Here is a 54,978-nt window from a genome sequence, read left to right as displayed (position 1 = left end):
GCCCTTGCCTGCCTTGCCGGCTGAGTCTTTGAGTTCGGCCTTGGCGAGGTCGACTTCCTGGCGCATCAGGGTGGACAGGTCGCGGGTGACTTCACCGAGCAGCTCACCCAACGAGGTGTTATCGGCCTTCACGTGCGCCGCCGACGCGGGAGGCTCCGGAAACTGGCTACTCATCACAGCCTGCCAGTCTGGCCGTCCGCGGAGCGGTCCCGGGTCAGGGAGTCGGTGGCGAGTGGATCATCGGCGAATGCCCGGTCGCCCAGGGGGTCGTCCGCGACCGGGCTGCCCGGCCATGGCTCCTCCGCAAGCCGCGGGCTGTCCAAGGGACTGGCGGGACGCGGCAGGTCACCGTAGCTGCTTCCCGGTGCACCGCCGTCGAACCCCGCCGTTGTGACGGCAGGGCCGGGCAGTCCGACCGGCGGCGGCGGGACTGTGCCGCCAGCCGACGGCGTGTAGCCGCCCGGGCCGGCGCCGTATTGACCGGCCGCTTGCCCGGCCGCGCCGTATTGACCGCCGGACCTGCCCGTTGCGGACTCCGGCGCACCTGCACTCAGGCTGCGGGTGAGCCGTCCGGCGAGGACTCCGGCGCCGGCGGCCAGAAGCAGGAACGTTCCGGGGCGCTGCCGCGCGAAGCCCTTGACTTCGTTCAGCAGGGATCCGGGATCCCGGCCGTCAAGCCAAGCGGCAACTGAGGAGGAACGCTCTGCAGCCTGGCGCACGAGGTCCGAGGCCACCCCGGGCTGGTCCGAGGCCCGCGCCATGGCGTGCAGTTCGTCCGAAACTGAGCGCAGGCCATTGGCTACCTTCTGCTGCTGCGCGCCGGCCTGGTCAGTGAGGTCGCTGCGAGCCTGGTAAAAAAGGTCCTTCGCGTTAGCCTTCGCCTCGGAGGCAACATTGGCCGCTTCCGTCTTGGCGGTTTCGGCCACGCTGTGGGCCGAGTCAGCCGCTGTCCGGGCGACGTCTGCCGCCTCGTCCCTGACAGCGTCGGTGCGTGACCCGCCGAGGCCATCGCCCGTCTGCGGGGTGGTGGCAGGCGGTGCTGTGGGCGGTGTCGAAAATGCGCCCGTTGTGGCGGCCGAGGGGAAGGTGCTGGCGCTGCGTTCTGCAGTGAAGCTGGATTCTTCTGTGGAGCCGGAAAGGCCCGGAGGAACCGTATATGCCTGGTCCTCGGGTCGTTGGTTCTCTGTCATCTTCGCTCTCTCTTTCCAAAGAAGGCCGGTTGCTGATCAAGAACAGCCATGCTGGCCGTAAAATAGTAAGCATGGTTACTAATGGAACATAAGTACCCTTGCTAATTATTTTCAAACGGGTAACCGTCAGCGGGTCCGAAGCGCCGGCCATTCCGGCAGTGCGGGCCCGGTCGAAGCAAATGGAAAGTGGTGGGTAGCTTGGACATTGCACCTTGGATTTGGGTTGTTGTTGGCATTGTTGTGGTGGTACTTCTCGTCGTGTTCCTGGTGACAGGCCGTCGACGTCGGGCAATGGAGCAGAAGCGGGACGAGGCGAACCGCGAAAAAGCCGCCGAAATGCGCCGGAAGGCGGAGGCGGTGGAGCTCGACGCGCGTGAGAAGGAGGCGCGGGCGAGCCGTGCCCGCGCTGACGCGGAGCAGGCCCAGGTTGACGCCGCGCGGCTGAAAGAGGAAGCCGAGCAGAAATCCGGTGATGCACGATCCCTCCGTGAGGAGGTGGCCAGGCATACCGAAAAGGCCAACGCAATTGACCCGGATGTTCGCGAGAATGACGACACGGGCCGGGGTGTGGGTCCGGATGCGCACGCCGATGCCCGTTTGGATGCCGATGCGCGCGTGGGCCAGGACGCAGGCTTTGGCCGGGACCGGAACGTGGTCCGGGGTTCAAGCGCCGATGCCCGCATGGAAGAGCCCGAGGGCGCCGGCAGCGGTACTGCACCAGCTGAACCGCACGCCGAAGACCCCGCAGCCGACGCCCGCCGGGCCGAAGGCGACGCCCGCCGGGCCGAAGGCGACGAACGCGTCCAGGCTGAGGAGCTTCGGCGGCCCCGCGAGCGTACCGATGGCGACACGCCGCGCTCCGGAATCTAAGCTCCTGAATTAGCCGGGACCATTTTCCGGTTCCCCGCGGGGCGGCTGGCGGGCTCGCCGGCCAGCCGCCCGCCGGGCCCCACGCCTGGGGACATTTGTTTTATCGGGAGGCTTATGGTTTCCTACTGCTAAGTCTTGCCACAGGCTTTCGGACCAACACCCGGAGGCGCTGAGAATGCCCGAACTACTCGCCGAGATTGCCCGAGGTACCGCTGCATCCCGACTGCCATCTGCCGAGGGGGACAGGCCCCGGGAAGCGTTTGAGAACGGGCTGGTCCTGGACTATCTGGATCTTGCTGAGGCACTCGCTGCACGGTTCGAAGCCCGCGGCCGCGAACGCGCGGACCTCAACCAAGTGGCCTACCTTGGCCTCGTAAAGGCGGCGAAGGGCTTCGATCGGAGCGAAGGTGAAAGTTTTCCCGCTTACGCTGCCCCCACCATCACCGGCGAACTGAAAAGGTACCTGCGGGACCGCAGCTGGATGGTCCGGCCGCCGCGGCACATCCAGGACCTGCGCTCGAGGCTTTACCGCGCCGAGCCGGAGCTGGCCCAGGTCCTCAAGCGAAATCCCACTGTCTCCGAACTTGCCCTGCATCTGGAAGTGAAGGCCGGTGAAGTGCGGGAGGCTATCAACGCGTCCAGCAGCCTCCATCCTGACTCCCTCGACGCTGTTCCGCCCCAGCATGGTGCGTTGCCGACGTCGGAGGTTCTGGCTGGTTCAGACGTTGCCCTTGAACGGCTGGAGGAGCTCTCCTGCCTGCGCGGTGCCCTGCAGGAGCTTGGTCCAGCAGACCGGGAGCTCCTGTACCGCCGGTACTTTTGCGAGGAAACGCAGGTGCAGCTTGGCAAAAAGCTCGGCATGACCCAGATGCAGGTATCGCGCCGTCTGGCCCGCGTGCTGATGGGCCTGCAGCGGCGGCTCTCGGACAGTTGCTCACCGGCCAGAGATTTGGGGTGAACAACTAGGGTTGAAGCATGACTGAAGCGGCACACGGATAATGGCAAAGCGCGGTAAGCCAGGCGGGAGGAACAGCAGCCAGCGTTCGACCGCGGGCGTCGTCGAAGTGCCCAAGGGCACCCGCCCGGACGGCCCCGTCGAGGGTGTCTACTACATCGACACCGGCGACTGTGAGCTCATCGCCGACCAGGACAACTCCAACGGCTGGCTCCTGAAGATCAATGGTGTGATGAGCTCGCACATCGACCTTGCCGATCCGCTGTTCCTCGACTTCGAGTACATGCGCTGGATGGCCGCGCTCATTGAATCCCGCTGGCCGACGAAGGCAGGCGGGTCCAAGGCAAACGGCGGGCCCGGGACGGAAGTGCCGGCAAAACTGCGCGGACTGCACTTGGGCGGGGGCGCCTGTTCCCTGGCGCGGTATTTCCACACCGCGTACCCGGACGCCCGGCAGGTGGTGGTCGAGCTCGATGGAAAGCTGGCCGAGTACGTCCGTGGCTGGTTCGACCTCCCCAAGGCGCCGCTGCTCCGGCTCAGGGTGGGGGAGGCCCGCGAAGTCACCGAGACACTTACGGCGGACACCCGCGATTTCATCATCCGCGACGTCTTTGCCGGATCGTTGACACCGCGGCCGCTCACCACGGCCGAGTTCATCGAGCACATCAAACGCGTGCTCGCGCCGGGCGGCATCTATGTGGTGAACTCCGGCGACGCCCCGGACCTGAAAAACGCCCGTGAGGACGCCGCCACCATCGCCGCCGCGTTCGAGCACACCCTCATCATCGCCGATCCCGCGATGCTCAAGGGCCGCCGCTACGGCAACATGGTGATGGCCGGCAGCGACACACCGCTGGACGGCGATCCGCAGCTTGCCCGCAGGCTCCTGGGCGGCGCGGTCCCGGCCCATATTTGGGACGATGCCCAGGTCCGCGCCTTCGCCGCCGGTTCCCCGGTGCGCCACGACCCGCCCGCCCCATCGATTGATCCCCACCGGCCCCCTGGCCTCACAAGCTCGGCCAGGTAACCCTGCCGGCGTGGGCCCTCGCCCTTTTGGGGCGTGAAAAGGGCCGTTACGGAGCAACCGATGGCGGCTTTCCCCTGCCCAGCAGGAACTCGCGGTGCGCGGCAGTCTGGTCCCGCAGTGCCTGGACGACGGCGGCCACCGCCGGTCGGCGCATGGAGTCCGGCCGCAGCACCATCCAGTAGGGGAGCAGCTCCGCGAAATCGTCGGGGAGCAGCCGGACCAGGTCGTTATGCAGGTCGCCCATAAAGCAGGGCAGGAATCCGATACCGGCCCCGGCGCGCGTGGCTTCCACATGGACAAAAACGTTGGTTGACGTCAGGCCGTCGCGCATGGCCGGAACCAGCCGGCGGGGCGCATCGAGGTCATCCACCTGAAGCATTGAATCCACAAAATAGACGAGCGGATGCTCCGTCAACTCGGCCACGCTTGAAGGGGTCCCATGCTCAGCCAGGTAGCCGCGTGAGGCATACATTCCCAGCATGTATTCGCCCAGCCGGACGGCCTCGGCCCGGTGGACCTGCGGTTCGCCCACCACTACCTCGATGTCCAGGCCGGAGCGCTGCTGCAGCGCCCGGCGGGTCATGGTCACCACCTCCACGGCGAGACCCGGATGGTCCCGGCGCAGCCGGGCCACGGCAGGTGCCGCGATGTACGCGCTGAAACCGTCAGTGGCCGTCATGCGTACGACGCCGGCAACCGGGTCGGGTGCCTTGCCCGCCGGGCCCAGTGCGCTCACCGCCGCTTCTACCTGTTCGGCGACGTGCACCGCTTCCGTGCCCAGCTCCGTCAGTTCCCAGCCGCCCGCGGCCCTGGCCAGGACCCGGCCGCCCAATGCTTTTTCCAGCGCGGCTATCCGGCGGGAGACGGTGGTGTGGTTCAGGCCCAAAGCCTGCGCCGCCGTCGTAAATTTGGCTGAGCGGGACACCGCGAGCAGGACCAGTAGGTCATCGGGGTTGGCGTTCATATCTGCAATTGTGCACATAGTCGGTGCTGCATTGGCCATTGAATGCGCAAGTTTGTGCAGTAATACTCGATGGAGCCATTAGTGCTGTGGATCACAGCGCGTGTCAAAGTGGACACTAAGGAGAAACTCATGAGCGTAGAGCAGCGCTCGGCAGACAATGCCGCCGGACCCGCACCCAAGGGATCCGGCCTCAAGAAAATCGTGGCCGCCTCGATGGTGGGCACGGTGGTGGAATGGTACGAATTCTTCCTCTACGCCACCGCGGCAACCCTCGTCTTCGGGAAGTACTTCTTCCCACCCACCGGCAACGAACTGGACGGCATCATCCAGGCGTTCATCACGTACGCTGTGGGGTTTGTGGCCCGTCCGCTGGGTGGCATCGTGTTTGGCCAGATCGGCGACAAGCTCGGTCGCAAACCCACCCTGCAGCTGACCATCGTGATCGTTGGCGTCGCCACGTTCCTGATGGGCTGCCTCCCCGGCTTCGCCGACATTGGTTACGCGGCACCGGCCCTGCTGGTAGCCCTGCGCTTCATCCAGGGCTTCGCGCTCGGCGGTGAATGGGGCGGCGCCGTGCTGCTCGTGGCAGAACACAGCCCCAACAACAAGCGCGCCTTCTGGTCCAGCTGGCCCCAGGCCGCAGTTCCAGTCGGTAACCTGCTCGCAACGCTGGTGCTGTTCATCATGTCAACCACGCTGAGCCCGGAGGCGTTCCTCGGCTGGGGTTGGCGCGTGGCCTTCTGGCTCTCCGCAGTGATCGTGTTCGTTGGCTATTACATCCGTACCCACGTCACCGAAGCCCCCATTTTCCTCGAAGCCAAGGCCCTCGTGGAGAAGGAGCAGGCTGTTAGCTATGGCGTTTTCGAGGTGGTGCGCAAATACCCCAAGGGCATCCTGCAGGCCATGGGACTTCGCTTCGCGGAGAACATCATGTACTACCTGGTGGTCAGCTTCGCAATCGTCTACCTCAAGAGCGTGCACAAGTACGACACCTCCTCGCTCCTGCTCGCACTGCTGATCGCCCATGTGATCCACTTCCTGATCATCCCGCAGATTGGCCGGCTCGCGGACGCCGTGGGACGCAAGCCCGTCTACCTCATCGGCGCGATCACCGGTGCGGCCTGGCCGTTCTTCGCCTTCCCGATGTTCGACACCCGCAACGCCGTGGTGATTGTCCTCGCCGTGACCATCGGCCTCTGCCTGCATGCCTTTATGTATGCCGGCCAGCCCGCCATCATGGCTGAGCTCTTCCCCACCCGGATGCGCTACTCCGGCGTTTCGCTGGGCTCGCAGGTCACGTCCATCTTCGCCGGTTCCCTGGCTCCGCTCCTGGCCACCCAGTGGCTCAAGGACACCGGCTCCTGGGTCCCCACGGCCATCTACCTGGTGGTGGCCTGCGCCATCACCACGGTGGCGGTGCTGAGCCTGAAAGAGACCAAGGGCATCGCGCTGGAGGATGTGGACAAGGCCGACGCCGCCCGAGAGGGACTGCTCCCAAGCAGCTCACGCTGAGCTGCTTGAGCAGCCCTCACCGCGACGCCTGATTCAAATGCACACGATGGGAACCGGAATGGAAAACACACTGAACGGCCGCAAGGCAGTTGTCACGGGCGGCGCCAGCGGGATCGGTGCCGCGTGTGTCAGGGAGCTCGCTGCCCGCGGGGCGAAGGTGGTGGTTGCCGACGTCGATGCCGCCGGCGCTGCGGCACTCGCCGACGAAGTGGGCGGCACCTCCTGGGCCGTTGATCTGCTGGACGTGGAAAAGCTCGGCACCCTGAGCCTGGACTGCGACATCCTGGTGAACAACGCAGGGATCCAGCGGATCAGTCCCATCGAGGAGTTTGACCCCGTGGAATTCCGCCGGATCATCGCCCTCATGCTGGAGGCGCCGTTCCTGCTGATCCGGGCTGCCCTGCCGCACATGTACGCCAATGGGTTCGGGCGCATCATCAACCTGTCCTCGGTGCACGGAATCCGGGCTTCCCCGTTCAAGAGTGCGTACGTATCCGCCAAGCACGGCCTGGAAGGGCTGAGCAAGGTGACGGCGCTTGAGGGCGGGGAGCACGGAGTCACCTCCAATTGCGTGAACCCTGGCTATGTCCGGACCCCGCTGGTGGAGAAGCAGATCACTGACCAGGCCAAGGTGCACGGGATCCCTGAATCCGAGGTGCTGGCCAAGATCATGCTCACCGAGTCCGCCATCAAGCGACTGGTGGAACCGGCCGAGGTGGCGGCCCTCGTGGCCTGGCTGGCGTCCGATCACGCTGCCATGGTAACAGGCGCCAGCTACACGATGGACGGCGGCTGGTCGGCCCGCTGACAAGTCCCGTTCCTGCAGTCCGGCCCGCTTGCTTTGGTCCACCCCGCTGAGGTGGGTCCACTGCAACCACCGCCACCTGAGGCAGCTAATCCTGCGGCCTCAGGTGGCGGTGGTCGTAGTAGAACACTCCCGCCGCGGCGCCGAGCTCCACCGACGGTCCGCATTGGGACATAACGATGCCTTCCCGACGGCCGTTGAACGGATCGTCGCCCACCACGGCATCGCCCACCCGATAGGGGGACCTCGGGCCGAAAGCCGTGAGCGCCCGGCTCCAGGCGCGGGCGATGAGCGTGGAAAGTTTGACGGGCCTGCCCATACTGGCCATGTCCTGAACATGTGCTTTCACCATGCGAACCACTCCTTGAAGCGGCGTGGAGCCGCCTGCTGCGGTGCGGTAGCCGGAAAGCTCCCAGCAGAGGATGGTCCTCCAATTCCTGGCTGGCACCTTAGAAGAACGCTAAGCGCTATTCACACCAGTCACACCAGTAACATGTACTCGAATATTTGAAGGGCTGGTACCTAGGTAATTTGCAGGGCCTTGATGCGGTCCGCCGGGGCCGTGGAGCCCGAGGGCGGCCGGGCTTCCTCAGCGCCGCGTCTTCAGGATTTCCTCGGCATTGACATAGGCCCAGGCCACGAGGGGAACGAGCAGGGCCGTCAGTTCGTAGCCGCGTTCCGTGAGGCTGTAGTCCACGCGGGGCGGAATGACAGGTTGGGCATTGCGCAGCACCAGACCGTCAGTCTCAAGTGTTTTCAGGGTCTGCGCCAGCATCTTCTCGCTGATGCCTTCGGCCCGGCGCCGCAGTTCGCTCCAGCGCTGTTCACCTTCGGAGAGCGATACCAGAATAAGAACTCCCCATTTACTGGTGATGTGGTCGAGTACCGTCCGGCTGGGGCACCCTGCCGGGAACACGCCGTCGGCAAAGCCTGCGGGCAGGTGGACCGGAAATGTCTGCGCTTTCATGCACCTAACTTACCAAAAGGTGAGTACCTTACTTAAAAGTGCGTACCCTCTGGTGGGAAGTATTTGGCGAAAAAGCTGGTTGTGCACGGTGACCCCCTTGCAGATGGTGAAAGGAACCACCCATGAGCATCGTTATTACCGGAGCAACCGGACAGCTTGGCCGCCACGTCGTCGAAGCCCTCTTGGAGCGCAACGTCCCGGCTGCGCAGATCGTGGCCGCTGGCCGCTCCACCGGGAAGCTGGCCGACTTTGCAGCGCGAGGTGTACAGCTCAGGGCGATGGACTACACGGACGCCGCTTCGGTGGCCAAGGCGCTCGAAGGCGCCACCAAAGTCCTTCTGATTTCCGGCAGCGAGGTGGGCAAGCGGGTTGAGCAGCACCGCACCGTCATCGAGGCCGCCAAGGCCGAGGGTGTGGAGCTCATCGCCTACACGAGCATCGCCAACGCCGATACCACCGGGATGAAGCTGGCCGCTGAGCACCAGGCCACCGAGGACCTCCTCAAGGGCTCCGGAGTTCCGTTCGCCCTCCTCCGCAACGGCTGGTACCTCGAAAACTACACCGAACAGCTGCAGGAAACGCTCGCTCAGGGCGCCCTCGCCGGCAGCGCCGGCGAAGGAAAGGTCAGCGCAGCCTCCCGCCAGGACTACGCCGAGGCTGCCGCGGCCGTACTCGTTGCCGAAAACCAGGCCGGCAAGGTCTACGAGCTCGGCGGTGACCAGGCCTTCACGCTCACGGAACTTGCCCGTGAAATCAGCTCGGCAGCCAACAAAACTGTGGAATATCAGGATCTTCCGGCCAGCGACTACGCAGGTCTTTTGGCCGGCTTTGGTGTTCCGCAGGCCTTCGCTGACATCCTGGCTGACTCGGACCTCGGCATCGCCCGGGGCGACCTCCTTGTCAGCGGCTCGGACCTCCGCCAGCTGATCGGCCGGCCCAGCACCCCGATGCCGGCAGCCGTCCGATCGGCCCTCGCCGCCGCCTCGGCGGCAGCGTAACGCCAACGCTCTCTCACTAGATGCGGCACATCCACGAACGCTCTATCACTCTCCTCAAGAGAGTGATAGAGCGTTCGGTTTTAACCCGCATTAAGTGCGAGAGCGTCGGGTGGTTGTTCGGATCCGTGAGCCGTGAGCCGTTTGCCTAGCGGGCTGCGGTGACCACCGGCAGCGGTGAGGTCTCATCCACCAGTTCGGCCCGGCGTCGTCCGTTCCCCTTGACCCAAAGGCGGTAGGCGAGAACCAGCAGCCCCAGCCACACGGCGCCGACGTAAAGCGCCACGCGGGTGTCCTCGAAGGCGCCCAGGATGCCGATGACCAGCGCCATGAATGCGATGGTGATGATGGACGCCGCGGGCCACCAGGGCGACGGGAAATCCGACGCCGGCAGGCCCTTCCGGGCGATCTCCCGCTTCATGGCCACGTGCGAGGCGAGGATCATGACCCACACCCAGACGGTGGCGAATGTGGCAATTGAGGCGATCACGATAAACACGTCCTCGGGAATCACGGCGTTCAGCACCACTCCCACCAGCAGGATGCCGGCCATCATGACTACCGTCATCCACGGCACGCCATGGCGTGAAACCTTGCCGAAGACAGCTGGCGCGTGGCCCTGGCCGGACAGCCCGAAGAGGATGCGGCCGGCACCGAAGATGTCGCTGTTGATGGCGGAAAGGGCTGCGGTGATCACCACGGCGTTGAGGATGTGTGGCGCTGCCGGGATGCCCAGGCCGCTGAAGATCTGCACGAAGGGGCTGCCGCTGGTGCCGATCTCGTTCCATGGGAAGAGGCTCATCAAAATGCCGAGCGTCAGGACGTAGAACAGCAGGACGCGGACGGGCACGGTATTGACTGCCTTGGGGATGACTTTCTTGGGATCCGCGGCCTCGCCTGCTGTGATGCCGAGGGTCTCGATGCCGCCGAAGGCGAACATCACCACGGCGAACGAGGCCAGGAGCCCTTCAAAGCCATGGGGGAACATCCCGCCGTGTTCCACGAGGTTGCCCAGTCCCGGCGCCACGCTCGAACCGCCGGCCTCGAAACCGAAGGCGATAATCGCCGCACCGCCGGCAATCATGGCGATGATGGCTACGACCTTGATCAGCGAGAACCAGAACTCCAGTTCCCCGAACACTTTTACGCTGAGCAGGTTCAGGGCAGCCAGGAAGAAGATAATGGCCAGGACCCAGATCCAGCGGTCCACATCGGGGAACCAGAAGCCCATATAGATACTGAAGGCTGTCACGTCGGCTATCGCCACGATCGCCATCTCAAAGACGTATGTCCAGCCGGTCACGAATCCGGCCAGCGGCCCGAGATAGCGGCTGGCGTACTGGCCGAAGGACCCGGAAACGGGGTGGCGCACGGCCATCTCACCGAGCGCCCGCATCACCATGAATACCGCTGCGCCGCCGATGATGTACGCGAGCAGGACCGCCGGGCCTGCCTTCTGGATTGCGGAGGCGGAGCCGTAGAACAGTCCTGTGCCGATGGCCGAGCCGAGTGCCATAAAACGGATGTGCCGGACGTTCAGTCCGCGGCTCAGGGTACCGCCCAGGACGCGTCCGACGGCGGTGTCCGGCGCGCTCTTTTCGGCTGGGTGCGCACTGTGGCTGGTTTCCTGGCTGGCGGCGCTTGGTGCTTGCTGCATACAAATACCTTCTCGTCATTGGGGAGGGGATCGGTAACCAGCAGACCATTTTCGAGCCCGACGTGATGAGCCTCACGGGCGCTTGGTGTCTTCGATCTCAGACTGGGCGGGTTTGGCTCGGAGCCGCTGATGCGCAGTGTCCAAAACTATTGACACGATGTAACGCTTTCTTTACATTAGAAATGTCAGCTTTGTTTTACATCTGGACCTTTTGGGTTGGATCGTGGCAGGAGCGGAAATGTCCTTCGAAGAGAAAAGTGCTTGGATCTTGGGGGCCGCGGCCGTCTCGTCCTACGGCGTCTACCTGGTGATCATTCTTGGCCTCGCCGGCACTACGGCCCTGGCTGAGGTGCCCTACGTTGCGCCACTCCTGTGGACTATCGGGGCTTCCATTGCGGCGTCCATCGCGCTACATACGCTGATCGGCATGTTCTCACCCCGGGACGCTGGAAAGAAGGACCAGCGGGACAGGGAGATCTACCGGTTCGGTGAGTACATCGGCCAGTCCTTTTTAGTGGTTGGGGGAGTGGCCGCGCTGCTCATGGCGATGGCCGAATGGGAACACTTTTGGATCGCCAACGTTATCTACCTGGCGTTTGTGCTATCCGCGATCCTGGGTTCAGTGGCCAAGATCGTCGCATACCGCCGGGGGTTCCAGCCATGGTGAAGCCAACACGCGTCACCAATTCGATCCGCCGCCTGCGGTTCGAACGCGCCGAGATGACGCAGGCCGAACTTGCCGAACGGGTGGGTGTCACCCGCCAGACCGTCATTGCCATCGAACAGGGCCGGTATTCGCCGTCCTTGGAAATGGCCTTCCAGATCGCCCATGTCCTCAGCGTGAAGCTCGAGGACGTTTTCCAGTACCCGCACCATGAAGGAGAAGCATCATGAGAGCTATCGTGCAGGACATATACGGAGATTCCGACGTGCTGGCGCTGCGGGACATTCCCCAACCGGTCCCTGGCAGCGGCGAGGTGCTCATCAAAGTGAGGGCGGCCGGCGTCGATCAGGGCGTGTGGCACCTGATGACCGGGCGGCCGTATCTGGTCCGTCTCTTCGGTTTCGGGCTCAAGAAGCCCAAGGTGCCGGTTCGCGGCAGGGAGGTGGCGGGCGTCGTCGAGTCCGTTGGCGAGGGAGTGACCCGCTTCCAGCCGGGCGATGAAGTGTTTGGTACCTGCGAAGGGTCCTTCGCCGAGTACGTTTGCGCGAAGGAGACGCTGCTGGCCCTTAAACCTGCGAACCTGACGTTCGAGGAAACGGCGGCTGCTCCCATCTCCGCTGTCACGGCACTTCAGGCCGTGCGCGACGCCGGGCAGGTCAGCGCCGGTCAGAAAGTGCTGGTCATTGGCGCGGGCGGGGGAGTGGGATCGTTCGCCGTGCAGATCGCCAAGTACTTCGGCGCAGAGGTCACCGGTGTATGCAGCACTGGCAAAATGGACCTGGTCCGGTCGCTCGGTGCTGATTACGTCCTGGATTACACACGGGACGATTTTGCCCGCGGCGGTCTTCTGTATGACGTCATGATCGATACCGCAGGCAACCGGCCGCTGTCCGTCCTGAGGCGCGCGCTCGCGCCGCAGGGGACGCTGGTGATCGTCGGGGGCGAAGGCGGCGGGAAAATTACCGGCGGCTTTGAGCGCTCCATGGTTGCGCCGCTGGCCTCCCTCTTCTCCGGCCAGAAGTTCAAGGGGCTGATCGCCAAGGAAAACCACGAGGACCTCGAAGCGCTCACGGCCCTGTTCGAGGCTGGCCGAGTGAAACCCGCCGTGGAGAAGGTCTACCCTCTCGCGGAAGCCCCGGCCGCCATCGCGTATCTGCATGAGGGGCACGTGCGCGGCAAGGTGGTTGTCCGGGTCTAATGGCCCTGCCAGTTTGGCCGGAAGTTATCCACATAGGCCATCTGGTGCGCCGTGATTGTCAGCGCCTCGCAGGATGATATGGGTATGGACAACACGGCAGTTGCAGAGGTTCTGGAGGTCATCGCGGCCTCTGCTTTGCAGATGGCCGGGGTGCTCCGCGGGACGGCCGTGGATCCGGCATATTGCCAGACAGCCGGCCCGGCTGATGGGCCGCCAGCGGCTGGCTCTTCGGTGGCGGATGTGGATCCGGTGCGTTGGCAGGCTGAGATATGCCTGGCGGTCCTGTCCGGGAGCGCAGGGATGGAAGCCATGATCGCTGCTGTGAAGGTCCATGCTGCCAACGGCTATGACCAAGCTGCCCAGGTGATCGCGGGCCCCGTCACCTCTCCGCAGGAGCAGACCGCCCAGGAGATGAGCACCGTGGCAGAGGTCGCCTGCGTCCTGACCGTCAGCGAACGCACCGGCAGCGCGCTGCTTGGAGAGGCGCACCGGCTCACCACCACGCTGCCCTTGACCCTGGCCGCCCTGGCGGCAGGAACCATTTCGTGGCAGCATGCCCGGATCGTGGTCGATGAAACCCTCAACCTCGATCACGCCGGTGCGGCAGCCCTGGAAGCGCACTTCCTGGACCCGGACGCGCCTATCCCGGCACGGGGCCCGGCCGGTGAAATGGTCCCGTCCCGGTTCCGGGCCAAAGCCCGCACCTGGCGCGAACGGCACCACCCGGACAGCATCGAAAAACGCCACACCCGGTCCGCCGTGGACCGGCGCCTGGAGTACTCACCCGACCGGGACGGGATGGCCTGGCTTTCGGCCTACCTGCCCGCGGACACGGCGGCCGGGATCTGGGAGCGGACCACCACCGCGGCCCGGGCACTGCAGGGCCCCACCGAGTCCAGGACCCTCACCCAACTCCGCGCCGACACCGCAGCGGCCTGGCTCCTCGGCGGACAAGCCGGCCTGGTCCCGTCCCCGAAAGCCCAGGTCCTGATCACCGTGCCGGTGTTCGCACTCATGGGCCTGACCGACGAGCCCGCCATGTTGGACGGGTACGGTCCCATCCCGCCATCGATGGCCCGTACGCTCGTTGCCGATGGTGCGGAGTCCTTCCACCGCGTCCTGACCGACCCCCGCGACGGGGCACCCCTGGAGATCGGGAGGTCGAGTTACCGGATCCCCACCGCCATGCGCCAATGGCTCCGCCTACGGGGCGGCAAATGCCCCTTCCCCGGCTGTTCCAACCAGTCCCTGGACAACGAAGCGGACCACGTCCTTGCATGGGCCAAAGGCGGCACCACCGGAATCTCCAACCTCGGCCAACCATGCCGCAAGCACCACCGGCTCAAACACACCACGCCTTGGACACCCGCAGAAGCCACCCAGGACAAACCACCGGGCTGGATCTCACCGTCCGGCCGCCACTACACCAGCGAACACCCCGACTGGGAACCACCCCACTGGCCGCAGCAACTGAAAGAGCCGCCGGGATCCACCGCGGGTATCGGGAGAGACCAGGAATCGGCAGACCACGGACGGGTACTCAAGGAAGCGACGAGCCAGGAGTGGACTGCCACGGAACCGACAGTCCACGGACGCGCAGATCAAACGCACGCCTACCAACGGTCTGCCGCTGCCCAGGATGGAGGCGCCCCACCCGAAGACCCAGTTGATGACGAGTCCCACCCGGGCTGGGTGTCACGCCTCACGGCAGGGATGCGCTCAGTCAATAGGCAGGGACCCGACCTCAGGGCGCGAAGGTGAGACTGCGCTCCGTGGTGGCCGCTTCGAGAATCCGCAGGGCCTTCGGGCCGACGCCGTGCATGGCAAGCAATTCCCTGCGGCCCAGCTTGGCCACTTCGGCCAAGGAAGTGATGCCCGCACGGAGGAGGGCACTGTTGGCAGGCCTGCCAATCGGGGGCAGATCCCCGATCTGCGCGGGAACGTCGTGGGTGCTCATGCTTTCCTCGCCGCAGCTTCGATGGCGGCACGGTGCGCGCGCCACTCTTCGGGGCTGCGCACGGTGAGGTTGGGGTCCGCTGCGCGTTGGCCGGCGGTGCCGTCGATGAGTTCGCGCAGGATGTCCGCGTGACCGAGGAGGTTGTCCCGCCGGACGCGCAGATAATGGTGCAGCGTGTCTTTTTCGTCCATAGCGGGACTCTACCGAACTGTTCCAAGCTCCTCCTTGGACTTGGGATTCCAGCGAGTCCGATTAGTCAGGCCCAGTAGCGCATAGTCTGGTATACCGGACACTGACCATGTCCGATGCCGCATGGATTCCCGGCGGGTGTCGCAAGCTTAAGTACGGTATCCCGGACAGCGGGCGACGACGACGGCGACACATGGGAGAAATGCGGTGGCAGATACAGGGGCAAAGGTGACGTCCAAAGTCCCCGCTGCCGAGAACACCCTTCGCATCCTCAAGCTGTTGGCATCGAAACGTGGTCCCATGGCGGCGTCGAGCATCGCCACATCGCTGGGACTGCCGCGTTCCAGCGTTTACCACCTCTTGGGTGTGATGGAGGCGAGTGGGTTTGTCCTCCATCTGCACGAGGAGCAGCGGTACGGGCTGGGCATCAGTGCCTTCGAACTGAGCTCGGCGTATTCGCGGCAGGAGCCGCTCTCACGCTTGGGCCGGCCGCTGCTGGCCTCGTTGGTGGACGTGATCGGGGAGAGCGCCCACCTGGCGGTGCTCCATGGTCGTGACGTGCTGTACATCGTGGAGGAGCGGGCCAAGAACCGCCCGTCGCTGGTGACAGACGTCGGTGTCCGTCTTCCCAGCCACCTCACCGCCAGCGGGCGCGCCATCCTCGCGGCACTGCCGAAGTCGCAGGTGCGCGCACTCTATCCGAACGCCGCAGCCTTCACCGCGCGGCATGAGGTGGCGGGCGCCATCATGAAGTATTCAGCACTGTCCTCCCACTTGGACCAGGTCCGGCAGCGCGGCTACGCCACCGAACATGGCGAAGTGACGCCAGGCTTCGGTTCCATCGCGGCCGCCGTCACAGATCACGTTGGGTGGCCTACCGCGGCCGTGGCTGTGACGTTCCTGGAGGACAAGTTGCCGGCCGACCAGTGGCCCGCGCTGGCCGCCCGGGTGCAGAAGGTGGCGGACGAACTCTCGGTCCGAATTCACGGCCGGCCGGGCAAGTAAACCCTCACCCAACTGGATAGCAGCAGATGTCTCTTTGAGCGCCCAATACGACATCTGCTGCTACTTAGTTGGGGCAGCGGTTCGTCTGGAATCCCGGACACCACCCCTTCCAGGGCCCTGTTTGACCGCTCCCAAAGGGGCTTTAGTAGATACAGAACCTCTTCCCTAAAGCATCACAACGAGAAGGAGCCCCCATGGCACCCGCCGATTTCACCACCGGTGCCCGCCCGGTCAAAGCTGCCCGCGGCACCAAGCTCACAGCCAAGAGCTGGCAGACGGAAGCCCCGCTGCGCATGCTCATGAACAACCTGGACCCGGAGGTCGCTGAACGCCCGGATGACCTGGTGGTCTACGGCGGCACCGGCCGGGCCGTCCGCAGCTGGGCCGCGTTCGACGCCATCACCCGCACCCTGGAAACCATGGAAAAGGACGAGACCCTCTTGGTCCAGTCGGGCAAGCCGGTGGGGGTTTTCCGCACCAACGAATGGGCGCCGCGCGTCCTGCTTGCCAACTCCAACCTCGTCGGCGACTGGGCCAACTGGCCCGAATTCCGCCGGCTCGAGGCCGAGGGCCTGATGATGTACGGCCAGATGACCGCCGGGTCCTGGATCTACATTGGCACCCAGGGCATCCTGCAGGGCACCTTCGAAACCTTCGCCGCGATCGCCCGCAAGCTCACCGGAGACGAGGATGGCACGCTTGCCGGCACGCTCACCCTGACCGGCGGCTGCGGCGGCATGGGCGGCGCCCAGCCGCTCGCCGTCACGCTGAACGACGGCGCCTGCCTGATCGTCGACGTCGATGAAAACCACCTGCGCCGCCGCGCCGGCAAGCGCTACCTCGATGAGGTGGAAACCGATCTCGACGCCGCCATCGCCAAGGTGCTCAAGGCAAAGCAGGAGCGCCGCGGCTGGTCCGTAGGGTACGTCGGGAACGCTGCCGAAGTCTTCCCGGAGATCCTTCGCCGCCACAAGGCCAGCGAGCTGACGGTGGACATCGTCACGGACCAGACCTCCGCCCACGATCCCCTGTCCTACCTGCCCGAAGGCATCTCGGTAGGGGAATGGCACCGCGAAGCCGAGGTCGACCCGGAAGGCTTCACCAAGAAGGCGCAGGCCTCCATGGCCAAGCACGTTCAGGCCATGGTCGAGTTCCAGGATGCCGGCGCCGAGGTCTTTGACTACGGCAACTCCATCCGGGATGAGGCCCGCAAGGGCGGCTACAACCGGGCCTTCGAATTCCCCGGATTCGTCCCGGCCTACATCCGCCCGCTGTTCTGCGAGGGCCTCGGCCCGTTCCGCTGGGTGGCACTCTCCGGCGATCCCGAAGATATCCGCGTCACCGATGAGGCCATCAAGGAACTGTTCCCGGAGAACAAACACCTGCACCGCTGGATTGACGCAGCACAGGAACGCGTCGAGTTCGAAGGCCTGCCCGCCCGCATCTGCTGGCTGGGATACGGCGAACGCGCCAAGGCAGGGCTCCTGTTCAACCAGCTCGTCAAGGAAGGCAAAGTAAAGGCCCCCATCGTGATCGGCCGCGACCACCTCGACTCCGGCTCCGTCGCCTCCCCGTACCGCGAAACCGAAGCCATGGCAGACGGCTCCGACGCGATCGCCGACTGGCCCATGCTGAATGCCCTGCTCAACACCGCATCCGGCGCCACCTGGGTGTCACTGCACCACGGCGGCGGCGTTGGTATCGGCCGGTCCATCCACGCCGGCCAGGTTTCCGTCGCCGACGGCACCGACCTGGCTGCGGAGAAGCTCGAACGCCTCCTCACCAACGACCCCGGCATGGGCGTCATCCGCCACGCCGACGCCGGCTACGACCGCGCACTGGAGGTCGCCAAGGAACGCGGCGTCCGCATCCCGATGAACGAAACCCCGTAACCAAGGCCTAACCCCACATCGGTTGCTCCGTAACTGCCGTTTTGAGCCACCAAAAGGGCAGTTACGGAGCAGTCGATGAGAAAAGAAGCAGGAATCATGACCATTACAGCCAACGCCCCAACCCACGAACCGCTCACCGTCACCCTCGGCTCCAGCGGCGTCACGCCAGAGGATGTCGTCGCCGTCGCCCGCCACAATGCGCAGGTGACCATCGCCCGGGATGCCCTCGAGAACGTCGCCAAAGTCCGCGCCCACATCGACGGCCTGGCCAACAGTGAGACGCCCGCCTACGGCATCTCCACCGGCTTCGGCGCGTTGGCAAACCGACACATCCCGAACGAGCTGCGCACCCAGCTGCAGAAGTCCCTGATCCGCAGCCACGCCGCCGGCATGGGCCCCGCCGTCGAGCGCGAGGTGGTGCGTGGCATCATGTTCCTGCGCGCCAAGACCCTCGCCTCCGGCCGCACCGGCGTCCGCCCCGTGGTGCTCCAGACCATGGTGGACGTACTCAACGCCGGCATCACGCCCGTGGTCCGCGAATTCGGTTCGCTCGGCTGTTCAGGCGATCTGGCGCCGCTGTCCCACTGCGCGCTGGTGCTGATGGGCGAGGGCGAGGCGGTAGGACCCGACGGCGTGACGTACGGCGGGCGCGGCGAACAGCCTGTCGCAGTACTGCTCGCCGAACACGGCATTGAGCCGGTGACCCTCGCCGAAAAGGAAGGACTGGCGCTGGTCAACGGCACTGAGGGCATGCTCGGCATGCTCCTGATGGCCATCGCGGACATCCGCAAACTGCTGACGACGGCGGACATTACCGCCGCGATGAGCGTCGAGGCGCTGCTGGGTACAGACCAGGTGTTCCTGCCGGAGCTGCACGCGGCCCTGCGCCCGCACCCCGGCCAGGCTGCGAGTGCGGACAACATGCTGCGGGTGCTTTCCGGGTCGCCCATCGTGGCCTCGCACCGCGTCGGGGACTCGAAAGTCCAGGATGCTTACTCGCTCCGCTGTGCGCCCCAGGTGGCCGGCGCTGTCCGGGACACCGTGGACTACGCCGCGCTGGTGGCGTCCCGCGAACTCGCCGCCGCCATCGACAATCCGGTGGTCCTGCCTGACGGGCGTGTCAGCTCCAATGGCAATTTCCACGGTGCCCCGGTGGCCTACGTGCTCGACTTCCTTGCCATTGCCGTGGCGGACCTGAGTTCCATCGCCGAGCGCCGCACGGACCGCATGCTGGATCCCGCCCGGTCCCACGGGCTGCCGGCCTTCCTGGCTGCGGATCCGGGTGTTGATTCCGGCCTGATGATCGCGCAGTACACGCAGGCGGGGCTGGTATCTGACAACAAGCGGTTGGCCGTCCCGGCGTCGGTGGACTCGATTCCGAGCTCAGCGATGCAGGAGGATCATGTTTCCATGGGCTGGCACGCCGCGCGCAAGCTGCGCAAGGCCGTGGAGAACCTCCGCCGGGTCCTGGCAATCGAGCTGGTCACCAGCGCACGCGCCATCGATATCCGCACCCAGCTGTCCGGTGGCGAGCTCCTTCCCGGCCCGGCCGGTACTGCCGTTATCGGTGTCCTGCGCGAGCACGTTGAGGGCCCAGGCACCGACCGGTTCCTCTCGCCGGAACTGGAAACCGCTGACCGTCTGGTGGCGTCCGGGGACTTCATTGCGGCTGCCGAATCTGCGGCTGGAGTTCTTGCCTAAGCAGGAATATTCTTCGGTCTCAGCTGACTTTCCGGTCCAATGCTGAAATATGGTGCAACACGCACATTTCCGGTCCGGGAACTGTAGTAGAACTGAAGATGTAATAAAAGTCACATCAACGAAGCTGTGACGGAACGTATACAAAGGGGTAGAAGTTCAAATGAAAGCACGTGGGGCCGTCCTGTCGAGACGCAACGCACATTCGACCATCGTCTCGGACTGGGGAACATTCCGGGCCGGGGACCAGGTTGAGATCATCAAGCACGCTCATGTCATTGCGGCGGGCGAGGTTGAGGAAGTATCTCAGAGCGGGAATGTGTTGTGGCTCGTGCCGGCCGGGCCGTCAGAGGAGCAACTCTTCCTGAAATCCGACGGCGTGCAGGTTCGGCGAAGCTGACCCTGAACGCAAAAAAGTCCCTGCCGCCCGGTCTAATCGGGAGGCGGGGACTTTTTTGTCAGTGGGGGGTTGAGTTAGGCCGCGATAGCTTCGTACGTCTGGCCGAACGGGACTGACTCGTCCAGTGCAACAGTAAAGCGTCCGGGGCGCAGCCGGGTCACAAGGATGCCACAGGCTGAGTCCTTGGCAGTGTCGATCAGGGTGGCAACAGCGTTGTCCAGTCCTTCGTGCATCTCCTCGGCAGTGGCAAACTGCAGGTCGAGGGACCGGGTGTCTGAGGCCTCGTTGGCCGCAACGGCGGTCAGGGGGCGTTCCAATATTGCTGTAGTCATACCTTCAAGTATACCGGGCTGATCCGGAGATGTCAGATGACTGCTATCTGAAGCGGCTGGGCGCCAAAAAACCGAAGCTTGTTCGCAGGACCCCGCTTGGATGGTGCGGATTCTCGAACAAGCTTCGGCCTGGAGGTGGAGGTGGAGGTGGAGGTGGAGGTGGAGCTGGAGCTGGAGCTGGAGCTTCGTGGCTGGAAGCTGCGCCTAGCGGCTGGCAGTTGCCGGCTCTCAGCCGCCCGCGGGCGCCTTCACCGCCAGGACTGGACAATCGGCTTCGAGCAGGATGCGCTGCGACGTGCTCCCCATGATCAGTTTGCCCACTGGGGTACGGCGCCGCAGGCCGATCACGATCAGTTCCGCGTTGTGCTCCTCGGCCGCGTCCAGGACCTCTGCTGCTGCGTCGTGGCCGCGGACGGGCTGCCTGATGACGTAGTCGATCCCGTGCGACGTCAGGCGTTCTTCGATGCCCTGCATCTCGTTTTCCTGCGCGTACCGGTTATCCACCAGGGCATCGCCCTTGGAGGAATTGATGACCAGCAGGGTCGCGCTCCATTTCCTGGCCTCCGCGATGGCCTGCGTCAGCGCTGCTTCGCCCTCAGGGGTGGGGACGTATCCCACGACGATCATCATGATTGCTCCTTCTTCTCTGTATGCCCGGACCCGCGGGAGACGCTGTGGGCGGCGGCGGCGGCGTCGGTCGGTTCGGAGGCGTCCAAGTTCGCCGGCAGCAGCGCAGGCATGGCTGCCGGACGGCTCCGGCGGATCAGTCTGAGCACCAATGGCCATAGCAGGATGAGCGCCACAATGATGAAGATTCCGACGGCGATCGGCTCGCCCCAGAGCCCGGCAGGGTCGCCGGCGCTCAGCTGCAGCGTCTGGCGAAGCTGCTTTTCGAGCCGCGGGCCCAGAATGACGCCCAGGATGAGCGGCAGGACTGGGAGCCCGAAGCGCCGGCTGTGCAGTTGGGCACGTCCCGGGTGAGCGCCCGCCGGTACCTTGAGTACCTGAACGATGAAGGGGTGCTGGCGGTCCGGCTGAAGTACGGCGTGGGCCGGCCCGAGCGGCGCTACGTGCTGAAGGCTTAGCCGGACAGAGCCCGGCCGCTTCGCTCAGCGAAGCAGCGTATTCACCAGCCGGGCCGCAACCTTGGCGGTGCGGCTGTCGATGTCGAACGCGGGGTTCAGTTCCGCCACGTCCACGTGCAGGAGCTTGCCGCTTTCGGCCACCTGGCGGCAGACGGCGCTGACTACGGGCAGCGGAACGCCGTAGGCGGCGGGCGCGCTCACGCCGGGGGCAACTGACGCCGGCAGGACGTCAAGGTCGATGGTCAGGTACAGCACGTCAACGCTGTCCAGGAACTGCGCAACGAAATCGTGCGCCCGTGCGCCCGTGCAGTCCTCATCCGGCAAGAATTGAACGCCCAGCTGTTCGGCTGTGGCAAAGAGCGCCCGGGTGTTGTTCGGCTCCGAAATTCCGACGACGGCGTACCGGAATTCGCGCCCCGCGGCGGCTTCCGCGTGGGCCATCTGGAGGAACGGCGTTCCGGAACTGGGAACAGGTTCAGCGCGGAGGTCGAAGTGCGCGTCCAGGTTCAGGATTCCCAACCGCCGGCCGCCTTTGACCGCCTCGGACGCTGCCACCCCCAGATAGCTGGCGTAGGCGGTTTCGTGTCCCCCGCCCAGCACCACGGTGAGCCTGCCGGCGTCGAGCATGGACGCAACAGCCTCCCCGGCCCGGGTCTGGCCAGCCTCGAGGGAGCCGTCCGCAACCACGATGTCGCCGGCGTCGGACACGCTGCGGCCAAGGTGGAACGCGAGCGGACCAAGCGCAGCCCTTATGGCTGCGGGGGCTGCTGCCGCTCCGGTGCGGCCCTTGTTGCGGCGGACGCCTTCATCGCTGGCGAAGCCCAGGATCACGGCAGAAGCGGGGCCAGAGTTGACGGGCAGGTCAGCGCCGGGGACGTCTCCGGGCGCATACGGCGAAACCGCCTGCCACCAGCGGCGGTGTTCGGTGCCGTCGCCGTCGAACCTCCCGGTCCAGGGCTGCGGCGGGACATCAACGGAGAGCGCGGGAGAAACCATGCCCCTAGCTCACCGCAGCCCGGCCCGGAAAACCAGCAGCGCCGTCGTGGTCCTGTCCGGAATCCCGGAAACCTACTTCATGCCCAGGGCGGCCTCGATGGGTCCCACGGCGAAGAACAGCAGGAAGGCGGCCGCCACGGCCCACATGAGCGGGTGGACTTCCTTGACCCGGCCCTGGACTGTTCGGATGATGACGAACGCAATGAACCCGGCACCCAGGCCGTTGGCGATCGAGTAGGTGAACGGCATCAGGGTGAAGGTCAGGAACGCCGGGATGGCGATTCCCCAGTCCTGCCAGTCGATCTTGCCCACCTGGGAGACCATCATGAACCCGACCACCACCAGGGCGGGAGCCACGGCTTCGAACGGGACGAGGTTGATCAGCGGGGTGAAGAACATGGCCACCAGCAACAGCAGTCCGGTGACGATCGAGGCGAGGCCCGTCCGGGCGCCCTCGCCGATGCCGGCGCCGGATTCGACGAAGATCTGGTTGGAGGATACGGAGGCGCCGCCGCCCGCGATAGCACCCAGGGCGTCAATCTGGAGTACCCGGTCCACGTTGGGGATGTTGCCGTCCTTATCGATGGTGCCGGCCTCCGTGGCCAGGCCCACCATCGTGCCCATGGCGTCAAAGAAAATGCTCAGCAGGATCACGAAGGCAAGGAGGGCAGCGGCCACGACGCCAAGGCGCTCAAAGGCGCCGAAAGGGTTGGCCTTGCCGATCAGGGACAGGTCCGGGGCGGCCCATCCGGTGAACTTGGGTGCCACCAGTGACCAGCCCTGGGGGTTGAAAGGCTTACCCGGCTGAATGCTGGGGCCGATGTGGAGGCTGACTTCCAGGATCACGGACAGGACGGTCGACGTGATGATGCCGATCAGGATGGCGCCCTTGACCTTGCGGACCACCAGGGCAATGGTGAGGATCAGGCCGAAGACGAACACGAGAGTGGGCCAGCCCAGGAGCTTGCCGTCGAAGCCCAAGCCGACCGGAACGGTGGTGCCGGCGACATCGGGGATACGGCGCACGAAGCCGGCGTTTACCAGCCCGATCAGGGCAATGAACAGGCCGATGCCGACCACGATTGCCGTCTTCAGCCCGTCCGGGACGGCCTTGAACACCGCGGTGCGGAACCCGGTCAGCACCAGGATCAGCATGGTGACGCCGGAGAGCATGATGAGGCCCATCATGTCCGGCCAGGTCAGGCCCGGGTTGGTGGCCACGGTGACGGCGGCGAAGGCGTTGACGCCCAATCCGGTGGCCAATGCGAAGGGGTGCTTAGCCCAGGCCCCCATCAGGATGGTGAGGATGCCCGCTATGAAGGCGGTGGCAGCCGCAACGGCAGGGAAACCGAGGGTGGCCCCGGAGGAATCGGGTCCGCCGAGAATCAGCGGGTTCAGCACCACGATGTAGCTCATGGCGAAGAACGTGGCAAAGCCGCCGCGGATCTCGCGGGAAAGGTTGGACCCTCGCGCGGAAATCATGAAGTACCGGTCCAGGGCAGAGCCTTGCTTAAGCATTAGTCCTCCGGGGAAAGTGTTGTGGGGATACTTGAATCCTAAAGGGCATCGGGCCTGGAACCGGGACAGAGTGGGCCCGGTCACAGCCTGACTCTACGCGCAGTCACGTGCTAACGGGCCGAGCCTAGAATGACTGTCAGGAACTTCACAACGCGCGTGTAAACGATGGAGACATGATGACCACTGCCACCACCACAGACGAGCGGCTCACCGCGGCGCACGTGGCCGACAGCCATGACCTGATCAGTGTGCAGGGCGCCCGGGAGAACAACCTCAAGGACATCAGCGTCGACATTCCCAAGCGGCGGCTCACGGTGTTCACCGGTGTGTCCGGATCGGGCAAGAGTTCCCTCGTGTTTGCCACCATCGCGGCCGAGTCGCAGCGGATGATCAACGAGACCTACAGCGCCTTTGTGCAGGGGTTCATGCCGAACCTCGCCCGCCCCGATGTGGACCGCCTTGAGGGGCTGACCACGGCGATCATCGTTGACCAGGAGCGCATGGGCGCCAACCCCCGCTCCACGGTGGGGACCGCCACGGACGCCAACGCCATGCTCCGGATCCTTTTCAGCCGGCTGGGAAACCCGCAGGTGGGCCCGCCCACTGCATTTTCCTTCAACGTCCCCACGCGCAAAGCCAGCGGTGTGATGAGCACCGAAAAGAGCGGCGGCCGGGTGGAAAAGAGCGTGGTGCAGAACGCCGTCTACCTCGGCGGCATGTGCCCGCGCTGCGAGGGCATGGGCTCGGTCTCCGACTTCGATCTCACCGCGCTGTACGACGAGACGAAATCCCTGGCCGAGGGCGCCCTGACGGTTCCGGGTTACAGCATGGACGGCTGGTACGGCCGTATTTTCAGCGGGGCCGGCTTCATCATGGACAAGCCCATCGCGAAGTACACCAAGAAGGAAATGCACGATCTCCTGTACAAGGAACCCACCAAGATCAAGGTGGAGGGCATTAACCTCACCTACGAGGGCCTGATCCCGAAGATCCAGAAGTCCATCCTCTCCAAGGACGTGGACGCCATGCAGCCCCATATCCGGGCTTTCGTTGAGCGTGCCATTACCTTCCAGGCCTGCCCCGAGTGCGAAGGCACGAGGCTCAGCGCTGAGGCCAGGTCCTCAAAGATCCTGGGCAAAAACATCGCCGACCTCTGCAAAATGCAGATCAGCGATCTCGCCGGCTGGGTCCGGGACCTGAAGGAGCCGTCGGTGGCACCCCTCCTCCAAGGCCTGCAACACCTGCTCGATTCGTTTGCCGAGATCGGGCTGGGCTACCTTTCCCTGGACCGGCCGGCCGGCACGCTTTCCGGCGGCGAGGCCCAGCGCACCAAGATGATCCGGCACCTGGGTTCGTCCCTCACGGACGTCACCTACGTCTTCGACGAGCCAACGATCGGCCTGCACCCGCACGACATCGAGCGGATGAACCAGTTGCTGCGGCAGCTGCGCGACAAGGGCAACACCGTGCTGGTTGTTGAGCACAAGCCCGAGACCATCGCCATCGCAGATCACGTAGTTGACCTTGGCCCGGGCGCCGGCACCGAGGGCGGCAATGTCTGCTTCGAGGGCAGCGTCGAGGGCCTGCGGGCCAGCGACACCATCACCGGACGCCACCTGGATGACCGCGCCGCGCTCAAACAATCAGTACGTAAACCTTCGGGTGCGCTCGAGGTGCGCGGGGCCTCCACCCACAACCTCCAGGACGTCGACGTTGACGTTCCGCTGGGCGTGGTCTGCGTCGTCACGGGCGTCGCGGGTTCGGGCAAGAGTTCGCTCATCCACGGCTCGGTGGCCGGCCGCGACGGCGTGGTGGTGGTTGACCAGGGCGCCATCAAGGGTTCGCGCCGTAGTAACCCGGCAACCTACACGGGCCTGCTCGAGCCGATCCGTAAGGCGTTTGCCAAAGCAAACGGCGTGAAGCCGGCCTTGTTCAGCTCCAACTCCGAAGGCGCCTGCCCCACCTGCAACGGCGCGGGCGTCATCTTCACCGAACTGGGCGTGATGGCCACCGTCGAGTCCACGTGCGAGGACTGCGAGGGCCGCCGCTTCCAGGCTTCGGTCCTTGAATACACCCTGGGCGGCCGCAACATCGCCGAGGTGCTGTCCATGTCCATGACGGAGGCTGAGGTGTTCTTCAGCGAAGGGGAGGCCCGGACCCCCGCCGCCCATAAGATCCTGGCCCGGCTCGTGGACGTCGGCCTCGGGTACCTGACGCTCGGCCAGCCACTCACCACACTGTCCGGCGGCGAGCGGCAGCGCGTCAAGCTGGCAACCCAGATGGCGGAGAAGGGCGACGTCTACGTCCTGGACGAGCCGACCACAGGCCTGCACTTGGCAGACGTCGCGAATCTGCTGGGCCTCCTGGACCGTCTGGTGGACGCCGGCAAATCGGTGCTCGTCATTGAGCACCACCAGGCGGTCATGGCGCACGCTGACTGGATCATCGACCTCGGTCCCGGCGCAGGGCACGAGGGCGGCAAGGTGGTGTTCGAGGGCACTCCCGCCGAGCTGGTGGCCGCGAAGTCCACGCTCACCGGCAAGCACCTCGCCCTCTACGTCGACGGCCAGGCGGACGATTAAGCGGGCTAGGCTTGACGGAAGCCATCTTCCAAGGGAGCAGTCCACCCATGCGATCCATCCGCCGCCAGTTGCTGAGCGTCTTGCTCGGGACCTTCGTTTTCGCCGTCGCTTTGCTGGGGTTCTCCGCCCCGGCATTGGCACACGATGTCGCCGAGTCAAGCAGCCCTGCGCAGGGCGCCACCCTCGAAGCACCGCCGGAGCAGGTCTCCGTCACGTTCAACAAAAATCCGCTGGGGATCGGCGCACAGTTTTCGGTGAAGGACTCCGCCGGCGCCGAGTGGGCTGACGGTGCGGTCGAGATTGTCGATAACGTCGCTTCGCAGAAGCTGAAGGCCGGCGCTCCGGCAGGGGCCTACACCGTTGCCTGGCGGGTGGTCAGCTCGGATTCCCATCCCATTGAGGGGACGTTCGGCTTCACGGCAACGGCCGCCGCTGAGGGGGGATCGCCGTCGGCCGTTACAACAGCCGGTCCGAGCTCGGCGGCGGCTGCAGCCGTTCCCGGGATGGGCACCGCCCAGCCGGGAATCACGGAGGCGCCGGCACCAGCAGTTGACGCGTCAGAACCGTTTCCATGGAGCCTGGTAATTTTCGTCGCCGTGGCACTGGGTCTGCTCGTGGCTATCGGTGTCCTGGCCAGGCGCCGGCTTACGTCCGGCAGCGACGACGAGGGCACCGAGGAGTCCTAAGCGTAGGAGTCCCTGGTGCGGAGCAGCCCTAAACGGCGAAACTTCCCGCCAGGATGTCCCGGCCGTCCTCCGGGTATACCTTGGATGAGATGGCCTGGCCCACGGTTTTTGCCTGCCGCAGCACTTCCTTCGGCGAGGGCGTAATCAGGTCGCCCACGCCCACGAGGTAGATGCCAATGGTCCGCATGGCTGCCACCAGGTTGCGGCCCACCGCGATGCCGAAGTCGCTGAGCATGCGGCGCAGTTGGCTGTGTGCACAGCGGGTCAGCACGATGTGGTCCGCCAACAGGATGCCGTTGGGGGTGTGGACTTCCCACTGGCTGGACGGCGGCTCCGCTGCGGACGCGTCTGCCGTGCCGGGGGTGCCGGGCGCGCCGCCCACCATGGTGAGCTGGACGGCCCGCGTGGTGTTGCGGACATCCATGTGATGGCTGGCGGCATAGTTGCGCAGGTGCCGGAGGATTTCGTTGCGTTCCCGGAGGGATTCGGAATCTGCTGCGTCGCAGCGTTGCAGTGAAGTGGTATTGGCCGGTTGCCCGGCGCCGAGGATATCCAGTCCGTCCACCACGATGGCGTCCACGCCCCGCCGCCGCAGTTCTGCGCCGACGGCGAGCCCGGAAAGTCCTGTGCCGATGATCACCGTGGTGGTCCGCTCGGTCCCGCCAGTCACAGGCATGGTTGACACTACAGTTCTCCTCCTTGAAGGCGTTCGGTTGATACAGGCACCTTTGCCCGCATGCGTTTCCGTAACCCCCAAAGTCCGGCCGCAACAGCGGCCCGTGATGCATCCTTGCGGAGGGCATCAACGGACCGGCAGTGCCTCGAAGACTACAGAAGATTGGTGTCCGTGGATAGCCCATTTGGAAACATTCTCCTTAACGATGGATACGGTTGCCGAACCGGTTGCCATGGGCTGTGGATAACCGTCCGCAGGCGGCCCCGGCGCCCTTGCTAAGTGTCCGCGGACCGAGAATAGTGATAAACGGAAGCAGTGTGTTCCTGACCAGCGGTAATGTCCCGGCGGTCGGTGCTGGCGGAGCGCTCCGCTTCTGGCAGAATGGCCGGAAGATCAGCCGGAATATGAGGCAGTACCGCGAGGAGGCGGCCCGATGGACGCACATGAGATGCAACCGGACCCGGAACGGAGCAATGCGGCCAGTTCGGCCGCTCCCGAGGGAATCGTTGTTGGCGTAGACGGCTCCGACCATGGCCAGTGCGCCCTGGTCTGGGCAGCCCGGGAAGCCGAACGCCGCCGTCGGCCCCTGCACATTGTCACCGCGTATTCAGTGCCCATTTTCGCTGCGTCCGGGCTGGACGGAGGTTATGCCACAGTGGATGATTCGGTGATCCGCGAGGGCGCGGAAGCCATCATCCAGCAGGCGATGGATAAGGTTGCCGGCTACAACATCGACGTCGAGGCCTCCGTGGAAAACGGTGACGCGTCGGGGGTGCTCCTGGAGATGTCGGAAACGGCGGAACTGCTGGTGTTCGGCACGCGCGGCCGCGGCGGATTTGTGGGCCGCCTGCTGGGCTCGGTGAGCAGCGCACTTCCCGCCCACGCCAAGTGCCCCACGGTCACCGTGCCCCTGGTCTGTTCGGACCGGCTGGGCGAAACCACCGAGGACAAGCGCGTCCGGGCCGAGCAGGCCCAGGAGGGGCACAAGCGGGTTGAGAACGTTGTGGTGGTCGGCGTGGACGGGTCCGAACAGGCTCGGGTGGCTGTGCTGGAAGCCGCAGACCAGGCCGAACGGCTCGGGGCAACCCTGCGCGTGATCTGTGCAGTGCCGCAGTTCAGCGGCTCGCTGGCCTGGGTGCCGGCCCCCATGGACCGGCAGGCCATGTTTGCCGATATCCGTGAACAGCTCGAAGCCGGGAAAGCCTGGCTGAAGAGCCACTACCCGAACCTTACGGTGGAGTCGGACGTGAAGGACGGCTCGGCCATTGATGTCCTGGTGGACGCCAGCCGGCACGCTGAACTCGTGGTGGTGGGCACCCGCGGCCGGGGCGGGTTCACCGGCATGCTGCTGGGTTCCACGTCGGACGGGGTCCTGCACCACACCAAGGGACCCGTCATGGTGGTGCCGGACCGGGATGATCCGCGGCTGGCAGACAGGGTGAAGTTCGGCCCGGTCCTCGGCGCAGCCTGACTGCCGGCCTTCGAAGAAGCACGCAGAAAAATGGCTGGCGGCGGCGGGACCCCCGTTCCCGGGCACCCCATCCTCGGGCTGGGGGCTGTCACGGCTGCGATGGTGCCCGTCGTCGGGGGCAAAGCCGCCAACCTGGGGGAGCTGTTGGCCGCCGGACTGCCGGTGCCTGACGGCTTCTGCCTGACGACAGCGGCCTACCGCCAAGGCACCGCGGGTAACGAAGGGGGAGGGGCAGGCGAGCTCGCCGAGGTCCATCAGACCCTCAAAACCACCAACGACGCCGACCTCTCCGCCTTGGCTGCGCTGGCCGGCCGGGCACGTGATGTCATCCGGGCAGCTCCGGTCCCGCCGGACATCGCAGCCGCAATTACGGCCGCGTACGAGGCGCTGGGGAACGACGTGCCGGTAGCGGTGCGGTCCTCGGCCACTGCCGAAGACCTTCCCTCCGCGAGCTTCGCCGGGCAGCAGGACACGTACCTGAACGTGGTGGGTGCTGCCGCCGTGGTGGAGGCGGTGCGCGACTGCTGGGCTTCGCTGTGGACTGACCGGGCGGTCAGCTACCGGGCCACCCGGGGGATCGACCCCGCAGCGGTGGCCCTCGCCGTGGTGGTCCAACGCATGGTGGACGCAACGGCCGCCGGGGTGCTGTTCACGGCGAATCCGCTGACCGGCCGCCGGCGGGAGGCTGTTATCGATGCGAGCCCCGGCCTGGGGGAGGCTGTTGTGTCAGGAGCCGTGAACCCGGACCATTTTGTGGTTGACCCAGTGGCGGGGCGGGTCCTGGAGCGGCGCCTTGGGGACAAACGCATCGCCATCCGGCCGCTCTCCGGCGGCGGTACCCGCACGGTGGCGGTCAGCAACGGTGGTGCAACTGCATGCCTGACGGACCGGCAGGCAGCAGAACTTGCCGCCCTTGGTCTTCGCGTGGAGCAGCACTTCGGCGCACCGCAGGACATCGAATGGGCCATTGACGGCGGCGGACGCCTGTGGCTGACCCAGTCGCGGCCCATCACCACCCTGTTCCCGGTGCCCCAGCGGGCAGCGGACGGCGCCGCGGCCAGTGCAGCGACGGCCGGGACCCGCGTGTACCTCTGCTTCAGCCTCGCCCAGGGCCTGACCCGCCCCATCACGCCGATGGGCCTGGCCGCTTTCCGGCTGATCGCCTCGTCCGTGGCACACGCGGCTCATTTCGATGTGCCCAGGCCACACCATGGACCGCCGCCCTACGCAGAAGCCGGCCAGCGGATTTACTTCGACCTGACTACTGTTGCTCGCAGCACCACCGGCAGGAAAATCATTCCCCGCGTTTTTGATGTGATGGAAGCGCGTTCGGCCACCGTGCTGCGGAAGGTCTTCGAAGACCCGCGGTTTTCCCTGACCCGGCGGACTCCGCTGGGTCTCCTGCGCCACGTGGTGCCCGTCGCGGTCCGCGCCCGGGTGCCCGAGAGGCTTCTCCAGGCAGTCTTTCGGCCGGCCGCTGCGCTCCGGCGGGCCAACCGGCAGGCGCGTGAGTTCAGCAGCTCCCTTCAGGCGCCCTCCAGTGCCACTGCGCTGCAGCGGCTCGACCATGCCGAACACCTGCTGGACACCCGACTCTTTTCGGTGGTGCCGTCCATCCTGCCCCTCCCGGCACTGGGCTTCGCCGCGCTGGGACTGGCCGGAAAACTGCTGGGCGGCGACCGGTGGGATGACCTGCAGATTGTCCTCCGCGGGCTTCCCAATAACGTGACCACCGAAATGGACCTGGAACTGTGGCGCCTCGCCCAGGTGATCAGGAACGACGGCGGGTCCCGCACCGCCTTGACCGACCGGAAACCCGCCGAGCTCGCCGAGGACTACAAGGCAGGCCGGCTGCCCTCGGCGCTGCAGGCCGGACTGGCGCGGTTCATGGATCAGTACGGGCACCGGGCGGTGGCCGAGATCGACGTCGGGATGCCGCGCTGGTCCGACGACCCCACGCACATCATTGGTGTGCTGGCGAACTATCTGCGGCTCGACCCCGGCGCCGTACCGCCGGACGTCCAGTTCAGCAACGCGGCCGAGGAAGCGGAAGCCCAGATCGGGCGGCTGGTAGCGGAGGCGCGCGGCCGCGGCCGGCTGCGGGGTGCCGTGGTGAGGTCAGCGCTGCGGCGGGCGCGGTTGTTTGCCGGGTTGCGTGAACTGCCCAAGTTCCAGCTCGTGGTGGCACTCGCCGAAGTGCGTCGGCAACTGGTGCTGGTCGGGGAGGCGCTCGCTGCAGCCGGCGCCTTCGACACGCCGGACGACGTCTTCTTCCTGAACCTTGAAGAGGCCAGGGCCGGGCTCCGCAAGATTGCCGAAGGCGGCCAGGGTGGGCAACCGGGAACAGGCCGGCTTGACCTGTACGGCCTGGTGGCAGGGCGGCGTGAGGCGTATGCCCTGGAGTTGGCGCGGCGGCACGTGCCCCGGGTGCTGCTTTCGGACGGCACGGAACCGGAAGCGGTGCGGCCTGCCGGCAGTTCGGACCAGCCGGCGGACGAGGGAACGCTGACCGGCAGCCCGGCGTCCGTCGGAACCGTCACGGCAGCCGCCCGCGTCATCCTGGATCCGGTGGGTGCACATCTTGAACCGGGGGAAATCCTGGTGGCACCGTCCACGGACCCCGGCTGGACACCGTTGTTCCTTACTGCGGGCGGCCTCGTGATGGAGATGGGAGGGCCTAACTCCCACGGTGCCGTCGTGGCACGCGAGTACGGCATTCCGGCGGTGGTCGGCGTACCGGACGCAACCCTGCGGCTTGCCACGGGGCAGCAGATAACGGTCGACGGCGGCGCCGGAACCGTGGTGCCTTCGTAACCGTCGGTGCCCGCTCCCGAAGGGGTGTGCGCAGCCGTCCCCAGGCGTAACCTGAACATATGGGCTCCAACGATGAAGCGTGCCCGGCATGAACCGCGCATGGAAGCGCTGGGTGCCGGCCGCAGCTGTACCCGCCATGATCGCCGCCGGTGTACTGGTGGGATCCATCCCGGCGCGGGCAGGTGATCCGCTGCCTGCGAAGTCGCCGGCTGAGGTCCTCACTCTGTTGGGGCAACACAGCACCAGGACGTTCTCCGGCACACTTGAGCAGGTCTCCGAGCTCGGCCTGCCGGACCTGCCGGCCGGCGCCCCCGCCTCAGGTCCTGTTTCAGCGGGCGGTCCGGCATCGATCATCGAGCTCCTGACCGGCGAGCACAGTGCCCGCGTTTACATGGACGGGCCCGCCAAAATGCGCGTCCAGGTGATGGACCGGTTGGCTGAACGCGATGTCATCCGGCGGGATCACGACGTCTGGTTCTATAACTCCAAGGACAATTCCGCTGCCCACCTGACCCTGCCGGCCGTTGCGAGCGACCTTCCCCTGCAGGTTCCCAAGGGTCCCGGCGCCCTGCCCGGGCAGAACGGGTCCGGGCAGAACGGGTCCGGCCAGGAAGGGCCCGTTCCGGACCAGTCGACACAGGCCTTCCCCACGCCGGATGACCTGGCCGCGAAGTTCCTCGCCAAGGTTGACAGCTCCACAGCGGTGACGGTGGGCCCCGACGTACAGGTGGCCGGCCGGTCCGCCTATAGCCTGGAACTGGCGCCACGGACCGACGGGACCCTGCTGGCGAAAGTGGTCATCGCCGTCGACGGCCAGACCGGCATGCCGCTCAGGGTGACGGTGTCCGCCCGGGGCCAGGTGAAACCCGCCTTCGAGTCAGGATTCACCAGCCTGTCCCTCGCGGCCCCGGAGGATGCCACGTTCAACTTCGCCGCACCGCCGGGAGTCACGCTTAAAGAGCTACCGGCACCGTCCATGCCCGCGGTCCCCGGGAAACCCGGATTGGTCGCACCGGATCATGTTCCGGGTGACCCGGCTGGGCAGCGGCACCATGACGGACCCCGGCCTGCCGTGACCGGCGAGGGCTGGGAAACGGTGGTTGGATTCCCCGCCGCAACCGACGGCCAGGGGGCTCAGCTGGCCCAAACGATACTGAAGGATCCCCTCCTCTCCCAGGCCGCCGTCGTCGTACCAGGCGGGCGGCTCCTGTCCACGTCCCTGGTCAACGTCCTGGTGACCGACGACGGCAGGATCTTTGTGGGGATGGTTCCGGTGGAGCGGCTGCAAGCCGCCGCCGGCGCAGCGTGAGCGCGGCCGGCAGGATGGCTGCCGGGCTGACCATCGAAACGCAGGGCCTCACTAAACGGTTCGGCCGCCAAACCGCGGTGGACAATGTGGACCTTGCCGTACCGCAGGGCGCCGTCTTCGGGTTCCTGGGGCCCAACGGATCCGGCAAAACAACCACCATCCGCATGCTGCTGGGCCTCGCCGCGGCGTCGGCCGGCACCGTCAGCGTCTTCGGGCAGCCGATGCCCGAGCGGCTGCAGGAGGTGCTGCCGCGCGTCGGTGCGCTGGTGGAGGGACCCGCCTTCTATCCCTTTCTGTCCGGCACCGCCAACCTCCACCGATTCGACGCCGCGAGCCGGCATGGAACGCCGGGCACCCGGAACGCGCGCGTAGCGGCGGCGCTCGAACGGGTGGGGCTCTCGCACGCCGCCGGTAAGCGGGTGCACGCCTATTCGCTGGGCATGAAGCAACGGCTGGGGATCGCCAACGCACTGCTTTCCCCACGAGAGCTGCTGGTGCTGGATGAGCCCACCAACGGCCTCGACCCGCAGGGCACGCGTGAGGTGCGCAGCCTGGTCCGCTCCCTGGCCGCCGACGGCGCCACGGTCTTCGTCTCCAGTCACTTGCTGGCCGAGGTGGAACAGATCTGCACACACGCGGCGGTTATGAGCGCTGGCCGGCTGGTGAGCCAGGGGCCGCTGGCGGAGCTCCGCCGGGGCGGCGAAGTCCGGATCCGCCTGTTAACGCCCGACGCCGGCGCAGCCTGTGAGGTCCTGCTGCGGTTGGGCATGACCCCGGAACGCGCAGACTCCGTGGCGGGGAGCGCCGCGGCGGATGGGCAAGTTGTGACCGCCGGGACGGCTGGGGTGGGTCACCCGGGTAACGCGCACAAGGTCATGCCAACGCCCACAATGCCTCCACCGGAGGACATCGTTGCGGGGCTTGTGGCGGCAGGGGTGCGGGTCCGAGGCTTTTCCGTTGAGCGGGAGAGCCTCGAGGAGCGTTTTGTCGCCCTGACGGGGGAGGGATTCGACGTTGCCCAGTGAAGCCCAGCCCAGTGAAGCCCAGCCCAGTGAAGCCCCGTCCAGTAATGCTGCCCGGGCCGGGGGCGGCCGACATGCCGGTAGTGGTTCACTAGCCGACAGCGTCCCCGAAGCCCGCGGCGGATCCGACTCCAAAGACCTCCCGGCGGCAACGTCCGGGATGTCCCTGCTGGCATCCGAGTTGACCACACTGTTCCGCCGCCGCCGGACCTGGGCCATGCTGGTGGCCTTGGCCGCAATACCGGTACTGATCGCCGTCGCTGTCCGGCTCTCATCGGCTGTTCCTCCCGGCCGCGGGCCGGCATTCCTGGACCGGATCACGCAGAACGGGCTGTTCGTGGCCGTCACCGCCATGCTCGTGGCCGTGCCGCTGTTCCTGCCCCTCACTATCGGTGTGGTGGCAGGCGACACCATTGCCGGGGAGGCGAGCCTGGGCACCCTGCGGTACCTGCTGGTTGCACCCGCTGGCCGCGTTCGGCTACTGCTGGTGAAGTACGCAGGTGCTTTGGCTTTTTGCCTCGCCGCGCCCGTTACGGTGGCGCTGGCCGGAGCAGCGATCGGGGCGTCATTGTTCCCGATCGGGCCCGTGACACTCCTGTCAGGCGACGTGGTCCAGCCGCCGGAGGCAGCGCTGCGGCTTGTCCTGATCGCAGCGTATCTGGCGGTGTCCCTTGCCGGGTTGTCGGCGATCGGGCTTTTCCTGTCCACCCTGACGGTGGTTCCCGTCGKGGCGATGGCGGCAACGGTGGTGGTCTCCGTGGCGTCCCAGATCGCGGACCAGTTGCCGCAGCTTGAGTGGCTGCACCCGTGGCTGTTCACGCACTACTGGTTTGGATTCGCGGATGTCCTGCGCCAACCGGTGCTGTGGGATTCCTTCGCAAGCAATGCCGTGCTGCAGGCCGGGTACGTGGCTGTTTTCGGGGCGCTGGCTTATGCCCGGTTCGTCACCAAGGATGTGCTGTCCTGAGATTTGCCGGTGGCTGGAAGCCGTGACCAGTCCCGTCAGTAGCGCGCGGCGTACGGATGGAGCTGCATCCCGGCCATCCGGCTCAGCTGGGTGACCCCGATGCCCTCATCCGGGTTCAGCGCCTGCACCACCTGGCCGTTGCCGAGGTAGATGGCGACGTGATAAAAACCCGGGGCCGAACCCCACACCAGCAGGTCGCCGCGCCGGGCCTCGGAAAGGGGAACATGCACCGGAGCGGCCGCGAACTGCTGGGCAGCGGTGCGGGGCAGGTATTTGCCGGCTGCGGCGAACGCAGTCTGGACCAGTCCGGAGCAGTCAAAACCATTCGGACCCGTCCCGCCGTACTGGTAGAAAAAGGGCGCCCCCGCCTTTGACAGCGCCACTGAGATAGCAGTCTCGACGGAACCGCCGGGTGATGGTGCGGGCGTGGGTGCCGGGTTCGGAGCTGGTGCGGGAACAGGAGCCGGAGCTGGCGCGGGAACAGGAGCCGGTGCGGGAGCTGGAGCTGGCGCCGGCGCGGGCGCAGGAGCAGGGGCTGGCGCGAGAACCGGGGCAGGTGCCGGCACAGGGCCCGGGGCCGCCGGCGCCTGGGGTGCAGCCCCGCCGGGCGAGATCCCGCCCGGCGTCGCGGGAGTGCCGACAGGCCGACCCGGGCCAACCTGTGCCGCAGCCGCCGTGATGGCCGCGAGCCTGGCCTCTTCGCGTTGCCGGTCAAGTTCGTCCACCCGGGCGGATTCCAACGCCACCGTAGTGTTCCTCAGCTGCGCCAACTGGTCCACCAGCACGGTCCGCTGTGCCCTGGCTTCGGTTACTGCCTGGACCCGGGCAGCGTTGGCCCCTTCGGCCTCAGCCTTGCGGGCTTCGGCCGTTTTGGCGGCGTCGTCGGCAGCCCGGTTGGCGTCCTGGGCCGCGGCGGTGAGCGATTGCGCCGCCGCAGCCGCTGTTTCGGCGGATTCGAAGGCCCGGCTGCGGCTGGCTGAAATGGCCTCCAGCGTTGCGGCCTGCTGGAGCGCTTCGCCGTTGCCGCTGACGAACGTGGTGAGCGTCGGGTTCAGGCCGCCGTTGCGATAGAGGTCGCCGGCCAGTTGGCCCACCTGTTTCCGGGTCCTGTCCTGTGCCTGCACGGCAACCTCCGCCCGGGCGGAGGCCACCTCCGCGGCGCTCCGACGGTCCTGCAGTTCTACCAGCGCCTCGCTGTAGGCGTTGTTTGCCTGCAGGGTCAGGGCAAAGGTGACCTGCTGGGCGCCGGCGGCGTCCGCCAGGAGGCGTTCGATGGCGGTGACCTGGGCCGCTGTCGCGCTTTCATTGGACTTCGCCGCGGCGATGTCCTCGGCGGAGGGAATGTCTGGTGCGGCCGGACGCTGGACGGCAGGCGCCAGGGATGGGGGCGAGGCCTGGGCCGGGATGGCGAGTGTTCCGGACAATACGACGGCGGTACACAGCACGACGGCCTTCAGGCCGGACCCGGACAAACCCATTCGCAGAACCTCGCAGGATAGTAAGGCTGGGGGAGCGAGGTCTGGTGGCGGCACAAACGGCCCCTCTGCTGATCGCCCAGCAGTCAGAGGCTACGTGACATATTGCACTTTAGCAACAAGAGTCACATCAATAACATAAACAACAACAATGTCATTCCGTCACATTTCGGGTTGGCGTGTCGCACGTGGAGCCGGCGGCGGGCTGGCATCCGGCAGCGTGCGTCAGGGCGACGAAGTGGGCCCACGCCTGCAGGGTTCCCTGGCCGAGCTAAGGGTGCCCGCAGGGAGCAGCGCGCAGAGGATGTCAGCCCCACCACCGCTCGGGCGTCAGGCGTGCTGGTGCGACTCGTGCTCGGAATGGCTCGCGGGCTCAAGCTGGAACGTGCAGTGCTCGGTGTCGAAGTGGGAGCCGAGGCAGGCCGTGAGCTTGTCCAGGACCTGATCGGCCCCCCGGGCGTTCAGGACGCCGTCCTCCACCACCACATGCGCGGAAAACACCGGCACGCCGGACGTGATGGTCCAGATGTGGATGTCATGAACGTCCACCACGCCGTCGACGCTGAGGATGTGCTCGCGGATCATCTGCACCTCCACACCTTTGGGGGTGGCCTCCAGGAGCACGTCCACTACATCGCGGAGCAGGCTCCAGGCCCGCGGCAGGATCATCAGGGCAATGAGGACTGATGCGATGGTATCGGCCGCCTGGTAGCCGGTGAACATGATGATCAGGGCCGCTACAATGACGGCGAAGGAGCCCAGCAGGTCACCGAGCACTTCGAGATAGGCGCCGCGCACATTCAGGCTTTCCTGGTGCGCCCCGTGCAGGATCAGCAGCGACACCAGGTTGGCAACCCCACCCAGGATGGCGGCGAAGAGCATGATGTCGGTGTGGACTTCGGGCGCCGACCCGATCCGCCGGATGGCCTCGGTAAAAATGACCACGGAGATCACAATCAGGATCAGCGCGTTGGCGAGGGCGGCAAGGACCTCCGCCCGCTGGTACCCGTAGGTCCGCTGGTCGCTGGCCGGCCTCCCTGCGATCCAGGCCGCCAGGAGCGCGATGGTCACGCCCGCCGCGTCGGAGAGCATGTGGCCGGCGTCTGCCAGCAGGGCCAGCGATCCGGACAGGGCCGCGCCCACCACTTGGACCAGGACAACCGTCAGCGTGATGGCCAGGACGGCGACGAGCCGTTTGCGGTGCCTGCCAGTTGCCGTGATCCCGTGTGTGTGGCTGTGGTCGTGTCCCATGACTACAAGGCTAGTCCCAGCCAAGCTCATGCAGGCGGTGGTCATCGATGCCGAAGTGATGGGCGATTTCGTGCACCACCGTCACCGCCACTTCCTGGATGACCTCGTCGCGGGAGACGCAGATGTCCAGGATGGGCTGGCGGAAGATGGTGATCCGGTCGGGCAGCGAACCGGCGTCCCACCACGAATCCCGCTCGGTCAGCGGCACGCCCTCGTAGAGGCCCAGCAGGACGGTATCCGGGTCTTCGCCAGGGCCGGGGACGTAGTCGTCTTCGACAAAGACGGCCACGTTGTCCATGGCGGCCGCGAGTTTGGGCGGGATCAGGCCCAGGGCGTCAGTGACTGCGGCGTCGAAGTCGTCAGCGGACATCTCGAAGGGAAGCGGCTCGTGCGGACCCTCCGGAATAATGGGCAGTCCGGGCGGCAAATTGGCGGGCATCTCCCGACTGTAGCGCGGAATTCCGGGCTGGCCACCCGCGCTCAAGGCCGGACTACGGCACGGGACCGGCGGCGGGTCAGGCCAACCCCCACCAGGCAGACCACACCTCCCACAAGGCCCCAGACGGAGGGTACTTCGCTCAGGACCAGCCACGAGATGAGGATGGTGGTGCCCGGAACCAGGTAGGTGGTGGCTGCCAGCTTTCCGGCATCAATGAGGGACAGGGCATAGGCCCACGTGGTGAACGCAATCGCAGTCGGGAAGACACCGAGGTACACCAGCCCCAGCGTTGCGTACAACGGCGCGGCATGCAGTTCGGACACCAGCTGCGCGCTAAAGGGCAGGCAGCAGACCGCGCCCACCATGATTCCGAACCACGTGGCCTGGCCCGCCGGGACCTTCCGCAGCACCGGCTTCTGGATGATGACGCTGACGGCGGCGAGCACCGCGGCAAGGAGGCAAAGCAGCACACCCGCAACATCCGCCGTCGAACGTTCACCGGACCCCGCACCCGACCCCGCGCCGGATCCGAGCGCGATCAGCGCCACCCCGCCGAATGCCACCAGGCTGCCGATGATCAGCCAGCGGGGGAAGCCTTCCTTCAGGACGAACCCGGCCATGATGGCCACGAGGATGGGATTGACGTTGATCAGCAGGGCGGCGGTGCCGGCGTCCAGGAGGTGCTCCGCCGCATTCAGCGCCACGTTGTAGCCGCCGAACCACATCACGCCGTACCCGAGGATGGGCCACCATTCACGGCCTCGCGGCAGTACCTTGCTCTTCGTCAGTTGCGGCAGTACCAGCGCACCGAGTACGACGGCGGCAACCGCCAACCTGCCCAAGGTCAGGGAACCGGGGGAGAAACTTGGCCCGATCGCCCGGATGCCCACAAATGCCGACGCCCACAGCACCACCGTGACCAGGACCGCTGCGACGCCACGCGCGCTGACGCCGCCTTGCCGAGTGTGAAGTGCTGCCGATGGTGTGGAGCCGTTAGGGGAGGTTGAAGCCATGCTGCCAATGTAACCCTGGGCCTGCGCTGGCGGCTGGCGGAAATCAGTCACGTCTCGTCGGGTTCCTGCCACGAGCCCCCGGCCGGAAAGGGGTAGGTGCAACCGCGGTCTCGGTTAGGATGCGGTTTATGGTCACAGCTTCAACGTCCCGCGGGTCCGCGCCGGACCCGGCAAAACGGATCCGCCTGGTCATCTGGATCCTGCTCGGCGTCATCGTGGTCGCGGGCGGTGCCTGGTACGCGGTGCTGACGTTGAACAAGCCCGGGCCAGCCCCGGTACCTCCCGCGGGTGCGGGCACTGCAGGCGCCGAACAGCTGGTGCGGRCGGACAGCCACCGGCTCACCACCCCGGCGGTTGAAAAGGCGCAGCTGGTGGAGTTCCTGGACTTTGAGTGCGAGGCGTGCCGCTCCATCCATCCCTTCGTTGAGGAATTGAAACTGGAGTTTGGCGAGCGGATCACCTTCGTCAACCGCTACTTTCCGCTGCCCTCGCACCCGAACTCCGGCACGGCCGCGCTGGCCGTGGAGGGTGCCGCGCAGCAGGGCCAATTTGAGGCGATGGCCGCGAAGATGTTTGAAACCCAGGACCAGTGGCATGGAAAGCGCGAATCGCAGGGACCGCTGTTCCGGACCTTCGCCGAGGAACTGGGCCTCGACCTGGCGGCGTTCGATGCCACGGTGGCAGCTGACGCAACCAAGGAACGCATCCGCGCTGACATGGCGGACGGCGCGGCCCTGGGCGTGACCAGCACTCCGACGTTCTTCCTCAACGGGGAGAAACTGACCTTGACCACCAAACAGGATTTTCGGCAGAAGCTCACCGACGCAGTGAAGTAGCTCCGCGCGTTAAGCCTTGGCCGCCCATTCCAGAAGCTGGTCTAAAGGCCACGTTGTGACAATCCGCTCAGCAGGAACATTGTTCAGTGCAGCGCGGGCCGCCCCGTACTGGAGAAAGTCCAGCTGCCCGGGAGCGTGGGCGTCGCTGTCGATGGAGAACAGGCAGCCGGCGGCCAGGGCCAACTGGATGAGGTTGTCCGGCGGGTCCTGCCGCTCGGGCCGCGAGTTGATTTCCACCGCGACGTTGTTTTCGGCGCAGGCAGCGAACACCTCCTTGGCATCAAACTCAGACTGGGGCCGGGTGCCCCGCGATCCTTCCACGAGGCGGCCGGTGCAGTGGCCCAGCACGTTGGTGTGCGGATCCCGGATGCCCCCGAGCATCCGTTCCGTCATGGTGGTTCGGTCAGCGCGGAGTTTCGAGTGGACGCTGGCCACCACAATGTCCAGCCGGTCAAGCATCTCCGGCGACTGGTCCAACTCGCCGGATTCCAGGATGTCCACCTCGATGCCGGCCAGCAGCCGGAACCCGTTCGTATTACCGGAGTTGAGCCCTGCCACCACGTCGAGCTGCTCGGTGAGGCGCTCCGCGCTCAGGCCGTTGGCGATGGTCAGGTTGGGCGAGTGGTCGGTGAGCGCCAGGTATTCGCGGCCCAGCACTTGCGCGGCCGCAGCCATCAGCGGGATGGGGGATCCGCCGTCGGACCAGTCGCTGTGGCTGTGGAGGTCACCGCGCAGTGAGGCGTGGAGTTCAGCCCCGCCGTCGGCAAGCGGCACCGAGCCGCGCTGGCGTAGGTCCGCGAGATATTCCGGCACTTCGCCATCCACCGCCTGGCGGACCACCTGGTAGGTCCTGTCGCCGATGCCCTTCATGCTCTTGAGCCTGCCGTCATGGGCCCGGGCTGCCGTCTCGGCCGGATCCAGTGCGGCGATGACTCCGGCCGCCTTCCGGAAAGCTTGGACCTTGAAGGTGGCGGCGCGTTCGCGCTCCAGCCAAAAGGCGATCTCATTGAGCGCAGCGACGGCATCCATCTGTCCATTTTCGCCTGTTCACGCCGCTTCGTTGAGGCCTTCGCGGCCCGATTTTGGAATATTCCGTCCAAGGCCCTATAGTTTTAGAGTCCAGTTCGGAGCAACTGCAAACGAAAAGACTGAGAGCATCGGCTCGAAGCCTTTTATTTTGTGCCGAACGGGTTCTGGCCCCCATCGTCTAGCGGCCTAGGACACCGCCCTTTCACGGCGGCGGCACGGGTTCGAATCCCGTTGGGGGTACGCAAGGAACTGGTCAGGCAGGCAGAAATTGTCTGGTAAGCTGGAAGCCTTGAAAAAACGCGGTAGGCATACTGCGAAGCAAGAAAAGCAAGGCCCTGTAGCGCAGTTGGTTAGCGCGCCGCCCTGTCACGGCGGAGGTCGCGGGTTCAAGTCCCGTCAGGGTCGCTCTGGTTGTCGGAAGAGATTTCGGCGGTCATGGTGACGTGTCACCTAGGCTCTGTAGCTCAGTTGGTAGAGCGTTCGACTGAAAATCGAAAGGTCACCGGATCGACGCCGGTCGGAGCCACCACTGGGAAGCATCAGTTCTTCGGAACTGGTGCTTTTCTTCTTTAACCCGGGGATGCGAGTGGGGCGCCGCGCAAATTCCCCGCCGCGTGGTCAATTCCCCCGGGGGCCTTCACGGGGTTAAGTCCAGGAACCGGGGAATTGCCAAATCTCCGTGCTGCCCTGCAACCGGAGGGCCCGGAATTCCAGCACGTTGTCACGGCCAGGGGATAGGGTTGGGAACAACAGAAGGGGAAGTGCCTGATGGAATACCAGAACCCACAACCCGAAGCGGCCGGGCGCCAGTTTGCTGCCGGCCAGCTCGCCAGCACGTCACCTGTGCCCGGCCACGGCCGCACGGTCATCGCTGAGACCGCCGTGGCAAAAGTTGCCGGCATTGCTGCCCGCGCCGTGCCCGGTGTCTATTCCCTTGGTTCCGTTCCATCACGGGCGCTTGGTGCCATCCGGGACGCCGTTGGCAGCTCAGACCATGCCGCCGGTGTCCGTGCCGAGGTAGGCGAGACCCAGGTGGCCGTGGATATCAGCCTCGTGGCCTCCTACGGCACGCCACTCCACTCCCTGGCCGACCAAGTCCGGGCTTCGGTGTACCGCGCTGTCGAGGAACTTGTCGGCCTGCAGGTCATTGAAGTAAATGTCGAGGTAACCGACGTCTACGTGGCCCCGCCACCCAAAGCGACGGCCCCTGTGGCCACAGAGAGGGAGGCGCTGCTGTGAACCTGACCGTAGTGGGCATTGCCGTTGGCGCGTTCGTGGCGTTTATGTCCTTCCAATTTGGGCTGTGGGGCTTCCTGATCTCACTTGTCTTTATGGCTATCGGGGCCCTGTTGGGCCGTGCTGCAGAAGGGAAACTGGACCTGCGCGGCGTCCTGGATGCAATCATCGGCCGGCGCTCCTCATCATGACCGCAGCCGCACCCTCCGTTCCTGCGCAGGGGCTGAATGGTCATAACCGGATCAGCACCCAGGCCCTGACCAGCCTTGCCAAAGCAGCGGCCGCCGAGGCCCTCGGGGTGGAAGCGCACGATGTGCGGGCGGACTGGTCCGACGACGACGGCCTGCTGGCTCTGGCGCTTGTCTCACCTATCAGGATTCCGCCCCTGACTGCCGTGCTGCGGGACGCTGGCAGGGTCGCCGCGTTCGGCGGACCCATCTGGGACCGGACCGTCGAGGCCAAAAGCAGGATCCTGTCCACCGTCACTGAGCTGAGCGGTGCGCGCCTGAGCAGGGTGGACATCCGGATCAGTGGCGTCAAGCCAAGCGAGGGAGGCAGGGTCCAGTGAGCCACGAGTTGGTGGATGAGCACTTGGCGGGCCCAGGGGAAACTGCGCCGGCGCCCGATGGACCTCAGTTGGACATGCGCAGGGTGGTGCGCCGGGAGACGCATTCATCGCGGGCCGCGGTCTCCGTGGTGGCGGCCGTGCTGGTGATGGTGCTTGCGGGCTACGGCCTGCTCGAATCGGCCGTGCACGCCATTGGGCAACCGGCCTGGCTGATTGAACCCCAGTTGGCCGCCGAACGCATCGTTGCACTGCCTGCCGGCCTGCCGCCGTTGTTGCTCGCCGCCGGGGGCGCCGTGGTTGCGATGGTGGGCCTGTTTTTTCTGCTTAACGCCCTACTGCCCGGCAGGCGTGCGAGGCACGTGCTAAACAGCGGTTATTCCTCAACCGCCGTGGTGGTGGATGACGAGGTCATCGCGTCGGCCCTGGCCCGCAGCGCCCGGGTTGCCGCCAATGTCACGCCGGAACAGGTCATGGTGGTGGTCTCCCAGCGACAGGTCATCGTGAATGTCCGGCCCACCTCAGGAGTTCCGGTAACAGAGCAGGCGGTGCTCGCCGCCGTCGAAGACGAACTCCGTGAGATGGCGCTGGATCCAGTACCGGAAGTCCGCGTGAACATTTCCAACGCAGGGGTGATAGGCGCATGACCAGCACGCCTTCGCTTCTCAACCGGATCCTGATCGGACTTCTTGGATTAAAACTGCTCGCGGTGGGCATCCTCCTGGTCCTGCTGGCCACCGTTCCCGCAGTGGGAGCGTGGTGGCACGGGTGGGCGGGCGCGGCCTGGAAGGGGCTGAACGAAGCCTTTGACAGCACCCGGTTTCCCGGCCGGACCGAAAGCTGGGTGTGGATCATGATGGCCATCGCACTGGTGATCCTGATTGGCCTCATGGTTGCCTGGCTTGCCCAGCAGGGCAAAGGCCGGAGCAACCTGCTGGTAGCCGGCTTTGATCCCGGCGCGGTCCCCGGAGACGTGCGGATCAGCGGGGGAGTCGCGGAGCAGGCGCTGAAGCATGCCTTGGCGGAACGGCCGGATCTGGCCGGAGCCACGGTGGCCACCTACGACGTCCAGGGAAGCCCGGCCCTGAAAATCAGGCTTCAACCGCGCCAGGGTGTCGCGCCGCACCTCTTAGCGGCGGAAGTCACTGCCCTCGTGTCGGCTTTGGACGCGGTGGTGGGAAAACCCACGCCTGTCCTCATCCACATCGGCGCCGGGGCCCGGACGCGGTTCAGCCGCGCCGAACGCGTCCGCTAGTGTGCCCGGAGGTTATGTATTGGTCAGGTAGGCCGCGCAGTTCGGAAGTATCTCGGCCACAGCCGCGCTCACCCGCGGCCCGCTCAGGAGAGCTACCGCATATCCAGCGGGGACCGGCACGGCCCCTGTTCCCATATTGCTGAGGACCAGGACCCTGCCGTTGTTGAAGGCCAGCACACCTTTGGCCGGTTGATGAAGGTCAGCCCACTGAAACGTTCCGGACCCCAGGCCGTTGGCAGAGCGGAAAGCGAGCACCGAGCGGTACAGCTCCATGGTGGAACCGGCTAAGCCGTCCTGTTGGTCGGCAGCAAGGTCCCTGAAGGACTCTGGCTGGGGCAACCATGGCGCGGCCGGACGGACGGGCTCACGCCCGCCTTCTCTGGTGAAAGTCTCCGCGAAGCCATAACCAGGTTCGTCTGCCTTCCAGGGAAGGGGCACCCGGCAGCCGTCGCGGCCGACTTCCACGCCCTTGGTGCGGAAGAAAGTGGGATCCTGCCGGGCATCGTCAGGCAGGGTGGTGTGCTCAGGAAGGCCCAGTTCCTCGCCTTGGTAGATGTAGGCGGAGCCCGGCAACGCAAGGGAAACCAGGGCAGCGGCGCGGGCGCGCGCGAGTCCTAAGGCCGCGTCCGGCTGTTCATCCGCGGCGCCAATGCCCTTCGGGAAGGTGGTGGGATCCTGCAGGCCGAACCGGGTGCTGTGGCGGACGGTGTCGTGGTTACTCAACACCCAGGTGGAGGGCGCTCCGACAGACGCGTCGGCACGGAGGGAATCTTCGATTGCTTCGGCCATGCGTTCCGCGTCCCACCCGGCCAGGAGGAAGTCGAAGTTGAAGGCTTGCTGCATTTCGTCCTTGCGGACATACCGGGCCAACCGTTCCGCCGGTTCCACCCATGCTTCGGCTACCATCATCCGGTCGCCGTCATAGGCGGCCAGCACGCGGTTCCAGTCGCGGTAGATGTCATGGACGCCGTCCTGGTCGAAGAACGGCGACGGAGGGTACTGCGGCGACACGGCGCGGTGGGGTTCCTGAGCTTCTGTATGTCCTCCGGGGGCATCGCCCGGCGGCAGATGCCGTTGGTGTGAGGCCTCCGCAGTGCCTTCCACCATGGCGGTGGCGCCTTCCCAGTCCGGCAATCCCGGTGCCTTGACCAGGCCGTGGGCAACGTCAACACGGAATCCAGCTACTCCACGGTCAAGCCAAAAGCGCAAGACAGCGCGCATTTCTTCCTGGACCTCGGCGTTGTCCCAGTTCAAGTCGGGCTGCTTGGCATCAAATAGGTGGAGGTACCAGTCGCCCGGCCTGCCATCGGCTTCGGTGATCCTGCTCCAGGCGGCTCCGCCAAAGATCGATCTCCAGTTGTTCGGGGCCAGGTTTCCGTCGCCGGAGCCCGGGACTTCGTCATTGCCCCGCCGAAACATGTACCGGTCCCGTTGTTCAGACCGGGGAGGCGACGCAAGCGCTTCCTGGAACCATTTGTGCTCGTCCGACGTATGGTTCGGCACAAGGTCAACGATAACCTTCAACCTCAGACCGTTAGCCTCGGCGAGCATTGCATCGAAGTCGGCCAGTGTCCCGAAAAGTGGGTCCACCTGGCGGTAGTCCGCCACGTCGTAGCCGGCATCCGCCTGTGGGGATTTGTAGAACGGGGACAGCCAGATGGCATCCACGCCGAGCCGTTTGAGATAGGGCAGACGCGCGGTCACACCCCTGAGGTCCCCCATGCCGTCGCCATTGGCGTCGGCGAACGAGCGTGGGTAGATCTGGTAGATGACGGCGCTGGTCCACCATGCCTTGGTGGACGAACCTGCAGGGGTGATGGGGCTATTTGCCAAAATATCCTTTCCGTAAACATTGCGTGTAAACGCTTGCATTTTTCCCAGCAACCTTACTAGTGTGATGCTCACCACTACAAAAGCACCGCCGATTTGCTCGAAACTCAGCGAGGAGTCTCCTACATGAAATCCCCTAAGTTCCTTCTGCCCGCGGCCGCCGCCGGCATCCTGGCTTTAACCCTCTCCGCCTGTGGCGGGGGCGGCGGTACAGGTGGTGGCGGCGGTAGCGATGCCGAACAGAACCTCGACGGCCGTGGCCCCATCACCTATGTCCAGGGCAAGGACAACAGCAATGTGGTCCGCCCCCTGGTCGAAAAGTGGAACGCCGCGCACCCGAATGAGAAAGTCACGTTCAAGGAGCAGACGGACCAGGCCGACCAGCAGCATGACGACATCGTCCAGCACTTCCAGGCGAAAGACGCCGGCTACGACGTCGTCGACGTCGATGTTGTCTGGACGGCCGAGTTCGCTGCCAAGGGCTGGCTGCAGCCGCTCAAGGACAAGATGGCGATCGACACCAGCGCCATGCTCAAACCGACCGTCGAGAGCGGCACGTATAAGGGGACGCTGTACGCGGCCCCGCAGACCTCCGACGGCGCCATTCTCTACTACCGCAAGGATCTGGTTCCCAACGCGCCGAAGACGTGGGACGAAATGATGGGCATGTGCTCCATCGCCAAGGCCAACAACATTGGCTGCTTTGCGGGCCAGTTCAGCAAGTACGAGGGCCTGACAGTCAATGCCTCGGAGGCCATTAACTCCTCGGGCGGCTCCGTGCTGGACAAGGACGGCAAGCCCAGCCTGAACACGAGTGAAGCCAAGGCAGGGTTGGAAAACCTCGCGAAGGCATATGCCGACGGGAACATCCCGAAGGAGGCCATCACGTACAAGGAGGAAGAGAGCCGCCAGGCATTCCAGGACGGCAAGCTCCTGTTCCTGCGCAACTGGCCTTACGTCTACAACCTGGCCGTCACTGAAGGATCCTCCAAGGTAAAGGACGTCCTGGGCATGGCTGCCCTCCCGGGCAAGAGCGGCCCGGGCGCCTCATCCCTCGGTGGCCACAACCTGGCCGTCAGCGTCTACTCGAAGAACAAGGCCACCTCCCTTGACTTCCTCAAGTTCATGACCTCCGAAGAAACTGAGAAGTTCTACGCCACCCAGGGCTCGCTGGCCCCGGTTCTGGGTTCGCTGTACGACGACCAGGCACTCGTCGCGAAGCTTCCGTACCTGCCGGTATTGAAGACGTCCATCGAGAACGCCGTGCCGCGCCCGGTGACGCCCTTCTACCCGGCAGTCACCAAGGCCATCCAGGAAAATGCCTACTCTGCCATCAAGGGGGAGAAAACCGTGGAATCTGCTTTGTCAGACATGCAAAAGTCCATCGAATCCGCTAGCGCGGGACAGTAGCCGGTCATGGCAACCGAATTGGGCCCGACGCCGGTAAAGTCACCGGCGTCGGGTGGTACCCCCGCCCATCACGGGCCTAAAGGTGTCGGTGAGGACAATAAGATCCTGAGCCAGGGCAAGTGGGCTACGTGGCTGCTTGCTCCGACCATCATCGCGTTGGCCGTCGTGATTGTTTACCCGATCATCAGCGCCATTGTGATGTCATTCCAAAAGGACGCCGGGCTCGATCCGGTCACCGGACTTTTCACCGCCGGCGGCCCGGCAGGTTTCCAAAACTACGTCAACTGGCTTGCCCAGCAGTGTGCGGCACCCGGTGGCGGCACTGTTGCATGCCCGCCTGGAACCCTCGGCGGCCAGTTCTGGTCGGCCACGGCCACAACATTCTTCTTCACCGTGGTCACAGTGACGCTGGAGACGGTACTCGGTTTCTGGATGGCCCTCATCATGGCCAGGACATTCCGGGGCCGCAGCCTGGTCCGTGCGGCAGTCCTGGTTCCGTGGGCGATTCCCACCGCGGTGACCGCCAAGCTGTGGCTGTTCATCTTCGCTTTCGAAGGTATCGCCAACAAGCTGTTCAACACCAGCATCCTTTGGACAGGCAGTGAATGGCCGGCTAAGTGGGCTGTGATCATTGCAGACGTCTGGAAGACCACGCCCTTCATGGCACTGCTTATCCTTGCCGGCCTGCAAATGATTCCCGCCGATGTCTATGAGGCTGCCAAGGTTGATGGTGCCACCACCTGGCAGCGGTTCCGGATGATCACTCTTCCGCTGGTGAAGCCGGCGCTCATGGTGGCTGTCCTCTTCCGCACACTCGATGCACTGCGAATGTTCGACCTCCCGTACATCCTTACGGGCGGCGCAAACAACACCACCACGCTGTCCATTTTGGTCATTAACCAGATCAGGCAAGGGTTCAACGCGGCGGCTGCATTGTCCACGATCACGTTCATCATCATTTTCCTGGTTGCGTTCATCTTTGTGCGCTTCCTGGGGGCGAACGTTGTGGAACAAAGCGGAGCCACCGGTAAGGGGAAGAAATGAGCGCCGCGACAGCCGCGACAGCCGCGACCGACCTCCGGGCGCGGCAGGACAGAGGCCGGAAGGCTGCCCAGAACAGGGAAAAGTGGGGACAGGGCCGCACGTACATCAGCGCCGTCGTCGTCCTGATCTGGTGCCTGGCGCCGGCATATTGGATGGTGGTGACAGCCTTCCGCGACGTCGGCTTCACCTACGACACCTCCATCCTGCCGACCCATGTCACGCTGGACAACTTCAACACCGCGTTTGATACGTCCTTCGGCAACCACTTCGGGCAGGCCCTGCTCAACAGCGTTTTCATCGGCGGCGTCGTGACCGTGGTGTCCCTGCTGATCGGTGTATTCGCCGCCTACGCCCTGGCCCGCCTGAACTTCCGGTTCAAGTTTCTGGTGCTGGGCTTTATCCTGGGCGCGTCCATGTTCCCGGGCGTGGCCCTCATCACCCCGCTGTTCCAGCTCTTTACCAACATCGGTTGGATGGGCACCTACCAGGCGCTGATCATCCCGAACATTTCGTTTGTGCTTCCTCTGACCGTCTACACCATGACGTCTTTCTTCCGCGAAATGCCGTGGGAGCTTGAGGAATCCGCCCGGGTGGATGGCTGCACCCAGGGCCAGGCGTTCCGGAAGGTCATCCTGCCCCTGGCAGCGCCGGCCATCTTCACCACGGCAATCCTGGCGTTCATTTCCTCCTGGAATGAGTTCCTGATCGCCAGCCAGCTGTCCAGCGACGCCACCCAGCCCGTAACGGTTGCCATTGCAAGCTTCGCTGGCGCCCAGCCGAACCAGATCCCCTACACGGCCATCATGGCCGCGGGAACCATCGTTACGATTCCCCTGGTGATCCTAGTGCTGGTCTTCCAGCGCAAGATTGTTGCCGGCCTCACCGCGGGTGCCGTCAAGTGAAAGGTGCGGCTGCGGACGGCGAGCAGAACCACGGGCTGGTCCGCAGCGAACACCGGCGGGCCCGTTCCGGGGAGGATTTCGACATCATTATCGGATTCCTGGGCTTCTGGGCGGTGGTCTTGCTGGTGGTCACCGTCTGGATGGAGGTCACCGCCCAGCCGGCCCTCGGCTGGGCGTTGGGCCTGCTGGCTATGCTGGCGGCCATTTACGGAATGGTCCGGCTCAGGCGGCGGCTGCCCGCGAGGACTGCCGCGCGTAAGAAATAGGGGCTGATCGAGAGCTCAGAGCTGGGCAGAATAAACTGGCTTGTTGCCGCCGGAACTGCAGGCAGCAAGGATCTGTCAACAGCTGGGGATGGGGTACTGTGGCACGCATTACGGAGAGGTCGCAACGTGGCGGCCACAGCGGCGTCAGCATTGAGGACGTAGCAGCGGCCGCCGGAGTGTCCACTGCCACAGTGTCACGGGCTGTGCGTGGGCTGCCCAGGGTTTCGCCCGCCACCCGGGAGAAGATCCTGGAGGTGGCCGGAGCCCTGGGCTACGTGGCATCCTCCTCCGCCTCGGGACTGGCCACCGGCCGCACTAAGACCATTGGTGTCCTGGCACCCTTCGTGAGCCGATGGTTCTTCTCCAAGGCCATTGAGGGCGCGGACCGGGAACTTCACGCGCGCCAGTACAACCTGTCCCTCTTCAACCTGGGCGGGCATGGCAGTAACCGTGAGCGCCTCTTCAGCAAAACCATGGTTTATAAGCAGATTGACGCCCTGCTGGTCCTGTGTATGGCGTTGACCCCCGATGAGCTGGACCACCTGCAGAAGATCGACATTCCCCTGATAGTGGTGGGCGGCCACGTGGAGGAGTGCGCGTATATCGGGATCGACGACTACGCAGCGTCCTCCGCCGCCGTCCGGCACCTGATTGATCTCGGTCACCGGGACATTGCGCTCCTGCACGGCGACGATGAAACTGATCTCAACTTCGACGTTCCCCGCGTGCGGATTCTGGCATTCACGGACGTGATGGCGGCCGAGGGGCTGCCCACGCGCCCCGAATGGGACGAGTGGGGAGACTTCACGGTCCGCAGCGGCCAGGAAGCGTTCAGGCGGCTTTGGGCCAGCCCTGCCCCCAAGCCCACTGCCATCTTCTGCGCCTCCGACGAGATGGCCATGGGCGTGATCTTCGAAGCCGCCCGGGCAGGGGTCCGCGTGCCGGAGGATTTGTCGGTGGTGGGAATCGACGACCACGATTTCGCCGACGCAATGGGCCTGACCACGGTCAGGCAGCGGCCGGATGAGCAGGCCGAGCTTGCCACCAAGATGCTCCTCGATGAACTCAACGGTGTGGCCGGGGCGGTGCGCTCCGCTGTCGCGCCGCACCAGCTCATCGTCAGGCGTACGACGGCGCCGCCTCCTTCTTAAGGCAGCGCACCTCGGCCACGCGACCGGGGAGCTCCGGTCAGGAGGCGCGGGCGAGCTGGCGGATGGGAATCCAGCGGGATGCGAGCCGCCGGTAGGCAGCCGCGGCGCCTGTCATGTCCCCCTCAGCGAGGCATTCGATGCCCAACCGGATGTCCATCGGCGATTCGTCCGGATAAACCTTGTCCGCCACGGCACCGTAGTCGAGTTCCACCATGGAATTGACGTGGAACGTCTCCAGCCACTCGGTCAGCTGGGCCAGATCATCCAGCATGTCCAGGTCGGGGGCGGCCAGTGCCAGGTTCGCCACAGCGTAGCGTGCCCGCTCCATGGCCTCGGTGATGGGAGCCCATATCCTGACAGTGAGGATGCGGCCGCCGGATTCCACTACATCCTTGTGGTCGCCCTCGGCAAACAGCGAGAACCAGCTGAACGGGATGCCCCATGTGGAGGCACGGGTATGCACACGGATGCTGCCGTCCCGGGCTTTGACCTGGTCGATCCGTTCCTGGTGCTTGTCCCGCTGTTCCTCCGGAATCAACATTTCAGCCAGCGGGCCGTGGATCCCTTCCATGAGCGCGTTGGCGGCCAGCCCGGCGCGCAGGACGAGCTGGCTCGGACAGTAAAGCAGGACACGCTCGGCACCTGGATTCCGTGCCTCATCACCCGAGCGGGCGGCAGCACCGGCGTCGGACGTTTCCGGCTGCGGTGCTCCCGCCTGCGGGGCGGGGTGAGGCGTTACGCCGGGAGCGCTGGTCACCCTGACCAGGTCCGTCCGTCCGGTCGGAAAAGGGTCCCCGCCGGCGCGGGTGATCCGGCCCAGCGAAGCCAGCAGCTCGGCGTTTTCGACGGCGGCCCGGGAGGCAGCGCGTGCGCCGGCGGCCCGGATGGCTTCCCGCTGTCCTTCCGGGAAGGCTTCCAGCGGTTCGTAGACCCGGAGCGTTGAGGAGAAGGGCAGCCCGGCCTGGCCCCGGTAGAGGTTTCCCGTCACGGCAGTCCCCCTTCCCGGGCCCCGGCAGTGGCCATCAGTCAGCCAGCTCCACAATGACCGGTGCGTGGTCCGAAGCGCCCTTGCCCTTGCGTTCCTCGCGGTCGATGGCCGCGCCCGTGACCCGGGCGGCCAAAGCGGCGGAGCCCAGCACAAAGTCGATGCGCATGCCCTCCTTTTTCGGGAACCGCAGCTGGGTGTAGTCCCAGTAGGTGTAGACGCCGGGTCCGGGGGTGTACTGGCGCGCTAGGTCCTTGTATCCGGCCTCTTCGAAGGCGTGGAACGCAGCTCTTTCCGGCGGGCTGACGTGGGTGTACCTGTTATTGACGAAGAGGTCGATGTCCCAGACGTCGTCGTCGAACGGTGCGATGTTCCAGTCGCCCATGAGCGCCACCTGGGCGTCCGGGTGGGCGGTGACCAGGCTCTGGGCATGGTCCTTGAGGGATTCGAGCCATTTGATCTTGTACGGCATGTGTTCGTCGTCAAGGGATCGGCCGTTGGGCACATACAGGCTCCAGATCCGGACACCGCCGCACGTGGCAGCCATGGCACGGGCCTCCTGGACGGGGTCCTTGCCTTCTTTGCCGAACGGTGGCTGGTCCAGGAACGTGCGTTCCACGTCCTCCAGGCCCACCCGGGATGCGATGGCCACACCGTTCCACTGGTTGACGCCGAAGTGGGCCACCTCGTAACCCATGCGTTCGAACAGCTCCCACGGGAAGTTTTCGTCTTTGCACTTGGTTTCCTGGATGGCCAGGACGTCGCAGTCGCTGCGCTGCAGCCAGGCCTCGACACGGTCGGCGCGGGCACGGAGGGAGTTCACATTCCAGGTAGCAATCTTCACAGTCCCTAACTTACCTTGGCCGTGCGCATGCAGGGAAAGCCCTGGGGCGCGGTCCGCCCGGGCACGGCTTCGTCCTTCAGCCCGGGCGTTTGAGCTCCCCAGTCAAGGCGCTTCAGCTCTTCAGCCCCGGGAAATCTGCGTCGGAGTACTCGATTCCAAAGCTGGCAACCGCGTTCCCCGCGGCCTTCCCCGGCGTCTTTCCTGCCGGCTCTTTGGCAGCGGTGCCGTGCCTGGATTCCTCGCGTTGCCGCAGCTCCACCCGGCGGATCTTGCCCGAGATGGTCTTGGGCAGCGCCGCGAATTCGAGCCTGCGGATGCGTTTGAAGGGTGCCAGGTGTTCACGGCAGTACCGCAGGATGTCCTCCGCCAACTCGGGTCCCGGCTCCAGTCCTGCGACCAGAACCACGTAGGCCTTTGGGAGGGACAGTTTGAGCGCGTCCGGTGACGGCACCACCGCGGCTTCGGCCACGGCAGGGTGCTCCAGGAGCACACTCTCCAGTTCGAACGGCGAGAGCCGGTAGTCCGAGGACTTGAAGACGTCATCGTCCCGGCCGACGTACGTGATGGTTCCCCGTTTGTCCCGGCTGGCCATGTCGCCTGTGTGGTAATAGCCGCCGCGGAAAGCATCTGCGGTCTTCGCTGCGTCGCCGTAGTAGGACTTCATCAGGCCGACGGGCCGGTGGTCAAGGCGGAGGCACAGTTCGCCGTCGTCGGCTTCCTCCCCGGTGTTTGGGTCCACGAGCACCACGTCGTAGCCGGGGAGCGGCTGGCCCATGGCACCGATGGTTACCGGCTGGCCCGGTGTGTTGGCCACCTGGACCGTGGTTTCGGTCTGCCCGAAGCCGTCGCGGATTGTCTGGCCCCAAGCGCGCTGGACCTGGTCGATGACCTCGGCATTCAGCGGCTCACCGGCCGAGACCACCTTGATGGGAGGGGTCTTGAGCAGCTTCAGGTCCGCCTGGATCAGCATGCGCCACACCGTGGGCGGGGCGCAGAAGCTGGTGACGCCTTCACGGTCCATCTGCTCCATCAGGGCACGGGCATCGAACCGTTCGTAGTTGTAGACGAAAACACACGCCTCCGCGATCCACGGGGCAAAAAAGTTGGACCACGCGTGTTTACCCCACCCAGGGGAGGCGACATTCAGGTGGACGTCACCCGGTTCCAGGCCGATCCAGTACATCGTGGACAGATGCCCCACCGGATACGACGTATGCGTGTGCTCCACCAGCTTGGCCTTGGACGTCGTCCCCGACGTGAAGTAGAGCAAGAGTGTCTCGTCCGCCCTGGTGGGGGCGCCGGCCTCGAAGGTGACTGGCGCCGTCGTCGAGTCCGCGTACCGGAGCGCTGGTGCGGTGGAACCGGGTGCGGGTGCGCCGGCGGTGGCTGTTGGTTGGGCGGCTGTGCCGCGCTCGCCGACCTCAATGAGGCGGTAATGTCCGGGAACGCGGGCGAACTTGCCGATATTGGAATGCCCGACGGCGGCCCAGCCCGCCTCGCCGCGCTCCACGCGTTCGGCCAGGTCCGCGGGGCCCATCAGCGTGGTGGTGGGGATCAGGACAATGCCGAGCTTGATCCCCGCAAGCATCAGCTCCCACAGCTCCACCTGGTTGCCCAGCATCACAATCATCCGGTCGCCCCGGCGCATGCCCTGGCTCCGCAACCAGTTGGCAACTTGGTTGGACCGCGCGGCGAGATCGGCGAAACTCCGGCGAGTCGCCGAGCCGTCCTGCTCCACGATCACAAGTGCGGGGTTGTTGGCCTTCGCAGGATCGGCGGCGATCTGGTCAAACCAATCGAGGGCAAAATTGAACTCCGAAAACTGTGGCCACCGGAATTCACGCCTGGCGCGGTGGTAGTCGGAACGGAGTGCCAGCAGGTGGTCCCGTGCTTCCCGGAAATCATCGGTCACTGACAAGGAGAGACCTTTCGCCACGTGATGCGCATCACTAATACCCGACCCTTTGCAATATACTAGGACATCCAAGAGTTTGGAAGACCGAAGGGACGCAGGCCATGCAGCCACCAGGACGTGAGCTTGATG

General features: G+C 65.5%; 55 protein-coding genes, 3 tRNA genes and 2 pseudogenes (1 of these 60 only partly in view). 37 read left to right on the top strand and 23 right to left on the bottom strand.

The window, feature by feature from the left end; genetic code table 11:
- Both AC1DIM_RS01595 and AC1DIM_RS01590 read right to left on the bottom strand, forming a co-directional pair.
- Positions 1-174, bottom strand: a 174-nt coding sequence (locus AC1DIM_RS01595) for a phage holin family protein (RefSeq protein ID WP_477708750.1), incomplete at its 3' end; no start/stop codon positions are given.
- The gene (locus AC1DIM_RS01590; protein ID WP_477708731.1) at positions 174-1,190 is read right to left on the bottom strand and encodes a hypothetical protein; all 1,017 of its coding nucleotides are present in this window, start codon (positions 1,188-1,190) and stop codon (positions 174-176) included. The genes AC1DIM_RS01590 and AC1DIM_RS01595, both read right to left, overlap by 1 nt.
- Before the next feature lie 198 nt (positions 1,191-1,388).
- Between AC1DIM_RS01590 and AC1DIM_RS01585 the strand changes: the two genes are divergently transcribed.
- The 3 genes from AC1DIM_RS01585 (at position 1,389) to AC1DIM_RS01575 (ending at position 4,042) form a co-directional block, all read left to right on the top strand.
- The gene (locus tag AC1DIM_RS01585; protein ID WP_477708730.1) at positions 1,389-2,060 is read left to right on the top strand and encodes a hypothetical protein; all 672 of its coding nucleotides are present in this window, start codon (positions 1,389-1,391) and stop codon (positions 2,058-2,060) included.
- A gap of 175 nt (positions 2,061-2,235) precedes the next feature.
- Complete coding sequence (locus tag AC1DIM_RS01580) at positions 2,236-3,018, top strand: sigma-70 family RNA polymerase sigma factor (protein WP_477708729.1); 783 nt, start codon at positions 2,236-2,238, stop codon at positions 3,016-3,018.
- A 40-nt stretch (positions 3,019-3,058) separates the two neighbouring features.
- A complete protein-coding gene (locus tag AC1DIM_RS01575) occupies positions 3,059-4,042 on the top strand; it encodes a spermidine synthase (protein WP_477708728.1) in 984 nt (327 codons plus the stop codon).
- A gap of 46 nt (positions 4,043-4,088) precedes the next feature.
- Here the strand turns inward: AC1DIM_RS01575 and AC1DIM_RS01570 are convergent, their stop codons facing one another.
- The gene (locus tag AC1DIM_RS01570) at positions 4,089-5,006 is read right to left on the bottom strand and encodes a LysR family transcriptional regulator (RefSeq protein ID WP_477708727.1); all 918 of its coding nucleotides are present in this window, start codon (positions 5,004-5,006) and stop codon (positions 4,089-4,091) included.
- A 129-nt stretch (positions 5,007-5,135) separates the two neighbouring features.
- On the opposite strand from AC1DIM_RS01570, the gene AC1DIM_RS01565 reads away from it, so the two are divergent.
- Both AC1DIM_RS01565 and AC1DIM_RS01560 read left to right on the top strand, forming a co-directional pair.
- Positions 5,136-6,518 carry an MFS transporter gene (locus tag AC1DIM_RS01565; protein ID WP_477708726.1) on the top strand — a complete coding sequence of 461 codons (1,383 nt, stop codon included), beginning with the start codon at positions 5,136-5,138 and terminating at the stop codon, positions 6,516-6,518.
- Positions 6,519-6,576: 58 nt separating this feature from the next.
- Positions 6,577-7,326, top strand: coding sequence for a 3-hydroxybutyrate dehydrogenase (locus tag AC1DIM_RS01560; protein ID WP_477708725.1), 750 nt, complete (start codon positions 6,577-6,579; stop codon positions 7,324-7,326).
- Positions 7,327-7,411: 85 nt separating this feature from the next.
- On the opposite strand, the gene AC1DIM_RS01555 is transcribed toward AC1DIM_RS01560, so the two are convergent.
- Together AC1DIM_RS01555 and AC1DIM_RS01550 are read right to left on the bottom strand one after the other, a co-directional pair.
- A complete protein-coding gene (locus tag AC1DIM_RS01555; RefSeq protein ID WP_477708724.1) occupies positions 7,412-7,675 on the bottom strand; it encodes a hypothetical protein in 264 nt (87 codons plus the stop codon).
- A gap of 237 nt (positions 7,676-7,912) precedes the next feature.
- Positions 7,913-8,290 (bottom strand): winged helix-turn-helix transcriptional regulator, encoded by a 378-nt coding sequence (locus tag AC1DIM_RS01550; protein WP_477708723.1) that lies wholly within the window; start codon positions 8,288-8,290, stop codon positions 7,913-7,915.
- Between the two features lie 122 nt (positions 8,291-8,412).
- Here AC1DIM_RS01550 and AC1DIM_RS01545 point away from each other — a divergent pair, with 122 nt between their 5' ends.
- On the top strand, positions 8,413-9,288 hold the full coding sequence (locus AC1DIM_RS01545) for an SDR family oxidoreductase (protein WP_477708722.1): 876 nt from the start codon (positions 8,413-8,415) through the stop codon (positions 9,286-9,288).
- Between the two features lie 145 nt (positions 9,289-9,433).
- On the opposite strand, the gene AC1DIM_RS01540 is transcribed toward AC1DIM_RS01545, so the two are convergent.
- Positions 9,434-10,942 (bottom strand): amino acid permease, encoded by a 1,509-nt coding sequence (locus AC1DIM_RS01540; protein WP_477708721.1) that lies wholly within the window; start codon positions 10,940-10,942, stop codon positions 9,434-9,436.
- 238 nt (positions 10,943-11,180) lie between these two features.
- On the opposite strand from AC1DIM_RS01540, the gene AC1DIM_RS01535 reads away from it, so the two are divergent.
- The 4 genes from AC1DIM_RS01535 to AC1DIM_RS01520 all read left to right on the top strand — a co-directional run bounded on the left by AC1DIM_RS01535 (position 11,181) and on the right by AC1DIM_RS01520 (position 14,565).
- On the top strand, positions 11,181-11,609 hold the full coding sequence (locus AC1DIM_RS01535) for a hypothetical protein (protein WP_477708720.1): 429 nt from the start codon (positions 11,181-11,183) through the stop codon (positions 11,607-11,609).
- Positions 11,603-11,836, top strand: coding sequence for a helix-turn-helix transcriptional regulator (locus AC1DIM_RS01530; protein ID WP_477708719.1), 234 nt, complete (start codon positions 11,603-11,605; stop codon positions 11,834-11,836). Before AC1DIM_RS01535 ends, AC1DIM_RS01530 begins: the two co-directional genes overlap by 7 nt.
- Positions 11,833-12,804: an NAD(P)-dependent alcohol dehydrogenase gene (locus AC1DIM_RS01525; protein WP_477708718.1), complete on the top strand. Its 972-nt coding sequence runs from the start codon at positions 11,833-11,835 to the stop codon at positions 12,802-12,804. Before AC1DIM_RS01530 ends, AC1DIM_RS01525 begins: the two co-directional genes overlap by 4 nt.
- Before the next feature lie 84 nt (positions 12,805-12,888).
- A complete protein-coding gene (locus tag AC1DIM_RS01520; protein ID WP_477708717.1) occupies positions 12,889-14,565 on the top strand; it encodes an HNH endonuclease signature motif containing protein in 1,677 nt (558 codons plus the stop codon).
- On the opposite strand, the gene AC1DIM_RS01515 is transcribed toward AC1DIM_RS01520, so the two are convergent.
- Together AC1DIM_RS01515 and AC1DIM_RS01510 are read right to left on the bottom strand one after the other, a co-directional pair.
- Positions 14,549-14,761 (bottom strand): helix-hairpin-helix domain-containing protein, encoded by a 213-nt coding sequence (locus AC1DIM_RS01515; protein ID WP_477708716.1) that lies wholly within the window; start codon positions 14,759-14,761, stop codon positions 14,549-14,551. The genes AC1DIM_RS01520 and AC1DIM_RS01515 overlap by 17 nt on opposite strands.
- Positions 14,758-14,952: a hypothetical protein gene (locus AC1DIM_RS01510; RefSeq protein ID WP_477708715.1), complete on the bottom strand. Its 195-nt coding sequence runs from the start codon at positions 14,950-14,952 to the stop codon at positions 14,758-14,760. Before AC1DIM_RS01510 ends, AC1DIM_RS01515 begins: the two co-directional genes overlap by 4 nt.
- A 205-nt stretch (positions 14,953-15,157) precedes the next feature.
- Here AC1DIM_RS01510 and AC1DIM_RS01505 point away from each other — a divergent pair, with 205 nt between their 5' ends.
- The 4 genes from AC1DIM_RS01505 (at position 15,158) to AC1DIM_RS01490 (ending at position 19,945) form a co-directional block, all read left to right on the top strand.
- A complete protein-coding gene (locus tag AC1DIM_RS01505) occupies positions 15,158-15,955 on the top strand; it encodes an IclR family transcriptional regulator (RefSeq protein ID WP_477708714.1) in 798 nt (265 codons plus the stop codon).
- 194 nt (positions 15,956-16,149) lie between these two features.
- Entirely contained in the window at positions 16,150-17,847 is a 1,698-nt protein-coding gene (gene hutU, locus AC1DIM_RS01500; protein ID WP_477708713.1) for a urocanate hydratase, read from the top strand.
- 96 nt (positions 17,848-17,943) lie between these two features.
- Positions 17,944-19,548 carry a histidine ammonia-lyase gene (hutH, locus tag AC1DIM_RS01495; RefSeq protein ID WP_477708712.1) on the top strand — a complete coding sequence of 535 codons (1,605 nt, stop codon included), beginning with the start codon at positions 17,944-17,946 and terminating at the stop codon, positions 19,546-19,548.
- A gap of 160 nt (positions 19,549-19,708) precedes the next feature.
- The gene (locus tag AC1DIM_RS01490; protein WP_477708711.1) at positions 19,709-19,945 is read left to right on the top strand and encodes a hypothetical protein; all 237 of its coding nucleotides are present in this window, start codon (positions 19,709-19,711) and stop codon (positions 19,943-19,945) included.
- A gap of 74 nt (positions 19,946-20,019) precedes the next feature.
- Here AC1DIM_RS01490 and AC1DIM_RS01485 read toward each other — a convergent pair whose 3' ends face one another.
- The 3 genes and pseudogenes from AC1DIM_RS01485 to AC1DIM_RS01475 all read right to left on the bottom strand — a co-directional run.
- A complete protein-coding gene (locus tag AC1DIM_RS01485; protein WP_477708710.1) occupies positions 20,020-20,277 on the bottom strand; it encodes a hypothetical protein in 258 nt (85 codons plus the stop codon).
- 228 nt (positions 20,278-20,505) lie between these two features.
- Positions 20,506-20,907 (bottom strand): universal stress protein, encoded by a 402-nt coding sequence (locus tag AC1DIM_RS01480; RefSeq protein ID WP_477708709.1) that lies wholly within the window; start codon positions 20,905-20,907, stop codon positions 20,506-20,508.
- Positions 20,904-21,230 (bottom strand): annotated as a pseudogene (locus tag AC1DIM_RS01475) (tripartite tricarboxylate transporter permease); the annotation flags it as partial. The gene AC1DIM_RS01480 and the pseudogene AC1DIM_RS01475, both read right to left, overlap by 4 nt.
- Here AC1DIM_RS01475 and AC1DIM_RS01470 point away from each other — a divergent pair.
- A pseudogene (locus AC1DIM_RS01470) lies at positions 21,231-21,362 on the top strand (two-component system response regulator); the annotation flags it as partial.
- 24 nt (positions 21,363-21,386) lie between these two features.
- Here the strand turns inward: AC1DIM_RS01470 and hutG are convergent.
- Entirely contained in the window at positions 21,387-22,358 is a 972-nt protein-coding gene (hutG, locus tag AC1DIM_RS01465; protein WP_477708708.1) for a formimidoylglutamase, read from the bottom strand.
- 72 nt (positions 22,359-22,430) lie between these two features.
- Positions 22,431-23,876, bottom strand: a complete 1,446-nt coding sequence (locus tag AC1DIM_RS01460) for an NCS2 family permease (RefSeq protein ID WP_477708707.1) — start codon at positions 23,874-23,876, stop codon at positions 22,431-22,433.
- 176 nt (positions 23,877-24,052) lie between these two features.
- On the opposite strand from AC1DIM_RS01460, the gene AC1DIM_RS01455 reads away from it, so the two are divergent.
- Both AC1DIM_RS01455 and AC1DIM_RS01450 read left to right on the top strand, forming a co-directional pair.
- Positions 24,053-26,458 (top strand): ATP-binding cassette domain-containing protein, encoded by a 2,406-nt coding sequence (locus tag AC1DIM_RS01455; protein ID WP_477708749.1) that lies wholly within the window; start codon positions 24,053-24,055, stop codon positions 26,456-26,458.
- A gap of 47 nt (positions 26,459-26,505) precedes the next feature.
- The gene (locus AC1DIM_RS01450) at positions 26,506-27,144 is read left to right on the top strand and encodes a copper resistance CopC family protein (protein ID WP_477708706.1); all 639 of its coding nucleotides are present in this window, start codon (positions 26,506-26,508) and stop codon (positions 27,142-27,144) included.
- A 28-nt stretch (positions 27,145-27,172) separates the two neighbouring features.
- Here the strand turns inward: AC1DIM_RS01450 and AC1DIM_RS01445 are convergent, their stop codons facing one another.
- Complete coding sequence (locus AC1DIM_RS01445) at positions 27,173-27,820, bottom strand: FAD-dependent oxidoreductase (RefSeq protein WP_477708748.1); 648 nt, start codon at positions 27,818-27,820, stop codon at positions 27,173-27,175.
- Positions 27,821-28,253: 433 nt separating this feature from the next.
- On the opposite strand from AC1DIM_RS01445, the gene AC1DIM_RS01440 reads away from it, so the two are divergent.
- From AC1DIM_RS01440 to AC1DIM_RS01420, 5 genes are all read left to right on the top strand, one after another.
- The gene (locus AC1DIM_RS01440; RefSeq protein ID WP_477708705.1) at positions 28,254-29,291 is read left to right on the top strand and encodes a universal stress protein; all 1,038 of its coding nucleotides are present in this window, start codon (positions 28,254-28,256) and stop codon (positions 29,289-29,291) included.
- A 30-nt stretch (positions 29,292-29,321) separates the two neighbouring features.
- A complete protein-coding gene (locus tag AC1DIM_RS01435) occupies positions 29,322-32,105 on the top strand; it encodes a PEP/pyruvate-binding domain-containing protein (protein WP_477708704.1) in 2,784 nt (927 codons plus the stop codon).
- An 88-nt stretch (positions 32,106-32,193) separates the two neighbouring features.
- Complete coding sequence (locus AC1DIM_RS01430; protein ID WP_477708703.1) at positions 32,194-33,414, top strand: LolA-like protein; 1,221 nt, start codon at positions 32,194-32,196, stop codon at positions 33,412-33,414.
- Positions 33,415-33,428: 14 nt separating this feature from the next.
- Entirely contained in the window at positions 33,429-34,439 is a 1,011-nt protein-coding gene (locus AC1DIM_RS01425; protein WP_477708747.1) for an ABC transporter ATP-binding protein, read from the top strand.
- A 157-nt stretch (positions 34,440-34,596) separates the two neighbouring features.
- Positions 34,597-35,403: an ABC transporter permease gene (locus tag AC1DIM_RS01420; RefSeq protein ID WP_477708746.1), complete on the top strand. Its 807-nt coding sequence runs from the start codon at positions 34,597-34,599 to the stop codon at positions 35,401-35,403.
- A 35-nt stretch (positions 35,404-35,438) separates the two neighbouring features.
- Here AC1DIM_RS01420 and AC1DIM_RS01415 read toward each other — a convergent pair whose 3' ends face one another.
- The 4 genes from AC1DIM_RS01415 to AC1DIM_RS01400 form a co-directional block, all read right to left on the bottom strand.
- Positions 35,439-36,881, bottom strand: coding sequence for a C40 family peptidase (locus tag AC1DIM_RS01415; protein WP_477708702.1), 1,443 nt, complete (start codon positions 36,879-36,881; stop codon positions 35,439-35,441).
- 327 nt (positions 36,882-37,208) lie between these two features.
- A complete protein-coding gene (locus AC1DIM_RS01410; protein WP_477708701.1) occupies positions 37,209-38,129 on the bottom strand; it encodes a cation diffusion facilitator family transporter in 921 nt (306 codons plus the stop codon).
- A gap of 10 nt (positions 38,130-38,139) precedes the next feature.
- Positions 38,140-38,568: a metallopeptidase family protein gene (locus AC1DIM_RS01405; protein ID WP_477708700.1), complete on the bottom strand. Its 429-nt coding sequence runs from the start codon at positions 38,566-38,568 to the stop codon at positions 38,140-38,142.
- 41 nt (positions 38,569-38,609) lie between these two features.
- The gene (locus AC1DIM_RS01400; RefSeq protein WP_477708699.1) at positions 38,610-39,581 is read right to left on the bottom strand and encodes a DMT family transporter; all 972 of its coding nucleotides are present in this window, start codon (positions 39,579-39,581) and stop codon (positions 38,610-38,612) included.
- Positions 39,582-39,709: 128 nt separating this feature from the next.
- Here AC1DIM_RS01400 and AC1DIM_RS01395 point away from each other — a divergent pair, with 128 nt between their 5' ends.
- Positions 39,710-40,417 (top strand): DsbA family protein, encoded by a 708-nt coding sequence (locus tag AC1DIM_RS01395; protein WP_477708698.1) that lies wholly within the window; start codon positions 39,710-39,712, stop codon positions 40,415-40,417.
- Positions 40,418-40,426: 9 nt separating this feature from the next.
- Here the strand turns inward: AC1DIM_RS01395 and AC1DIM_RS01390 are convergent, their stop codons facing one another.
- The gene (locus AC1DIM_RS01390) at positions 40,427-41,446 is read right to left on the bottom strand and encodes a PHP domain-containing protein (protein WP_477708697.1); all 1,020 of its coding nucleotides are present in this window, start codon (positions 41,444-41,446) and stop codon (positions 40,427-40,429) included.
- A gap of 167 nt (positions 41,447-41,613) precedes the next feature.
- On the opposite strand from AC1DIM_RS01390, the gene AC1DIM_RS01385 reads away from it, so the two are divergent.
- The 8 genes from AC1DIM_RS01385 (at position 41,614) to AC1DIM_RS01350 (ending at position 44,502) form a co-directional block, all read left to right on the top strand.
- Positions 41,614-41,686 (top strand) — tRNA-Glu (locus AC1DIM_RS01385).
- Between the two features lie 91 nt (positions 41,687-41,777).
- A tRNA-Asp gene (locus AC1DIM_RS01380) sits at positions 41,778-41,851 on the top strand.
- Between the two features lie 48 nt (positions 41,852-41,899).
- A tRNA-Phe gene (locus tag AC1DIM_RS01375) sits at positions 41,900-41,975 on the top strand.
- Positions 41,976-42,214: 239 nt separating this feature from the next.
- The gene (locus AC1DIM_RS01370; RefSeq protein ID WP_477708696.1) at positions 42,215-42,685 is read left to right on the top strand and encodes an Asp23/Gls24 family envelope stress response protein; all 471 of its coding nucleotides are present in this window, start codon (positions 42,215-42,217) and stop codon (positions 42,683-42,685) included.
- Entirely contained in the window at positions 42,682-42,873 is a 192-nt protein-coding gene (locus AC1DIM_RS01365; protein WP_477708695.1) for a hypothetical protein, read from the top strand. Before AC1DIM_RS01370 ends, AC1DIM_RS01365 begins: the two co-directional genes overlap by 4 nt.
- Positions 42,870-43,250: a hypothetical protein gene (locus tag AC1DIM_RS01360; RefSeq protein WP_477708694.1), complete on the top strand. Its 381-nt coding sequence runs from the start codon at positions 42,870-42,872 to the stop codon at positions 43,248-43,250. Before AC1DIM_RS01365 ends, AC1DIM_RS01360 begins: the two co-directional genes overlap by 4 nt.
- A 74-nt stretch (positions 43,251-43,324) precedes the next feature.
- On the top strand, positions 43,325-43,894 hold the full coding sequence (locus tag AC1DIM_RS01355) for a DUF6286 domain-containing protein (RefSeq protein ID WP_477708745.1): 570 nt from the start codon (positions 43,325-43,327) through the stop codon (positions 43,892-43,894).
- On the top strand, positions 43,891-44,502 hold the full coding sequence (locus tag AC1DIM_RS01350; RefSeq protein ID WP_477708693.1) for a hypothetical protein: 612 nt from the start codon (positions 43,891-43,893) through the stop codon (positions 44,500-44,502). Before AC1DIM_RS01355 ends, AC1DIM_RS01350 begins: the two co-directional genes overlap by 4 nt.
- Before the next feature lie 12 nt (positions 44,503-44,514).
- Here AC1DIM_RS01350 and AC1DIM_RS01345 read toward each other — a convergent pair whose 3' ends face one another.
- On the bottom strand, positions 44,515-46,335 hold the full coding sequence (locus AC1DIM_RS01345; RefSeq protein ID WP_477708692.1) for a glycoside hydrolase family 13 protein: 1,821 nt from the start codon (positions 46,333-46,335) through the stop codon (positions 44,515-44,517).
- A 123-nt stretch (positions 46,336-46,458) separates the two neighbouring features.
- Between AC1DIM_RS01345 and AC1DIM_RS01340 the strand changes: the two genes are divergently transcribed.
- From AC1DIM_RS01340 to AC1DIM_RS01320, 5 genes are all read left to right on the top strand, one after another.
- A complete protein-coding gene (locus tag AC1DIM_RS01340; protein ID WP_477708691.1) occupies positions 46,459-47,742 on the top strand; it encodes an ABC transporter substrate-binding protein in 1,284 nt (427 codons plus the stop codon).
- A 6-nt stretch (positions 47,743-47,748) separates the two neighbouring features.
- Positions 47,749-48,786, top strand: coding sequence for a carbohydrate ABC transporter permease (locus AC1DIM_RS01335; protein ID WP_477708690.1), 1,038 nt, complete (start codon positions 47,749-47,751; stop codon positions 48,784-48,786).
- On the top strand, positions 48,783-49,688 hold the full coding sequence (locus tag AC1DIM_RS01330) for a carbohydrate ABC transporter permease (protein WP_477708689.1): 906 nt from the start codon (positions 48,783-48,785) through the stop codon (positions 49,686-49,688). The genes AC1DIM_RS01335 and AC1DIM_RS01330 overlap by 4 nt, the downstream gene beginning before the upstream one ends.
- The gene (locus tag AC1DIM_RS01325; RefSeq protein ID WP_477708688.1) at positions 49,685-49,954 is read left to right on the top strand and encodes a hypothetical protein; all 270 of its coding nucleotides are present in this window, start codon (positions 49,685-49,687) and stop codon (positions 49,952-49,954) included. Before AC1DIM_RS01330 ends, AC1DIM_RS01325 begins: the two co-directional genes overlap by 4 nt.
- 98 nt (positions 49,955-50,052) lie before the next feature.
- Entirely contained in the window at positions 50,053-51,105 is a 1,053-nt protein-coding gene (locus tag AC1DIM_RS01320; RefSeq protein WP_477708687.1) for a LacI family DNA-binding transcriptional regulator, read from the top strand.
- 37 nt (positions 51,106-51,142) lie between these two features.
- Here AC1DIM_RS01320 and AC1DIM_RS01315 read toward each other — a convergent pair whose 3' ends face one another.
- From AC1DIM_RS01315 to AC1DIM_RS01305, 3 genes are all read right to left on the bottom strand, one after another.
- Positions 51,143-52,093: a DUF8083 family protein gene (locus AC1DIM_RS01315; protein ID WP_477708686.1), complete on the bottom strand. Its 951-nt coding sequence runs from the start codon at positions 52,091-52,093 to the stop codon at positions 51,143-51,145.
- Between the two features lie 34 nt (positions 52,094-52,127).
- Positions 52,128-52,934 carry an exodeoxyribonuclease III gene (locus AC1DIM_RS01310; RefSeq protein WP_477708685.1) on the bottom strand — a complete coding sequence of 269 codons (807 nt, stop codon included), beginning with the start codon at positions 52,932-52,934 and terminating at the stop codon, positions 52,128-52,130.
- A gap of 112 nt (positions 52,935-53,046) precedes the next feature.
- Positions 53,047-54,852, bottom strand: a complete 1,806-nt coding sequence (locus AC1DIM_RS01305; protein WP_477708684.1) for an AMP-binding protein — start codon at positions 54,850-54,852, stop codon at positions 53,047-53,049.
- A 98-nt stretch (positions 54,853-54,950) separates the two neighbouring features.
- Between AC1DIM_RS01305 and AC1DIM_RS01300 the strand changes: the two genes are divergently transcribed.
- Positions 54,951-54,978, top strand: the start of a protein-coding gene (locus tag AC1DIM_RS01300; RefSeq protein WP_477708683.1) for an acyl-CoA dehydrogenase family protein. It continues 1,169 nt past the right edge of the window; only the first 28 of its 1,197 coding nucleotides appear in the window; the start codon lies at positions 54,951-54,953; the stop codon falls past the right edge of the window.

The organism is Pseudarthrobacter sp. 01T43 (assembly GCF_056398665.1).
Note: the sequence above shows the minus strand (reverse complement) of the source record. Positions and strands in the feature narration are given on the sequence as shown.

What these genes read in the sequence shown, in the direction of transcription:
- AC1DIM_RS01590 (WP_477708731.1), bottom strand. Translation starts at nt 1,190, where the DNA reads ATGACAGAGAACCAACGACCCGAGGACCAGGCATATACGGTTCCTCCG.
- AC1DIM_RS01580 (WP_477708729.1), top strand. Translation starts at nt 2,236, where the DNA reads ATGCCCGAACTACTCGCCGAGATTGCCCGAGGTACCGCTGCATCCCGA.
- AC1DIM_RS01575 (WP_477708728.1), top strand. Translation starts at nt 3,059, where the DNA reads ATGGCAAAGCGCGGTAAGCCAGGCGGGAGGAACAGCAGCCAGCGTTCG.
- AC1DIM_RS01570 (WP_477708727.1), bottom strand. Translation starts at nt 5,006, where the DNA reads ATGAACGCCAACCCCGATGACCTACTGGTCCTGCTCGCGGTGTCCCGC.
- AC1DIM_RS01565 (WP_477708726.1), top strand. Translation starts at nt 5,136, where the DNA reads ATGAGCGTAGAGCAGCGCTCGGCAGACAATGCCGCCGGACCCGCACCC.
- AC1DIM_RS01560 (WP_477708725.1), top strand. Translation starts at nt 6,577, where the DNA reads ATGGAAAACACACTGAACGGCCGCAAGGCAGTTGTCACGGGCGGCGCC.
- AC1DIM_RS01555 (WP_477708724.1), bottom strand. Translation starts at nt 7,675, where the DNA reads ATGGTGAAAGCACATGTTCAGGACATGGCCAGTATGGGCAGGCCCGTC.
- AC1DIM_RS01550 (WP_477708723.1), bottom strand. Translation starts at nt 8,290, where the DNA reads ATGAAAGCGCAGACATTTCCGGTCCACCTGCCCGCAGGCTTTGCCGAC.
- AC1DIM_RS01545 (WP_477708722.1), top strand. Translation starts at nt 8,413, where the DNA reads ATGAGCATCGTTATTACCGGAGCAACCGGACAGCTTGGCCGCCACGTC.
- AC1DIM_RS01540 (WP_477708721.1), bottom strand. Translation starts at nt 10,942, where the DNA reads ATGCAGCAAGCACCAAGCGCCGCCAGCCAGGAAACCAGCCACAGTGCG.
- AC1DIM_RS01535 (WP_477708720.1), top strand. Translation starts at nt 11,181, where the DNA reads ATGTCCTTCGAAGAGAAAAGTGCTTGGATCTTGGGGGCCGCGGCCGTC.
- AC1DIM_RS01530 (WP_477708719.1), top strand. Translation starts at nt 11,603, where the DNA reads ATGGTGAAGCCAACACGCGTCACCAATTCGATCCGCCGCCTGCGGTTC.
- AC1DIM_RS01525 (WP_477708718.1), top strand. Translation starts at nt 11,833, where the DNA reads ATGAGAGCTATCGTGCAGGACATATACGGAGATTCCGACGTGCTGGCG.
- AC1DIM_RS01520 (WP_477708717.1), top strand. Translation starts at nt 12,889, where the DNA reads ATGGACAACACGGCAGTTGCAGAGGTTCTGGAGGTCATCGCGGCCTCT.
- AC1DIM_RS01515 (WP_477708716.1), bottom strand. Translation starts at nt 14,761, where the DNA reads ATGAGCACCCACGACGTTCCCGCGCAGATCGGGGATCTGCCCCCGATT.
- AC1DIM_RS01510 (WP_477708715.1), bottom strand. Translation starts at nt 14,952, where the DNA reads ATGGACGAAAAAGACACGCTGCACCATTATCTGCGCGTCCGGCGGGAC.
- hutU (WP_477708713.1), top strand. Translation starts at nt 16,150, where the DNA reads ATGGCACCCGCCGATTTCACCACCGGTGCCCGCCCGGTCAAAGCTGCC.
- hutH (WP_477708712.1), top strand. Translation starts at nt 17,944, where the DNA reads ATGACCATTACAGCCAACGCCCCAACCCACGAACCGCTCACCGTCACC.
- AC1DIM_RS01490 (WP_477708711.1), top strand. Translation starts at nt 19,709, where the DNA reads ATGAAAGCACGTGGGGCCGTCCTGTCGAGACGCAACGCACATTCGACC.
- AC1DIM_RS01485 (WP_477708710.1), bottom strand. Translation starts at nt 20,277, where the DNA reads ATGACTACAGCAATATTGGAACGCCCCCTGACCGCCGTTGCGGCCAAC.
- AC1DIM_RS01480 (WP_477708709.1), bottom strand. Translation starts at nt 20,907, where the DNA reads ATGATGATCGTCGTGGGATACGTCCCCACCCCTGAGGGCGAAGCAGCG.
- hutG (WP_477708708.1), bottom strand. Translation starts at nt 22,358, where the DNA reads ATGGTTTCTCCCGCGCTCTCCGTTGATGTCCCGCCGCAGCCCTGGACC.
- AC1DIM_RS01460 (WP_477708707.1), bottom strand. Translation starts at nt 23,876, where the DNA reads ATGCTTAAGCAAGGCTCTGCCCTGGACCGGTACTTCATGATTTCCGCG.
- AC1DIM_RS01455 (WP_477708749.1), top strand. Translation starts at nt 24,053, where the DNA reads ATGACCACTGCCACCACCACAGACGAGCGGCTCACCGCGGCGCACGTG.
- AC1DIM_RS01450 (WP_477708706.1), top strand. Translation starts at nt 26,506, where the DNA reads ATGCGATCCATCCGCCGCCAGTTGCTGAGCGTCTTGCTCGGGACCTTC.
- AC1DIM_RS01445 (WP_477708748.1), bottom strand. Translation starts at nt 27,820, where the DNA reads ATGCCTGTGACTGGCGGGACCGAGCGGACCACCACGGTGATCATCGGC.
- AC1DIM_RS01440 (WP_477708705.1), top strand. Translation starts at nt 28,254, where the DNA reads ATGGACGCACATGAGATGCAACCGGACCCGGAACGGAGCAATGCGGCC.
- AC1DIM_RS01435 (WP_477708704.1), top strand. Translation starts at nt 29,322, where the DNA reads ATGGCTGGCGGCGGCGGGACCCCCGTTCCCGGGCACCCCATCCTCGGG.
- AC1DIM_RS01430 (WP_477708703.1), top strand. Translation starts at nt 32,194, where the DNA reads ATGAACCGCGCATGGAAGCGCTGGGTGCCGGCCGCAGCTGTACCCGCC.
- AC1DIM_RS01425 (WP_477708747.1), top strand. Translation starts at nt 33,429, where the DNA reads ATGGCTGCCGGGCTGACCATCGAAACGCAGGGCCTCACTAAACGGTTC.
- AC1DIM_RS01415 (WP_477708702.1), bottom strand. Translation starts at nt 36,881, where the DNA reads ATGGGTTTGTCCGGGTCCGGCCTGAAGGCCGTCGTGCTGTGTACCGCC.
- AC1DIM_RS01410 (WP_477708701.1), bottom strand. Translation starts at nt 38,129, where the DNA reads ATGGGACACGACCACAGCCACACACACGGGATCACGGCAACTGGCAGG.
- AC1DIM_RS01405 (WP_477708700.1), bottom strand. Translation starts at nt 38,568, where the DNA reads ATGCCCGCCAATTTGCCGCCCGGACTGCCCATTATTCCGGAGGGTCCG.
- AC1DIM_RS01400 (WP_477708699.1), bottom strand. Translation starts at nt 39,581, where the DNA reads ATGGCTTCAACCTCCCCTAACGGCTCCACACCATCGGCAGCACTTCAC.
- AC1DIM_RS01390 (WP_477708697.1), bottom strand. Translation starts at nt 41,446, where the DNA reads ATGGATGCCGTCGCTGCGCTCAATGAGATCGCCTTTTGGCTGGAGCGC.
- AC1DIM_RS01370 (WP_477708696.1), top strand. Translation starts at nt 42,215, where the DNA reads ATGGAATACCAGAACCCACAACCCGAAGCGGCCGGGCGCCAGTTTGCT.
- AC1DIM_RS01360 (WP_477708694.1), top strand. Translation starts at nt 42,870, where the DNA reads ATGACCGCAGCCGCACCCTCCGTTCCTGCGCAGGGGCTGAATGGTCAT.
- AC1DIM_RS01355 (WP_477708745.1), top strand. Translation starts at nt 43,325, where the DNA reads ATGCGCAGGGTGGTGCGCCGGGAGACGCATTCATCGCGGGCCGCGGTC.
- AC1DIM_RS01350 (WP_477708693.1), top strand. Translation starts at nt 43,891, where the DNA reads ATGACCAGCACGCCTTCGCTTCTCAACCGGATCCTGATCGGACTTCTT.
- AC1DIM_RS01340 (WP_477708691.1), top strand. Translation starts at nt 46,459, where the DNA reads ATGAAATCCCCTAAGTTCCTTCTGCCCGCGGCCGCCGCCGGCATCCTG.
- AC1DIM_RS01335 (WP_477708690.1), top strand. Translation starts at nt 47,749, where the DNA reads ATGGCAACCGAATTGGGCCCGACGCCGGTAAAGTCACCGGCGTCGGGT.
- AC1DIM_RS01330 (WP_477708689.1), top strand. Translation starts at nt 48,783, where the DNA reads ATGAGCGCCGCGACAGCCGCGACAGCCGCGACCGACCTCCGGGCGCGG.